Origin of the sequence: Brachybacterium vulturis (assembly GCF_043641765.1) — a bacterium.
GTDB classification, from domain to species: Bacteria; Actinomycetota; Actinomycetes; order Actinomycetales; family Dermabacteraceae; genus Brachybacterium; species Brachybacterium vulturis_A.
Genome location: NZ_JBHZRO010000014.1, coordinates 55,969 through 107,385 on the forward strand (window position 1 = coordinate 55,969; position 51,417 = coordinate 107,385).

Below are 51,417 nucleotides of genomic sequence, written 5' to 3' on the forward strand. Positions count from 1 at the left end.
CGGTGGGCATCCCGATCCGGGCCTGGGCGACCGCGCCCGCCTCGGAGTCGTCCGCGGCCAGCAGAGAGGTGAGGGTGGAGATCGTCGGCTCATGGCCGACCACCATCACCACCGGGTGAGAGGCGTCCACGCCGTGCACCAGGGCCAGCACATCAGCTGCCCCGCCGGAGTAGATCTCCTCGTGGAAGGAGACCTCGCCGTCGAACCCCGGCATCGCCGCAGCGGTGGCCTCCCAGGTCTGGGTGGTCCGCACGGCATCGGAGACCAGCACCCGGGAGACCTGCACGTTCTGCGCGTCGAGGTACTCCCCCACCAGCTGTGCCTGGGTCAGTCCCCGATCGGCCAGAGCGCGTTCGTGGTCAGGCCGGCCGGAACCGCTCTCCGCCTTGCCGTGACGCATCAGGAGCAGCAGGCGACTGTCAGGGTCGGAGGATGACATCGGGTTGGGTTCACGCCTTACGTAGGAAGTGGTGCGAGGACTGGGTCAGTGTCCCATGCCGAGACCGCCGTCGACGGGGATCACCGCACCGGAGATGTAGGCGGCATCGTCGCTCGCGAGGAAGGTGACCGCCTTGGCGACCTCGACCGGGTCGGCGAAGCGACCGGCCGGGATGGCCTTGCGATAGGTGTCCTGGAGGTCCTCCGGCAGGGCCTGGGTCATCTCGGTGTCGATGTAGCCGGGGGCGACCACGTTCGCCGTGATGCCGCGGGAGCCGAGCTCGCGGGTGAGCGCGCGGGCGATGCCGATCAGACCGGACTTGGACGCGGCGTAGTTGACCTGTCCGGGAGAACCGTACAACCCCACCACGGAGCTGATCAGCACGATGCGGCCCTTCTTCGCGCGCATCATCGACTTGATGACCCGCCTCACGGTGCGGAAGGCACCGGTGAGATTGGTGTCGAGCACCTTCTCGAAGGACTCGTCGCTCATCCTCAGCAGCAGCTGGTCATCGGTGATCCCGGCATTGGCGATCAGCACCTCGATCGGTCCGTGCGCCTGCTCGACGGTCGTGATCGCCGCGTCGAGGCTGCCGCCGTCGGTGACGTCCGCGGCCACGGTGAGCGCACCCTCCGGGCCGCCCTCGCCGGACCTGCTGGTGACGGCCACCTTGTGCCCGCGGCGGAGGAACTCCTCGGCGATCGAGCGGCCGATGCCCCGATTCCCTCCGGTGATCAGGACACTGCGCGGCTCGGTGATGGCGTCGGTCATGCGAACTCCTGGGTGAGTGATCGGGGTGAGTGTTCCGTGAGGCCGGGATCGGCCTCGAGGGACGATGTCAGAGCACAGGGCTGACGCCTCGACGCAGCCCTGTGCTCTACGATACGTGGCGAGAGAGTGTCGGGATCCGAGGGGGAGCCCGTCCACCCCGTATCGCCCCGGAAGGTGCTACCCGATGGCATACCGCTTCAACCCTCCGCCGAACTGGCCGATCGAGGATGCAGGCTGGAGCCCGCCTCCCGGATGGCAGCCCGATCCGTCCTGGGGACCGGCACCGGAGGGATGGAACTTCTGGGTGGCCGAGGAGCAGCCGCCCGCCGCTCCGGCCCAGTCCGATGCACAGGCTGCGGCCGACGCCGAGGAGGACGCCACCCGTGTGGTCTCCACCGGCCCGCGTGAGGAGACCGCCGAGCCCGCGGAACCCGCGGAACCGGCAACCTCGCAGGTGCCGGCCGGTCAGTACGGGGCGATGGATCCCTATGGATCGGGGGCGCAGCCGACGGACGCACCGGCAGCTCAGGATTCCCCCGGCCACCGGGCGGCCACGGCGGAGGGCAACGAGGATCATGACGGCGCCGCAGCGGACGACGCCACCCATGTCGCCGGCTCGGGCCCGCACGCTGCCGGGACCGATCCGCAGGAGGGTCAGGCCGGCGACGGCGCCCCGCAGACCGCCGAGTACCAGGGCCCCGATCTGGAGGCCGACCTCGCACAGCAGGCCCCCTACGAGTCCGCAGCACCTGCTGCCGGTGCAGCGCACGACGCTCCGGCAGCGCAGGACGGACAGCACGGCGAGGACTCCGGTGCCGCCGCAGCCGCTGGAGCGGGCGCGGCCGGCGGAATGGCCGCTGGTGCCGCCGCAGCTCATGGCGCCGGGGACCCCGCTCAGCAGCCCACCGGCCAGGCAGCTGCCGCGCCGGACTACGGCCAGGCCTCCCCCGCCGCTCCCGGTTACGGCCAGGCGTCCCCGGCTCCCGGCTACGGCCAGGCCTCTCCGGCTCCCGGCTACGGCCAGGCGTCGCCCTCCGGCTACCCGGGGCAGGGCTCTGCCGCGGACTACCCCGCCGCGGGGTACGGGCAGGCCTCCCCCGGCGTCGACGCCGGCTCCCACTGGACGGCCTCGACCGGCGCCGGCGAACCGCCCCAGAAGGGCTTCCTCCGGCGATTCTGGTGGCTCGGCTGCCTGCTCATCCTGCTGCTCGTGCTGATCCTGCTGGTCGCTGGCGGCATCTGGCTGTTCAGCCGCGCCGGCGACACGGACGCCGGCGGCGGTGGCCAGACCACCACCAGCCAGGAACAGACCACCGGCGAGGAGACCACCGAGGCCGCCACCTCCGCGGAGGAGGAGACCACCGAGGAGGAGCCGATCCCCACGGATCAGCCCACCATCGATCCCTCGGCCGAGGCCACCGAGGTCGTGGGCTCGGACGGCAGCGGCACCCTGGCCGTGCACATGACCTATGCGCCTGCGACGGAGCTCGCCACGACGTACGGCACCGTCGACGAGCCCTCGAACGGCGAGGAATACCTCGTGCTCACCGCCAAGATGACCGTCGCCGAGGGCACGATGAGCTTCAATCCCGCCCAGTTCGACGTCATCACGCCCTACGGCGGCGCGGTCTCGCGCTCCTCCGAGAGCTACTCCCTGGAGGGCGCCGGCACCGGTGGTCCTCTGGAGTTCAGCGAGGGTGAGGAGTACACGTTCCGGATCATCTTCGACGTCAAGCGTGCCGAGGGACTCACCCTCCAGTTCGACGCCTACGTCGACCAGTACCGGTGGGACGTTCCTGCGTGACCCAGGGCCAGAGCTTCAACCCGCCGCCGAACTGGCCGGAGCCGCCGCACGACGGCTGGACCCCACCGGCCGGCTTCAGTCCCGGGCACTCCTGGGGACCGGTCCCGGCCGGGTGGAGACTCTGGGCATCGGCCGCACCCGAGGGGCACGGGCCGGCACCGCTGCAGGCCTCTGAGGATGTCCCCGCCAGTGGCGCCCGGCCGCGCCGTCGGGTCGAGCGGTACCCCGTGGCCGTCCTCAACCCCGGCATGTGGGCGGACAACCACCTCGAGAGCGAGGACTACGGCTTCCCGCCCGCAGCGCCGCGCACGGACCGGCCCCGGCTGCGCCTCGGCGTGACCATCGCGGTCACGGTGCTGGGCTTCCTCCTCGCGACGGCCATCGCGATCCTGTTCGTCATGGTCGTGGACTTCGGCATCGAGGACCTCGCGGGGGTCCTCGACGGTGCCGCAGGACACCTGGAAGCCGCCGCCGCTCCCGGGGCCGGGGCCGACCCACCGGTCCACGGATGAGGACGGCCTCCTCCCGTCGCGAGATCCTGCTGAGCCGCGAGACCCTGCTGGGTCTGGTCGCCGTGCTGGTGCTCGCAGCGGCCTGCGTGCTGCTGGGCATGTGGCAGTTCGGTCGCTACGAGAACCGTGCGGAGCAGGCCGCGGTGATCGAGTCGAACTACGACGCCGCCCCCGTGGCCCTCGACGAGGTGCTGCCGGACATCGAGGCGCCGCTGCCCGTGACCGCCGAATGGACCCCGGTCGAACTGCACGGCAGCTACTGCACGGGCGATGACTGCGTGCTCTTCGTGCGCAATCGGCAGCTCTCGGGCCGGGTGGGCTTCTGGCAGCTGGTGCCCTTCCGTGCCGAGGACGGCACCACCGTGCTGGTGGTGCGCGGATGGGTGCCCTCGGTCAGCGGTGCCTCCCAGCCGGCCGATCCGGCCCCGGTGCCCGAGGGCGAGATGACCGTCACCGTCCGGCTGCGCCCTGCCGAGGTGGTGCTGGACCGCGAACCGCCGCCGGGGCAGACCCATTCGGTCAACCCCCGCCAATCCGCCCAGCTGCTGGGCCTGTCGACCCAGGAGCTGGTCACCGGCGCCTACGGGGAGCTGGCCGCAGAGGAACCGCCCGGCGAACGGCCCGCCGCACTGCCCTCTCCCGACACCTCGCTCGGCCCGCACCTGTCCTATGCGTTCCAATGGTGGATCTTCGCGCTCTTCTTCCCCGCCGCACTGGTCTACCGCACCCGCCGCCAGTTCCAGGACCTCGCGGCCGAGGAGCAGCAGGCGCATGCCGAGGCCGCCCCGGCCGCGCAGCCGGGTCGTCGCACCGCAGATCATCGTCCCCGACGCGCCGTCCGCACCCGGCGCCGGGGCCAGGACGAGGAGGAAGAAGATGCACTCATCGACCAGCAGCGGCCCTGAGCGAGGACGGGCGATCCCTTCACGGTTCCTCCCCGGTCCCCGCCCCCGTCGCATCGCCCATCGCGGGCTCGCGACCGACGGGGCCGAGAACACCCTGCGCGCCTTCGAGGACGCGCTGCGAGCCGGCGCCGACATGCTCGAGACCGACACCCGCGCCACGCGCGACGGGCTCGCCCTCGCGGTCCACGACGAGGACCTCCGGCGCATCGCCGGGGACCCGCGCCGGATCGGTGAGCTCAGCGCTCACGAGGCCGGCTCCGTGCGGCTGGCCGGCGATGAGCCGCTGGCCATGCTCGAGGACGTCCTGGGCACTTTCGCCGACGTGCCGGTCAACATCGACATCAAGGACCCGTCGGCCATCGGCCCGGCGGTCGCGGCGATCAGCCGCACCCGCAGCGCAGACCGGGTGTGCGTGGCCGGCTTCGACGGGGAGGTGGTCCGCAAGACCCTCGCGACCCTCCACGCCGCCACCGGCGTCACCGCGGTGCGCAGTCCCGCGCGCGGAGTGATCGGCCGCTTCCTCGCGGCCCGTGCGCTCGAGGCCCCGCAGGCCGTGATCTCCCGGCTCCTCGCCCCGTACGGAGCGCTGCAGGTCCCCGAGGCCCACCGCGGTGTGCAGATCGTCACCACGGCCAACATCGCCGCCGCTCACCGGGCGGGCTGCGAGGTTCATGTGTGGACCGTGGACGATCCGCGGAGCATGCAGGATCTGCTGGTCAAGGGCGTGGATGGTATCATCACCAATCGTGTCGATCTGCTCTCGGAGCTACTCGACGGCACCTGAGAGCAAGGGCCCCGGGACCGGTCCCGGGAACAGATCCGGCCCCGCCGGCGTTGACAGCACCGGGCGTTGCCGTCCACTGACCTCACCCACCACAGATCTCACCGGACGGCCCGCCGTCCGACACCACCCCGGCAGGAAGCGAGAACCGCATGAACAGCCGCAGCCTGCGAGGCACCCGACTGGGCTCCCTCTCCATGGAGACCGACGAGGGCGTCCTCGCCGCACCGCGCCAGGAGGCCGTCTACGACTGCCCCAACGGCCACACCATCGTCCTCCCCTTCTCGGTCGAGGCCGACGTCCCCGCCACCTGGGTGTGCCGCTGCAACGCCTCCGCGCTGCTGCGTGACCACGAACGCCCCGAGGTGAAGGCCGGCAAGCCTGTGCGCACCCACTGGGACATGCTGCTCGAGCGTCGCAGCGAGGAGGACCTCCAGGTGCTCCTGGACCAGCGCCTCGAGCTGCTGCGCGCCGGCAAGCTCCATCAGCGCCGCAACCTCTGACCGGCTCCTCATGACAGCGCCCCCGCTGCCGCCTCGCGGCGGAGCGGGGGCGCTTCTGTGGTGGCGCAGGACCGGTGATCAGTCCTGGATCAGGGTGGGCGGGGAGTCCTCGCCCCGATCTCGCGGCTGGTCCTCGAGGATGATCTCGCCGTCGATCACGCCGGTGCCGGAGCGGCGGTAGAGCACGGTCCGCGCCCCCGCGGCGCCGCTGCCCAGGCCCATCGCCTTCACGGAGCGCCGCTGGACGGGGGTCAGCAGCAGCACGAGCCCGATGAGATCGGTGAGGATCCCGGGGAAGAAGAAGAACAGCGCGGCCACCAGGGTGAAGGCGGGTCGGGAGAGGTGGTCCTGGACGTCGCCGCGTCCGCTCACCGCTCGCAGCAGGGAGCGCAGGCGCACGAACGACTGCTGACCGGCGGCGACCAGCAGAGCGATCCCGATCACCCACCCGATGGCGATGGCCAGCACCGCCCACCAGAGGCTGGTGTTGATCCCGATGAGCACCAGGATCGTGAGCTCGACCAGGCCCAGCACGACGACCAGGACGGGCACCAGCGATCCCCATCGCGAGCCGTTGCGTGACGAGGGAGCTCCCGCCGGGGTGGTGCGGCGCGGCGAAGCGCCCTGGCCGGAGGGCTGCTGTGCGGTCACGAATGCTCCCTTCCTGGGGCTTCCTGGGGCGTCGGGTCGGTTCAGACTAGCGCAGGGCCTTGCGAAGGCCCTGGGTGCGACGTGACAGTCCCCAGGACGTCACCTTCACCAGCGCCTCCCGCACGATGCGTCCGGACATCTTGCTCGCGCCCGCGGTGCGCTCGTCGAAATCGATCGGGACCTCGGCGATCGCGGCGCCCAGATCCCGGGCCCGGCGGGTCATGTCGATCTGGAAGCAGTAGCCCTGGGAGGCGATGTCCGTGGTGATCAGCTGCTCGAGCAGCTCGGCACGGAAGACCCGGTACCCGGCGGTCGCATCACGGACGCCGAGGCCGAGCAGCGCGCGGACGTACAGGTTCGCGCCGCGGGAGAGCAGCAGGCGCTGCAGCGGCCAGTCGTGCACCGCTCCGCGCGCCACCCAGCGCGAGCCGATCGCCAGGTCGGCGCCGCGCCGCACCGCCTCGAGCAGACGCGGCAGCTGCTCCGGGCGGTGGGAGGCATCGGCGTCCATCTCCGCCAGCTGCCGGTAGCCGCGCTCGAGGCCCCAGGCGAAGCCCGCCAGGTAGGCCGGTCCCAGACCCTGCTTCCCGGCCCGGTGGAGCACGTGCACGGCCGGGTCCTTCGCCGCGACGGACTCCGCCCAGTCACCGGTGCCGTCCGGCGAGGAGTCGTCGACCACCAGGACATCGGCCGTCGGCACCGCGGCGCGCAGGCGCGCGAGCGTCCCGGGCAGCGCCTCCCGCTCGTCAAAGGTGGGGATCACCACGAGAGTGGGCGGCAGGGGGGCGTTGGAGGGATGCACGTCAGTCTCCTCGGCGGCGGCGGGTGGCGGTGCGGGCGAGGGCCCGGCGATCGCCGCCCAGGGCGGCGAACAGGCCCACGGCGCCGACGGCACTGAGCCCGACGGCGATCCAGGGCCCGGCCGCGACCGCAGGGGTGATGCCGGTGCGCAGCGGGACGTCGGCCAGCAGCGCCCCCTGCTCCCAGTGATCGATGAAATCGATCCGTCGGCCGGTGGGGCTGAAGATCGCCGACTGCCCGACGGTGGAGATGTGCACCACGCTGCGACCGGACATCACGGCCATCACCTCGGCCTGGGCGAGCTGCTGGATGGCTTCGTGGGAGTCGCCGAACAGCGCATTGTTGGACTGGACCACGATCACTTCGGCGCCGCCGTCGACCACGTCATGGACCAGGGAGTCGTAGGCGATCTCGAAGCAGATGAGGATCCCCACCCGGTCCTGCCCCTGTCCCAGGGCGTCGAGATCCATCACCCCGACCTCCTCGCCCGGGATCATGTCGAGGGAGACCAGATCGACCTTGTCGGAGAGCCGGCTGAACAGTCCCCGCATCGGGATGTACTCGCCGAAGGGCACCGGATGGCGCTTGGAGTACGCGTACGGGGAGGTCTGCCCGGGGGTGAACAGCACCGATTGGTTCAGCCGCTCCTCCTCCCCCACCCGCACCTGGGTGCCGACGAGCAGCGGGGCGTCGGCCTCCGCCGCGGCCCCCGTCAGCTGCCGGGCCAGCTGCGGGTCCTGCCGCGGGTCCCAGCCCGTGGAGTCCTCGGGCCAGACGATCAGGTCCAGCTGGGTGCCGTTCTGCGCGGTCCCCTCGAGCACCTCCCGGGTGACCGCGAGATGGTTGGCGAAGACGTCCTCGGGCATGGTGTACGAGACCGGGTCGATGGCGCTCATCGAGCCCTGGATCGCGGCCACGGTCATCGTGGGCCGGTTCACCGGAGCCCGGTTCACCGGATGCGGGACCACGACGGTGGCCAGCACCGCCGCGACCGCGATCGCGAACGGCCACACGCCCGAGAAGCCGGTGAAGCCGCGGCGGCGGCGGCCCAGCAGGGCGAGGGCACCGAACAGGAGCAGCTGGCCCAGCAGGGCGACGACGAACCCCAGCCCGGCGACGCCGATCCAGGGGGCGAGGTGCAGCAGCGGGGCGTCCGCGAGGGCGAAGGCGCTCGCGCCCCACGGCAGGCCTCCCCAGGGAGCGTTACTGCGCAGGGCCTCGACCGCCACCCACAGTGCGGAGACGACGATCGCGCTGCTCGGGCACAGTCCACGGCGCACCATCACGGTGCGGGCCAGCAGACCGAAGACCACGATGTACAGCGCCTCGAACACACCGAGCGCGATCCAGGGCGTGGTCCCGGCATAGGTGCTGGCCCACGCGGTGAGGGGGACGAACAGCGCCAACCCCCACAGCAGCGAGACGAGCCCGGCGAGCCAGCGCGAGCGCACCAGGAGACCGGCGCCGAGCAGCGCGATCGCGACGGGCAGCAGCATCCAGAGGTCGTAGGGCGGGAAGGCCAGCAGGGCGCAGGCCCCGCCCCCCGCCCCGCACAGCAGCGCGACCGGCCACGGGGTGGGGTCGAACTCGTCGCGGGACCTCGCCGAACGCCTCCGGGTCCGCGTCGCCGCAGCGGTCGCCGTCACGCCTCGGCCCGCCCGCGGGGAGCGTCCGCGAGGCGGTCATGGAGGATCCGGCCCTCCACCACGGTGCGCAGCACGCGCGGGGTGCCCTGGTCGAGATCCGGCAGCAGCGGCGTGCGCGAGCGCGGATCGGTGGACCAGCTGTCCACGCGCTCGGCCCGGGACTGCACGGTGAGGTCCCAGGGCTCCCAGAGCACGAAGGTGGCGGGCAGGCCCGTCTGCAGGCTGCCGGGGTGACGGTTGCCGGCGACCCGCTGACCGCCGCGGGTGGCGGCGAGGAAGGCGGCGCGGTCGCTGATCCGCTGCTCCGCCGGGCTGGTGCGAGCGGCACCGCGCACCCAGTCCCAGGGATCGGCGGACCCGGGCGCCGCCGCGGAGCCGAAGGCGAGCGGAGTCCCCTCGGTGACCAGGTCCAAGTAATCGGCGCTCTCGGTGACCGGTGCGATGATCCGCACGCCCTCCCGCTCCCCGGTGGGGCCGGGCAGGCGCAGCACGACGCCCCGGGCGGCGGCGTCGGCAGCGGTGGCCGGGTCCGGGTCCTCACCGTCCGCGGTGGCGGCGGCGTCGACGAAGCCGGGCGTGACCAGGCAGCCAGTGGCATCGACGCGCTGGACGTCGGCGTGGAGCATGCGGCCGGTGTCCTCCGGGCCGGTCCAGGCGATCAGCCCGTCAGCGACCAGCATGGCGGAGGCCTCGGGGTCCTTGGCGCTGTACAGCACGATGCCCGTGTACAGCGTCGGGGGCGCGATCCGGCCCGCGGCGCGGTGCGGAGCGGCGGTGGCTGCGGCGGCGTTCGAGAAGGTGTCGTTCTGGCTCACGGTCCCCAGCCTCTCGCGTTCTCCTGGGAGAACGCTCAGCGGTCGATCTCCTGGGCCACCAGGCCCCGGCGCACGGCACGGATGGACTGCCGGGCCACCGGGCCGAGCTCCTCGTCGGCGGTGAGCTGATCGAGCAGGTCGATGACCTGCCGGCAGTGGCGCACGAAGTCCCCGGGCGGCAGGTCGTTGCCCTCGAGCGCCGCGGCCAGGTGCGCGCCCCGCGCCCAGCGGTGGACGATCGCGGCGATCGCCGGGTCCGGAGCAGTGGTCGGGGTCAGGCCGTGGCGGGCCTCGGCGGACTGCAGTGCGGCGGCCAGACGCATCGAGGCCGCGAGCGCGGCGTCGACGGCGGGATCGGGGATCAGCTCGGGAGCACGGTCATCGCGGCGGGTCTCATGGACCGCGGCGGAGACCACGGCCGCCAGCCCGGCGGGGTCCAGACCTCTCCAGGCGCCGTGCTCGAGGCACTGCGCGATGAGCAGGTCGCGGTCGCTGAACAGCCGCCGCAGCCGCAACCCGCTGGCGGTGGGGCGAAGCTCCTCGCCCGCGGGGCCCGCGGGGACCTCGGGCGCGAGGTAGCCGAGCTCGCTCAGCAGATCGGTGAGACGGTCGAACTGCCGGGCCAGGGAGCTGGTGCGGCCGCGGATGCGCCGCTGGACGCCCTCGAGCTCCGCGCGGGACTTCCGCCACCGGCCCATCCAGCGCAGATGGGACTCGAGATCGGGGCAGGCGGTGCAGGGATGGGCGGCGAGCTGCTCGCGCAGAGCGAGCAGCTGCTCGTCGGTGGCGGCGGTCGACGGGCTGCGACCGGCACGGCGACGCACCTCGGCACGTGCGTCATCGTCCTGCCCCGCCAGGCGCTGACGCAGGGCGGCGGCGGTGTCCTTGCGCACCCTGCCGCTGCCGAGCGAGTCCTGGCGCGGCAGCCGCAGCGTGTCGATGACGGCAGGTGGGGAGGGCACGTCCCCGGGGCGGAGGCTGCGCCGGCGCCCCTCGGTGTCCAGCAGGTCCACCTGCGGGCCGCCGAGCACCGCACGGTCGACCTCCAGCACCACCGCATAGCCGCGGCGCTTCCCGCCGGGCAGGGCGATCACCTCGCCGCGGCGGAGGTCGCCGAGCACGTTGCGGGTGCGGTCCCGGTCCCGTGCGGCCCGCTCCCGGGAGAGCGACTTCTCCCGGTCGGTGATCGCCTCCTGGATCCGTGCGTACTCCAGCAGGTCCCCGCGCTCGCAGGTGACCGCCGCGCGGTAGTCCTCGGCGGTGTCCTCCAGCTCCCGGGCGCGACGGGCCAGGCCCACCACCGAACGGTCCGCCTGGAACTGGGCGAAGCTGGTCTCGAGGGTCTCCCGGGCGCGGGAGAGGTCGAAGCGGTCCAGCAGGTTCACCGCCATGTTCGGGGTGGGCCGGAAGGCGGAGCGCAGCGGATAGGTGCGCTTGGAGGCGAGGGAGGCCACGGCCGGGGCATCGAAGCGCGGGCCGGCGAGCACCACGGCATGCCCCTCGGTGTCGATGCCGCGGCGGCCCGCACGGCCGGTGAGCTGCGTGAACTCCCCCGGCGTGAGGTCCGCGTGATCGACGCCGTTGAACTTCACCAGCTTCTCGAGCACCACGGAACGGGCGGGCATGTTGATCCCCAGCGCCAGCGTCTCGGTGGCGAAGACCACCTTGATCAGGCCGCGGGCGAACAGCGCCTCGACGACGCTCTTCAGCAGCGGGAGCATCCCGGCGTGATGGGCGGCGAAGCCGTCCAGCGCGGCCCGGCGGAAGGTGTCCAGCGAGAGCACCTCCTCGTCCTCGACGCCGATGCCCCCGAGCTGCTCGTCCAGCACCGCGCGGATCTCCCGCCGCTCGCGGTCGTCGGTCAGGCGCAGCCGGGCCCGCGTGCACTGCTGCACCGCGCCGTCGCAGCCGGCGCGGGAGAAGATGAACATGATGGCGGGCAGCAGCGCGGCATCGTCCAGCAGCTCCACGACGTCCGGCCGCCGTGCCGGCCGCAGGGCACCGCCGGCTCGGTCCTCGTGGCGGTGCGGTCCGGATCCCGGGCGGCCTCCCCCGCCCCAGCCGCTGTCGCCGCCGTGGCCGCTGCTCCGGTACGGACCGCGGCCCTTGCGCTGGTGCGGCGGACGGTGCTGGCCGGAGCCCCGGGGGCGGTGCCTGCCGCCGGTGCCCTTGCGCCCGCGGTATCCGCTGTCCCGCGCACCGCCGCTGCGCTCATCGACCGGGAGGGAGAAGGAGGTGACGCGCTCGATCTCGGGATTGACCCGGCGGTCGGCGCGTGCACCGGGGCCCTGGGAGACCACCGCCTCCCCGTGGGCATCGACGAACAGGTCCAGCAGCTCGTCGCCGACCACGACGTGCTGCCACAGGGGCACCGGTCGGGTCTCGGAGACGATGATCTCGGTGCTGCCGCGGACCTCCTGCAGCCAGGCGCCGAACTCCTCGGCGTTGGAGACGGTCGCGGACAGCGAGACCAGTCGCACCGAGTCGTGCAGGTGGATGATGACCTCCTCCCACACGGGGCCGCGCATCCGATCGGCGAGGTAGTGCACCTCGTCCATCACCACGAAGCCCAGCCCGACGAGCAGGTCCGAATCGGCGTACAGCATGTTGCGCAGCACCTCGGTGGTCATCACCACCACCTCGGCGTCGGGACGGATGGAGGTGTCCCCGGTGAGCAGACCCACCCGGTCCGCCCCCAGCCAGTCGACCAGCTCGCCGAACTTCTGGTTCGACAGGGCCTTGATCGGGGCGGTGTAGAAAACCTTGTGCCCGCGGGCCAGGGCCAGGTGCACGGCGAACTCGCCCACCACGGTCTTGCCGGCTCCAGTGGGTGCGGCGACCAGCACGGAGCTGCCCCCTTCGAGGGCGCGGCCGGCCGCGAGCTGGAAATCGTCCAGGGTGAAGGGATAGCGGGCGGTGAAGGCCGTGAGCTCGACGGAGGTGCGCTCCTGCTGCACCTCGGCCTGCCATCGCGCGTAGCGGTCCGCGGGTGAGGTCACTGCGAGTCCTGAGGATCGGCGGTCATCGTGCCGGACGGCTCCGCGAGCAGACGGACGGCGCCGGGCAGCACCCGGGCGGTCAGCGGCAGCAGCTCGCGGGGCTCCCCGTCAGCGTAGGCGCGCAGCATGCGCCCGTGGCGGAGGCCGATGGTGAGCTGCTCGACGGGGCGGATATCGACGGCGGCCAGCGAGGTGTGGGTGCCGGCGAAGACCCGGGGGAACAGGCGCAGCAGCTGCCGACGGCCGATGCCGGCGACGGTGGCGAGCTCGAGCACCCCGTCGTCGATGCGGGCGTCCGGCACCATCCGCATCCCACGGCCGAACATTCCCGAGTTGCACAGGGTCAGCACCGTCGCGTCCAGCTCGATCCGTGCGCCGCCGTCGATCTCCATCCAGAACGGCAGGGGCGTGAACGCGCGCAGCTCGCGCAGCACAGCGGTGGTGTAGCGGACGGCATGCCCCGAGCGGGCCCTGTTCGCGCGGGCGTTGACCAGGGCGTCGAAGCCGAGGTTCAGGTTGCCGAGGGCGAGGGAGCGCTGTCCCGACCCGTGCTGCCAGGTGCCGGTGATCTCGATCGCGTCGACGGCCACCACCGGCCGGGACAGCGCATGCAGCAGGGTCCGCGTGGAGGTCTCGGGGTCGTTGACCGCCAGCCCGAGCGAGCGGGCGAAGTCGTTGCCGCTGCCGACCGGGACCACGCCGAGGCGCACCGGGCTGCCGGCGACGATCTCGGCACCGAGCGAGACGGTGCCGTCCCCGCCCACGACCACCAGGGCCGTCAACGAGTCGCGGACCTCCTCCGCGCGCGCCCGGGCCACCGCGGCCGAGGGACCCGAGAGATCGACCACCGAGATCCCGGCCAGGCGCAGGAGGTGATCCACCTGGCGGCCGACGCGGTGGGCGGTCCCCTGCGCGGCCGTCGGGTTCGCGAGCAGGCCCACCCGGAGCCTGCTCACCGCCGGTCCTCGTCGGTGTCGTCCAGACGCGACGGCCCCTCGACCTTCTCGACCTCGTCATCGATGCTGCTCGCTTCATCGTCCGCGAGGTCGGCGTCGCCGGAACGGCGACCCGCTCGGCGGTCGTGGAGCAGGGCGATGACGATCGCGCCGAAGAAGAGGCTCGCGATCGCCGCGGACATCGCGATCAGGGTCACGGGTTCGGGGGTCGGGACCATGACCGCGGTGAAGGCGAAGCTGAGGAAGATGATCCAGCGCCACGCCTTCAGCATCGCCCTGCCGCTGACCAGGCCCATGAAGTTCAGCAGCACCATCACCACCGGGATCACGAAGGCGACCCCGAAGGCGAGCATCGTCTTGATCAGCAGTGCCAGGTACTGGTCGTAGGGGATGATCTGGGAGGTCGAGCCCTCGGTGGGGGTGAAGCTCATCAGCACCGGCACCAGCTGGTTCACGGCCCAGTAGCCCGCGAGGCAGCCGAGGAAGAACAGCGGGATCGCGGAGCCGAAGAAGCCGATCGCGTACTTCCGCTCGTTCCTGTGCAGACCCGGCATCACGAACAGCCAGATCTGCGCGATGAGCATCGGCGAGGACAGGATCAGACCGATGTAGGCGGCCATCTGCAGCTTGACGTTCAGCCCCTGGCCGACGCCCTGGAAGTTGATCAGCGCCTGGAGATCGGAATCCTCGCCGGCCGCTTCGATCGGTGCCTTCACGGCCTCGAAGACCCAGGGGAACAGGAACCAGCCGCCGATCGAGAGCAGCAGGACGGTGATCGCACTGATCAGCAGCCTGTTGCGCAGCTCTACCAGGTGCTCGCCGAGGGACATGCGTCCCTCGGGGTCCCGGCCGGGTCTCGTCACGGGCTCCGCCTCGGCCGGCCCGCGTCCCTGCGTATCACTCGCCACGGATCTGTGTCCTCCCAGCGCTCCGGGCCCGATCGATCACTCGACCGGGTCCGCCGTCGATGGCGCGGTGCGCGCCCAGATGCTCGGTCGCGACGGGGGTCTCAGTCGCGTCGGTAGGAGTCGTCGTCATCGCGGGCCCGGATCGGCTCGCGGTCCGGATCGCGGTCGTCGCGGGGGTCGTACTCACGGTCGTCGCGCGCGCGACGACCATCGCGGGCATCGGACTCGCGGCGGTCATCACGCGAGCGCGAGGAGCGCGACGGGCGGTCGAGCTCCTCGTCCTCATCGCCCTCGGCGGGCTTGTCATCACCGCGGAGCTCCTCGACCTCGCTCTTGAAGATGCGCATCGACTTGCCCATGTTCCGGGCGAGGCCCGGGAGCTTATTGGCTCCGAACAGGAGGATCACCAGCACGATCAGCAGGACGATCGCCCAGGGGTTGCGGAAGAAGTTCATGGAAGTACCTTTCAAAAGCGCCATGACACAGCGCGGGCGCCCCTATTATCCCACAGCGGACCGGGCGCCGAACGAACCGCCCCGGTGACGGCCCGGCCCACCAGTCGGCGGGCCGTCCCAGAGTAACGGCAGTTACCGGGTGTGACGCACAGCGCCGCCGCGCGCCACGGTCACGATCGTGTCTCTCAGCGGCTCCGGCGCGAGCACCTCGGCGGCGCCGGCGGATTCCAGCACCGCATCCACCAGGGGAGCCAGCACCGGCTCGACCAGGCGCGCGAAGGTCGCGCCGCTGCCGCCTTCAGCCCCCTCCGCGGCATCCCGCAGCTCGACGGCGTCGAAGGACTCGGCGATCCAGTGCGCGGCGGGGGCCAGCCGCAGCCACACCTCTCCCTCGACGCGGCCGGCCAGCACCGGGCCCTCCCCCGGGGCCGGCCGAGCCATCGCGGTCCCGGCGGGCAGCAGCTCCACGATGCGGTCCAGGCGGAAACGGCGCTCGCCCTGCGCCAGCTCGCAGTGCGCGAGCAGGTAGGAGCGTGCTCCCACGGTCTCGATGCGCAGCGGCTTGATCCGGCGCACGCTGGTGCCGGCGCGGTCCGTGGAGGAGTAGCGGATCGTCAGCCGGCCGCCTGCGGCGCCGGGCTCGGCGCGCAGGGCCGTGTGCACCGCCGTGAGCACCTGCTCGGCACGGTCCGCGGTGCGGGCGGCCCTCTCGTCGGCCGAGGTCGCCGCGGCGATCTCGCGGCGGCTGGGGACCTGCGGCGCCTCCGACGGCTCTGCCGTGCCCTCCACCACGGCCAGCAGCTTGGCGCGGGCGGACTCCACCACCTGCACGGTCTGCCCGGCGACGGGTTCGAGGGCCGCGAGCCCGGCGAGCAGCGCCGTGCTCTCCACCGCACTGAGGCTCAGGGCGCGGCGCAGCGGCTCGGCGTTGCGCACCCGCACCGTGCCGTGCTCCCATTCCGCCTCGATCAGATCCTCCCAGCCGGTGCCCATGTCGCCGCAGACGAAGAGCACCTGCAGATCGGTGATCAGCTGCTTCTCGGTGATGCCCAGTGCCTCGGAGAGCTCCGCCAGCTGGACCTCGTCGCGGGACATGACGTACGAGGCGACGGAGATCAGCCGGGAGAGATGGTCCCCGCTCTGCGGCGAGACCCGGATCCGGGCCGGGAGCCGGGCGGCCGCACGGTCGAGGGCCGTGAGGTCCGCCGCTCCCTCGTGCGCCTCGGCGATCACCGTGAGCACCGCGGCGAGCTCCTCGCGCCAGCCGATCGGCTCGAGCAGCTCGAGCCAGCGGACATCGGCCAGCAGCAGGCGGCGCGCCGCCGGCCGCGGCAGGTCCGGCAGGCGGAAGGTCTCCGCCTCCAGGGTCGCGCCGGCGCGGTCGCGCAGGGACAGCGCCTTGAAGGGCGCGGCACGGAGCAGCGCCGAGGCCCGGTCATCGCTGTCGAGCATCCGCTCGAGCACCTCGGCGAGCTCGATGTGCTCGGGACGCTGCCTCACGGCGACGCCCGCCTCGGTGGGGAACGATTCGATCCGGGAGGCCCGGAACACGCGGGGCGCCTCCCGGTCCCGGTCCCAGCCGTGGAGGTACCAGTGGCCGTCGTGGACGCCGACGACCCAGGGCTCGACCCGCCGCTCGGAGGGCGCGCCGTGGGTGCCGCGGTACAGGAAGCGGACCCCGTGCCCGGAGACCACGGCCTGGAGCAGCGGAGTGAGCACGGGCAACGACTCGACGGCTCCGCGGGGCGTGCGGCGCAGCAGATCGGGGTCCGCATCGTGGCCGAGGCTGAGGAGCTTCGCGCGCACGCGGCGCGCCGCTCCCCCGGCGGCGGCGGTGTCCCAGGCGCGGCTCGCCGCGAGCAGCACCGTGTACTCCTCGGTGGTGAGATCGAGCACCGCACCCGAACGGGCGGCGTCGATGCGGTAGTGGACCGTGTTCTCGTCCAGCAGGTCGCGCTCGGTCACCAGCGGCAGGCCGAGCTCGATGATCGCGGCCTTGTCGCGCTCGAACATCCGCTCCGCGGCCTGGTCGGAGACCGCCTGGGCGTAGTCGGGGATCACCCGGAACAGCTTCGCGCGGTCGATCCGACGGCGCGAACCGATCGTCATGATGACGTTGAGCAGTCTCTCCACACTCTTCGAAGCCACGGCGTCAGCGTATCCCCCGGGAGCGGGAGGCGTGACCAGATGCCGTCGCGGCCTAGGCTGGGGGCATGCTGCGATGGGAACGGGGAACCGTGAAGGCCGCTCTGAGCTCCTGGCCGGGAGTGGATCGGCTCGAGATCGAGCTCGAGGGCGGCGCGGAGATCCTCACCGCCATCGCCTACCGGGAGCTGACGGGGTGCCCGGAGCCGGGTGAGACGGTGCTGCTGAACACCAATGCCGTGCGACGCGAGCTGGGCACCGGCGGTGACGCCATGGTGGTGGCGCGCCCCGAGGTGCTGCCGGAGGCGGAGGCGATCGACGGGCACATGGTCAAGGCCCGCTACACCCCGATGCAGACCATGGTCGAGGCGATCGACGATCCCGCGAGCGAGCACTACGAGACCCTCCGTTCCGCCAAGCGCATCGATGGCATGCCGGTGATCGTCGCGGACCTGCACTCCTCGCTCCCCGCGCTGATCGCCGGGATCCGCGCCGAGCGCCGCTCGCTGCGCATCGCCTCTGTGCACACCGACGCCGCGGCGCTCCCCGCGGTCTACTCCCGCAGCGCCGCCCGGCTGCGCGAGGCCGACCTGCTCTCGGCGGTGATCAGTGCGGGCCAGTCCTTCGGCGGCGACCTCGAGGCGGTCACCGTGCACTCCGCCCTGCTGGGGGCCAAGCACGTGGTGGGCGCCGATGTCGCGATCGTCATCCAGGGACCCGGGAACCTGGGCACCGGGACCGGCTGGGGCTTCTCCGGGGTGCAGGCCGCGGAAGCGCTCCACGCCGCCGCGGTGCTCGGCGGCCAGGGGGTGGCCACGCTGCGGGTCTCCGAGGCTGATCAGCGGGAGCGACATCGCGGGCTCTCCCACCACTCCTCGACCGTCTACGGACGGGCTCTGCTCACGCCGGTGCAGCTGCCGGTGGTCCCGCGCCACGACTCCCGTTACAACAGTTTTCATGAGTCAGTGCGAAAACAGGTGAAATCCACAATTCTCAAGCCGGCGAGGAAGCGCGGCGTCCTCCATCAGCTCACCGAGGTGGATGCGAAGGGTCTGCGTGATGCGCTCGAGGAGATGCCGGTGCGGATGACCACGATGGGCAGGACCCTCGCCGAGGACCCCTCCCCCTTCCTGTACGCGGCGCTGGCCGGGCGCTGCGCCGCGACGCTCGCCCCCGGTGAGTGAGGGCGGGACGGTTCAGGAGGGCGGGGCCTCCCCGCGCTCCCGGATCAGCGCCTGCAGCTGGTGGGCGGCCGCGATGGCGCGCTCGCCGTCATAGCGCTGGATCGCCTGCAGCGGATGGGTGTGGCCGTCCGCCAGATCGAGATGGGCCCACGGATCCCCCATCGGGAAGCTGATCCCCAGCACCTCCGGCCATTCCAGCGTGCGCGTGCGCATCAGGTTGCGCACCTCGAGCTCATCGGGACGAGCGGTGATCTTCACCGAGGCCTCGAGGTGGCAGAAGAGGAACACCAGCACACCGACCGCGAGCAGACCGAGCCGGCCGCCCCACTGGAAGCTGGTGATCATCACCGCTCCACCGATCATGCCCGCCATCACCACGACCGCGCTGAAGTAAGCGGCCACCCGCACCGCGCGGGGGCGCAGCACGATCGTGGCCCGCCGCTCCCCTCCGACAGCGTCCGCTCCGGGGGTGCTCATCGACATCTCAGATGCGGCAGGCCTGGATGGCGGTGACCAGGATGGCGCGAGCGCCGGCATCGTAGAGCTCGTCCATCATGCGGTGGGCGGAGCCGCTGTCCACCATCGCCCGCACCGCGGACCACTCTCCGCCGTGCAGCGGCGAGACCGTGGGCGATTGCAGGCCGGGCGTGATCTCCACCGCCCGCTCGAGGAGGGCGGAGGGGATGTCGTAGTCGAGCATCACGTACTCGCGGGCCACCAGCACGCCGCGGATGCGCCGGGTGAGGACCTCCAGGGAGTGGGCGGCCTCCTGCTCGAGCTCCAGCTCGGGCCGGGAGAACAGCACGGCCTGACTGGTCATGATCGATTCGCCGAAGGGTTCGAGGCCTGCTGCGCGCAGGGTGGTGCCGGTCTCGACCACATCTGCGATGACGTCCGCGACGCCCAGGCGGATCGAGGACTCGACGGCGCCGTCGAGGTGGACCACCTCGGCGGCGATTCCGCGCTGGCTGAGGTAGTCCTCGACGAGGTTCTCGTAGCTGGTGGCGATGCGGGCGCCCTGCAGCTCGGAGACGTCGCTGCGGGTGCCGGCGGGGGCCGCGAAGCGGAAGGTCGAGCCGGCGAAGCCCAGCGGCAGGATCTCGTCGGCCGGGGTGCGGGAGTCCAGCAGCATGTCCTGGCCGGTGATGCCGACGTCGACGGTGCCGGAGCCGACGTACACCGCGATGTCGCGCGGGCGCAGATGGAACAGCTCGACGCCGTTGTCCTCGTCGACCACGACGAGCTCCTTCGCCGTGCCGCGGCGCCGGTATCCGGCTTCCTGCAGCAGGTCGGCGGCGGGCTCGGAGAGAGCACCCTTGTTGGGGACGGCGATGCGGAGCACGGATCCTCCTCGGCCGCCGCGGCGGCCACGAGACGGGATGGGACGGGGAGAGCGGGAGGGACAGCGGCGTCGGGGCCGCCAGGCGCGGCCGACGGCTCAGAGCTGCCGGTAGACGTCCTCGAGGGAGATGTCCTTGGCGATCATCATCACCTGCAGGTGGTAGAGCAGCTGGCTGATCTCCATCGCGGCGTCGTCCTTGGACTCGTACTCGCAGGCCATCCACACCTCGGCGGCCTCCTCGACGATCTTCTTGCCGATCTGATGGACACCGCCGTCGAGTTCGCGGACGGTGCCCGAGCCCTCGGGTCGGGTGCGGGCCTTGTCGGTGAGCTCGGCGAACAGCGCCTCGAAATCCTTCACTCCCCCAGGGTACGCGTCCCGGGCGGGCGCGCGCGCCGCCGCCCGCCCGCCGGACAGCAGCAGCTCAGTCCCGGCGCACCGTGGGATCCAGGTGGGCGGTCTCGACCGTGACCCGGGCCTGTTCCCGATCACGGCGGTGGCGCACTCCCCACCAGACGAAGAAGCCCAGCAGGGTGAAGGCGCCGTAGAAGAGATACATGAACGCACTGGCGTAGTAGCCGGCGCTCAGCAGCAGCGGGACTCCGACGATGTCCACGGCCACCCAGATCAGCCAGAACTCGACCCAGCCCTTGGCCATGCCGAAGGTCGCCAGCAGGCTGCCCATGAAGATCCAGGCATCGGCCCAGACCGGCTCGTAGGAGCCCAGGATGCGGAACAGCGGGGTGAGCGCGGCGGTGCCCCCGACCAGCACGACGAGGAGCAGGGCGCGCGTGCCCCAGGAGGCCCAGCGCGGTTCGACCGCGGTGCCGCCCGCCTCCCGGACCTGCCGCCAGCGGACCCAGCCGTAGACCGCGGTGGCGATGAACATCACCTGGCGTCCGGCCTGGCCGTAGAGGTCCACCGGGTTCGGGCTGCCGAACACGGAGCCCAGGAACACGGTCAGCAGCAGGGCGTTGCCGATGATGCCGAGGGGCCAGGCCCAGACCTTCCGGCGCATCCCGCCCAGCGCGCTGAGCAGTCCGAAGACATTGCCCAGCACCTCCCGCAGGAGCAGGAACTGGCCCCCGTCGAACTCGATGCGGGCAGCGAAGAGCCACTGCAGAAGATCCATGTCGTCGTCGCCGTGGTGGTCAGTGGGTCGGGTGGCGCTGTGCGAGCTCGCGCAGGGCGGAGATCTCGTCCGCGGCGTCCTGAGCGCGGTAGATCGCCGAGCCGGCGACGAAGATGTTCGCCCCGGCCTCCGCGCAGCGCTCGATGGTCTCGCGACTGACCCCGCCGTCGACCTGGATGGACACCTCCAGGTTCGATCCGCTGATCGCGGCGCGGGCCCGGCGGATCTTCGGGAGCATGGTCTCCAGGAAGCTCTGCCCGCCGAAGCCCGGCTCGACGGTCATCAGCAGCAGCATGTCGAACTCGCCGATGATGTCCAGCAGGGGCTCGACGGGGGTGGCCGGTCGCAGGGCGATGCCGGCCTGGACGTTCTTGCGGCGCAGGTCGCGGGCGAGCTTGACGGGAGCGCGGGCGGCCTCCAGGTGGAAGGTGACCGAGGAGGCCCCGACCTCGGCAAAGGCCGGGGCCTCGGTGTCGGCATCGTCGATCATCAGGTGCGCATCGATGGGCAGGGTGCTGCGCAGGACGATCTGCTCGACCATCGAGGGGCCGAAGGTCAGGTTCGGGACGAAGTGGTTGTCCATGACGTCGACGTGGACGCTGTCGGCGCTGGAGATCTTGTCCAGCTCGGTGCCGATGGACATGAAGTCGGCGTTGAGGATGCTGGGATGGATGAAGTGGCCGTCGGTCGAGTACGGGGTGTTCATGCCGCGGGATTTCCTTCCTCGGTGGGGGCGGGCCGCTTGCGCAGCAGGTGGATGTACATGGCGTCGGTGCCGTGGATATGGGGCCACAGCTGCACGGCGGGGCCCTCGCCCAGATCGAGGTCCTCGCGCGCGGCGGGCAGCACCCCGGCGCGCACGGGATCGCGCGCGTCGAGCTCCTCGACGTCCTGGCGGGTCTTCAGCACATCGGCGACGATCAGGCGGGTCTCGGCTAGGTGCGGGGAACAGGTCACGTAGGCGACCACTCCCCCGGGCGCGGCGGCGTCCAGGGCGGAGGTGAGCAGCATGCGCTGGAGGGTGGTGAGCGTGCCGATGTCACCGGGGGTGCGGCGCCAGCGGGCCTCGGGGCGGCGACGCAGGGCGCCCAGGCCCGAGCAGGGGACGTCGGCGAGGACTCGGGAGAAGCGGCCGGGCTGCTCGGCGCCGATCGCGGTGCCGTCGGCGGTGCGGGTGGTGATCTCGCAGCCGGCCTCCTGCAAGGTGGCGACGGCCCGGTCCACCAGCTCCGTGCGATGCTCCTGCAGCTCGACGGCGAGCAGGTCCGCGTCGTGGGCGACGGTGAGCCCGCCCATCAGCGCGGCCTTCCCGCCGGGTCCCGCGCAGAGGTCGAGCCAGTGGTGGTCCTCGGCGAGGACCAGGCCGTCGGCGCCGAGAGCGAGGGCGAGGGCGGCCAGCTGGCTGCCCTCGTCCTGCACCGCGACGCGGCCCTGCGCGACCGGGTCCATCCCGCCGGGATCGCCGGCGGGCCAGGAGGCGGCGAAGACCGACAGCCGGGCCTGGCTCGCACCGTGGTCGATGAGCTCCTCGAGGTCGGTGAGCCCCGGGCGCATCACCAGCGAGACCGCGGGGGCCTGGTTCTGGGCGGCCAGCAGCTCGTCGATCTCCTCGCGGGAGCGGCCGTGACCGGCGAGGGCGTCGCTGAGGGCGCGCACCACCCAGCGGGGGTGGGAATGGACGACGGCGAGGTGGCCGGTGGGGTCCTGCGCGCGGTCCGGGGCGACCTCGGCGATCCACTGCTCGCGGTCCTTCTCCCCCACCCGGCGCAGCACGGCGTTGGCGAAGCCGGCGGCTCCGGCGCCCACCACCCAGCGCGCCAGTGCCACGGTCTCGGAGGTCGCGGCGTGCCGGGCGACGCTCATGTCCAGCAGCTGGTAGGCGCCCAGGCGCAGCACGTCCAGGAGCGGAGGGTCGATCTTCTCCAGCGGGCGGTCGACGCAGGCGGCGAGGATCGCGTCCAGCCGGCCCTGGGCGCGCAGCGCGCCGTAGAACAGCTCGGTGGTGAAGGCGGCGTCGCGGCCGGCGACCTGATGGGTGCGCAGCAGCCGGGGCAGCACCAGGTTCGCGTAGGAGTCCTCCTCTCGCACCAGGCGCAGACCCTCGAAGGCGACCTGGCGGGAGGGGGTGGAGCGGCGCGTGCGCTCGGAGGGCCGGGAGTCCGAGTAGCCGCGGCGGGGGCCGCCCTGGCCGCGGGCGCCGGAGCGGGAGCGGCCCTGCTGGTCGCGGGAGCGGTGATCGCGTCGGTCTCGTCGTTCCGCGCTCATGCGGTCTCTCCGTCCTGCTGGTCCGTGGTGAAGCGGGCGCCCTCGGCCAGGGCCGCGCCACGGGCCCAGTCCGCCGCCCGCATCGGCCGCTTGCCGGCCGGGGCGAGGGTGGACAGGGCGATGACGTCGGTGCCGGTGCCCACCAGCACCTGGCGCTTGGTGGCCTCGATCCGGCCGGGCGGAAGCGGCGCGTGCTCGGGGGCCTGCTCGATGCCGAGGAGCTTGGTGCGGGCGCCGTCCAGCAGGGTCCAGGCGCCGGGCTGCGGGCTCATCCCGCGGATGTGGGCGGCGACCTGCTCTGCCGGCCGGGTCCAGTCGATCTCGGCCTCGGCGGTGGACAGCTTCGCGGCGCGGGTGGCCAGGGCGTGGTCCTGCGGCGTCGCGGTGGCGGTGCCGCCCTCGAGGGCGTCCAGCGCCTGCAGCAGCACCGGGGCGCCGTCCTCGGCCATCCGCTCCAGCAGCTCGCCGGCGGTCTCGAACTCGCCGATGGTGGTGGGGGCGGTGGTGAGGACGTCACCGGTGTCCAGGCCCTGCTCGATCCGGAACACGCTCATCCCGGTCTCGCGCTGCCCGACGAGCACGGCCCGCTGGGCGGGGGCGGCACCCCGCCACTCGGGCAGCAGGGAGAAGTGCAGGTTGATCCAGCCGTGCACCGGGATGTCGAGCGCAGCCTGCGGGATCAGGGTGCCGTAGGCGACCACCGGGGCGGCGTCGGGCGCGAGCTCCCGCAGCTGCTGCTGGACCGCCTGGTCGCGGAGCGTGGCAGGGGTCAGCACCGGCACCCCGGCCTCGCGGGCGAGCTCCTTGACGGGGCTGGGGCGCAGCTTGCGGCCGCGCCCGGTGGGGGCGTCGGGCTGGGTGAGCACGCCGACCACCTCGTGGTGCGAGTCGAGCAGGGTGCGCAGGGAGGGGAGGGCGGCCTCGGGGGTGCCGGCGAAGAGGAGACGCATGATGGGGCCAGTCTACGGTCGTCCAGGGTACGACGAGGGCACGCCCGGACCGCTCCTGCGGGGTCATCGCCCGTACTGGTCGAACAGTTCCGTGTACCCCTGGATGTAGGGCCCGAGATCGGTGATCCGTTCCAGCCCGACCTCGGCGAGCCCGATCCCCGATCCTTGGCACACGATGGTCACCGGGCCCACCCGGCAGGCGGCGGCGAAACGGTGGTCGTCCTCGAGGACGGCGAAACGGAGGGCCTGACCGTCGACCTGGACATTCGTGGCGGTGAGAACCGCACCGCGATGCAGGTCTTCACCTGAGCGCGGCATGTCCCGCTCGGGGTCGACGATCGGCAGGACCAGCTGGGCTCGCGGCCCGTCATCAACGTTGTCCGTGGTCATCACTCGCAGGAACGGGCTCTCCGGCGGCCATTCCGTCCGGTGCCCCAGCTCGTACTCCCGATAGGACTCCAGCACCGTGCCGTCCGAGTGCGAGGTCGTCTCCACGGTGCCCGCCCCGGCGAGGGTGCGAAAGCCCTGCCAGGTCGAGCGGACCCCGTACAGCGGGAGCGTGCAGTCCTCGAACTTCCGGAGCATCATCGCGCGATACCCGTGAGGCGATCCCGGACTGTGGCCGGCAATGTCCATGGCGGGACTCCTCGGGTCACCTTTCCGCGTCGTGCAAGGGGCTGAACTCCGCGTTCAACAACGATGTCGACCACGGAGCGTGACCCCATCGTGCCCATACCTGACCGTCGGGTCAACTGCCTGCCAGGTGGGTCAACCGGCTGGGCCGAGGGTCGATATCGATCGCTCAGAAGACGTCGGGCGGATCCAGCCGCACCCGCAGGGAGCCCTTGGCCTTGCGGGCACTGCGGGCGGCGATGCCGGCGCGCAGCGCATCGGCCAGCTCCCGGGAGCGGGCCGGCTCCAGGCGCAGCACGGCGCGGGAGCGGCCTGCGGCGTCCGGGCCCTCGAGATCGACCGGGCCGAAGACGTCGGTGCCGCCGGGCAGCTCGACGGTCTCCAGGAAGGCTCGGCAGGCCTCCCGGTCTCCCACGATCTCCGCGACCCGGGAGAAGGGCGGCAGGTCCAGTTCGTGGCGGTCCGCCAGCACCCGGTCGAGGAAGAAGGTGGAGCGGTGGGCGACCAGGTCCCGGATCGCGGGCAGGGTGGAGGTGCCCACCACCAGCACCTCGCCCCCGTCCTCGGCGCTGCGGACCAGGGAGATCGCACCGCGCCAGCGCCGCACGGCCTCGACGTCCGCATCGAAGGCGGCGCGGCCCAGCAGCGCATCCGCGTCCAGCAGCAGGCCCGCGGCGTAGCGGCCCGGCGGAGCCGGCTCGGCGCCGGGGGTGGCGACGATGATCGCCCGCTCCGGGACCGCCTCGTCCTCGAGGGCGCCGTGGGCGCCGCCGGCGACCTTCAAGGGCGTGTCGGGGAAGGCGCGGTGCAGCTCCTCGGCGGTGCGGGTGGAGCCGACGACCATGGCCCGCACCTGGGTGCGGTCGCATTCGGGGCAGCGGTAGCCGTCCTCCCGACGCCCGCAGACCCGGCAGTGCAGCGGGCCGTTGCGTCCGCTGAGGGACAGCGGGGCCGAGCAGTGCGGGCACCGGGCGCGGGTGCGGCAGAAGGTGCAGGCGATCGCGGGCACGTAGCCGGAGCGGGGCACCTGCACCAGCACCGGGCCCCGCTCGAGGCCGCGTCGGATCACCTTCATCGCCTCCTGCGGGAGGCGGGAGCGGCCCGAGGGCCCTTCGCGCTCGCGCAGGTACTCGTCCATCGCCACGATCCGGGGGCGCACGGCGGTGTGCGGGCCGGGCACGGGCTCCAGCCGGGCCAGATAGCCGTGGTCGGCCAGGGCGCGCAGCGTCACCGAGTCGGCAGCGGCGAGGAACAGCAGTGCGCAGCGTTCCTCGGCGGAGCGGCACTGCAGCACGGTGCGGGTGTGGGGGTAGGGGGCGCGGGGCTCCTCGAGCAGGTCGTCCGCCTCGTCCCAGCAGATGGCCAGGGCCAGGTTCCGCACCGGGGCGAAGGCGGCGGAGCGGTTGCCGAGCACCACCCGGGTCGCCCCGCGCAGGATGCGGCGGAAGATGCGATAGCGCTTCTCCGGGCCCTCGGCTCCGGAGAGCACCTCATGCTCGATGCCGCGCTCGGCGAGCACACGGGACAGCCGTGCGACGTCCCGCTGGTCGGGCGCGACGACGAGGGCACCGAGATCCGCGTCGAGGTCGGCGATCGCATCGGCGGCGACGGTGGTCCAGGTGTCGGCGGCATCGAGCGTGAGGCTCGCGCGGGGCACCGGGCCCTCCGGGCTGCCGGCGCGGGCGAGCAGCGCGGAGAGGCCCACATAGCGGTCGCCGGGGCGGAGTGCGTCGGCAGGGTCGGGCCCCGGAGCGGCCGCGGGGTGCTCGGTGTCTGCGGACTCCTCGGCCTCCGCGTCCTTCTCCTCCGCTGCGCGGTCGGCCTTCTCGGCGCGGGCGTGGCGCGGGGGCAGGGCGAGGCGCAGCACGTCGCCGACGGTGCCGGCGCTGCGGGCGGCCACCTCCTCGCACACGCGCATCATCGCGGGTGGGACGACGACATCCTCGGAGACCAGGCGGTGCAGCGGGGCCAGGGCCCGGTCGGTCGAGGGCTCGGGGAGACGCTCGAGGATGATGCCCTCGGTGTCCTTGCCGGAGAACCGCACCCGCACCCGCATGCCGGGCCGGGCAGCGGCGGTCGCGGGGGTCACGGCGTACTCGAAGGGCCGGTCCAGGTGCGGCAGCACGCCCACCAGGCGCACGCTCGCCACCGGCAGCTCCTCGACCACCTCGAAGCCGGCGGTGGTGCGCAGCCCGGAGGCCCGGGCCGCGGAGTCGCGGCCCGGGTCGCTCGGCGCATCCACCGATGGGGAGGGGGCGGGAACAGGAACGGCGGGGGCCGCGAAGAGGGGCTCCTGCCCTCCTGCGTGCTCCCCCGCCGTCCCCTCGGCGGACCTGCTCAGCGCCTGTGCACCGCCACCAGGTCGCAGACGAAGATCAGGGCCTCGTCGGGGGCGATCACGGGCGGAGCCCCCTGGGCGCCGTAGCCGAGGGAGGCGGGGATCTCGAGCCGGCGACGGCCGCCGACCTTCATGCCCTGCACGCCCTGGTCCCAGCCGGAGATGACCTGACCCACGCCGAGCTGGAAGCGCAGCGGCTCGCCGCGGTCCCAGGAGGCGTCGAACTGCTCGCCGGTGGAGTGGGAGACGCCCACGTAGTGCACGTCGACGACGTCGCCGCGGCCGGCCTCCTCACCATCTCCGACGATCTCGTCGGAGCTGAGCAGCTCGGTGGGCGCCTCGCCCTCGGGGAAGTCGACCTCGGGCTTGCTGCGATCGGTCATGCGGTCCTCCTGTGGGGTGGGGGGAATGGTTCAGTCATTGGTGTGGGCGGCATCGAGCACGTCGATCACGAAGAGCAGGGTCTCCCCGGCGAGCTCGCCCTGGTCACCGTAGGCCTCTGCGGCCGGGATCACCAGCATCACCTGGGAGCCGACGGGCAGGTCCAGCAGATTCTCGTCCCAGCCCTGGATCACGCGGCCCTCGCCCTGCACGAAGGAGAACGGGGCCCCGCGCTCCCAGGAGGAGTCGAACTGGGAACCGTCGGACCACTTCCAGCCGGTGTAGTGCATGGTGAGGTAGTCACCGGCGCGGGTGGTGTCCCCGGTGCCGACGATCAGGTCCGCCCGCACCGTCGAGCTGGGCTCCTCGCCCTCCGGCGGTGCGTCCAGGGAGGGGGCGCCGTTCTCGGCGAGGGTGACGGTGGGGAACGTGCCGGAGGGCGCTGCGGGCTCGCCCTCCGCGCGCAGCGGGGAGACGATGCGGTCCACGTCGGCGACCTGCAGCAGCGAGTAGGCCTGGCCGTCCGCGGACTGCTGCCACCCGGCCATCACGAAGCGGGAGCCCACGGGCATGGTGGTGAACACGTCGAAGGCGGCCTGGCCGATGCCCTCCGCGGTGACCTGGACACCGCCGGCAGGGCCTCCCTGCCACCAGGACTGCAGCGTCTCGCCCGTCGCGGCGTCGGCGTAGAGGTGGCGCCAGATGATGGTGTCGCCCTCGGCGATGGTCGCCCCGTCCCCGGGGACGACGACCTCCGCGGAGGCTGCGGTGACCTCGAGCGGGGCGGTGAACTCGACCGTCGGCTCGGCGCCGAGGTCCTCGCTGACGGTGACGCCGGCCAGCGGGTCGCCGCCGCCTCCGCCGTCGGAGGCCCCTCCGGCATCGGAGGCTCCGCTGCCCTCGCTGCCGTCATCGGTGCAGGCGGTGAGGCCGATGGCAGCGGTCGCGGCGAGGGCGGTGGTCAGCAGCGTGCGGCGGCGGATCAAGTGAGGGCCTTTCGGATCGGTGGGCCCGTGGCGGGCACGGCACCAGGGTACGGGGCGGAGGATGAGCGTTCGCGGAGTGTGGCAGAGGGCTCAATCGGCACCTGCTCAGGCGAAGGGCATCGGGTCCGCCGGCGCCGCGGTGCCCTGGGCGCGGATCTCCGCGAGCAGGGCATCGACCGCCGGCAGCGCGGTGGTGAAGGGGTCCAGCACCTGGATCGGCATCGCCCCGGGCCGGGTCAGGCGCAGCGTGGTCCAGTCCACGACGTGGTCCACCCCGTGCTCCTGGGCGGCGGTGACCACCTGGCCGCGCAGATGAGCGCGGGTGGTGGTGGGGGCCGTGGTCCGGGCCCTCTCGATCCGTCCCTCGTCCAGCACCTGCGGCGCGAGGCCGCGGCGCTGCAGAGCAGGGAAGACGCCCTGGGAGGGATCGATGTCGTGGTAGGCGAGATCGAGGCGCTCGATCGCCGGGTCCTCGAGGCCCACGCCGCGGCGGTCTGCCACCTGACCGAACAGCCGCTCCTTGATCGCCCAGTCCAGGTTCTCCGCGGCCCAGGAGCGATCGCCGGTGAGGACCGCATCGAGCGCCCGCTGCCAGGTCTCCAGCACCGCATGCTCGGACTCATCGGCGAACTCGGTGACGTGGTCCAGCCAGCGCTGCTGGATCTCGAGCGCGGTGGTGGTGCCGCCGCCGGCGAGCGGCAGCGGGGCGGTGCCGGTGAGGTCGCGGGCGACGGTCCGGATGGCGGTGATGTCGTCGTGCAGCGCGAGCTCGGGCAGGGTGCGGCCGGACTCGATCGCGCGCAGCACCAGATCGGTGGTGGCGAAGCGGAGGTGGGTGGAGACCTCGCTCATGGTGGAGTCGCCGACGATCACATGCAGGCGACGGAACCGGCTGGGATCCCCGTGCGGCTCGTCCCGGGTGTTGATGATCGGGCGGGTGCGGGTGGTGGCCGAGGAGACCGCCTCCCACATGTGGTCGCTGCGGCGGGAGAAGACGAACTGGGCGGGGTCGGCCTCGGGGCCGTCCGCGGAGCGCACCACTCCCCCGGCACCGGTGACGATCTGGCGGGTGACCAGGAAGGGCAGGAGGTAGCGGGGCAGGCGGGTGAACTCGCCGCGGCGGTCCACCAGGAAGTTCTCGTGGGAGCCGAAGGCATTGCCGGCGGAGTCCTCGTTGTTCTTCAGCAGGTGGATGCGGGCGTCCTGGCCGTCGGCGGCGAAGCGCTGGTTGGCCTGGGCGGCGAGATCCGCGAAGATCCGGTCCCCGGCGCGATCCTGGGCGACCAGGTCCCACCAGTCGTCGCATTCGGCGGTCGCGTACTCGGGATGCGAGCCGACATCGAGGTAGAGGCGCGCGGCGTTGCGCAGGAACACGTTCGAGCTGCGGCCCATCGCCACCACCGGCCGGAACAGCTCCCGGGCCGCTGCTTCCGGTTCGAGCGCCTGCGAGCCGTCGGCACGCACGCACACCAGCCCGTACTCGGTCTCCAGACCTCCCACGCGACGCTTCATCGGGTCACTGGCCGCCCTTCTGCACGAAGGAGCGCACGAAGGTCTCGGCATTGGACTCGAGCACCGAGTCGATCTCGTCGAGCAGATCATCCGCCGCCTGGGCGGAGGCGAAGGTCTGCCCGCCGGTGACGGCTTCCGAGTTCTGCTCGTCGTCGCCGCCTCCGCCGGGGGCGTTCAGGGACTGCTGGGACATGGTGTCCTCCTCGTTTCTGTCATCGTTCGATGACCGGTGGGTCAGCTGTGCTCGACGGCTCGGCGCAGGGCATCGAGGATCTTCTCGGGATCCTCGGCAGGGTCGATGCCGTGCTGGGCGCACCAGTCGGCGGAGCCCAGCCGCGGATCGGCCAGGCGCAGCCGGTGCCCGCCGGCGGGACCGGCCAGGGTGATCGCATCCCAGCCGGCGGAGGGGACCTGGGCGCGGTGCGCGGCGATGAGGCCGCCCCGCAGATGGGCACGGGTGCTGGTGGGAGCGGTGCGCACGGCGTCGTCGACCTCGTCCTGGCCGACCAGGGTGGGCACGGCGCCGGCGGTCCGCAGCTTGTCGTAGAGGCCGCGGCCGGGCCGCAGGTCGGAGTACTGCAGGTCCACCATCGCCAGACGGGGATCGTCCCAGTCCAGGCCGTGGCGTGCCCGGTAGCGCTCGAGCAGCTGGAGCTTGGCGACCCACTCCACCCGCTCGGCGGCACGCATCGGGTCCTCCCCGAGCAGGTCGAGGATCTCGCCCCAGCGGCGCAGCACCTCGACCGTCTCCGCGTCGGCGGGGTCGGCGACCGCGGCGAGCGCGTCGCGCAGGAGGTGCTGGATCTGCAGCGCGGTGAGCTCGCGCCCGTCGACCAGCTCGACCGTGGCGTGCAGGCTCGGGTCGTGGCTGATGGTCCGGACCGCGGCGACCGGATCGGCGAGCCTCAAGTCGGGGAGGATCGCCGTGCCGGTGCGGTGCTCCGCCTCGAGTGCGGCCAGCAGCAGCGAGGTGGTGCCGAGCTTGAGGAAGGTCGACTCCTCGAGCAGGTTCGCGTCGCCGATGATCAGGTGCAGGCGGCGGAAGCGGGTGGGGTCGGAGTGCGGTTCGTCGCGGGTGTTGACGATCGGCCGGTTCAGGGTCGTCTCCAGCCCCACCTCGGCCTCCATGAAGTCGGCACGGGAGGAGAGCTGGAAGCCGGCGCGCTCGCCCCGGGTGCCGAGTCCCACCCGCCCCGCGCCCACCAGCACCTGACGGGTCGTCAGGAAGGGCAGCAGGGCCGTGACCACGCGCTCGAAGGGCACCGCGCGGTCCACCAGGTAGTTCTCGTGGGTGCCGTAGGAGGCGCCCTTGCCGTCGGTGTTGTTCTTGAACAGGGCCACCTCGGGGATGCCCTCGGCCGCGGCGAGGATCGCCATCGCCCGCCGGGCGATCTCCTCCCCGGCGCGGTCGGTGACCACCGCCTCGCGGGCGCGCAGCACCTCGGGCGCGGAGTACTCCGGATGCGCATGGTCGACGTACCAGCGGGCCCCGTTGCGCAGCACCGCGTTGCCGATCGAGCGCTGAGCGGCCCAGGCGAGCACCTCGGCATCGTCCCCGTCGGGGGCGAGCTCCGGCCCGGCCAGCGGCAGGTCCCTCTCGACGCTGGGGACGTGGGCGTCTCGCACCTCGTCGGTGAGCTGGCTGGGGTGGGCGGCGGCGCGCTGGAGCTCGAAGCCGCGGGCGTCCCGCAGCGGGGTCTCGTCGCCGTAGTCCCAGCGCACGCGGCGGCCGCGCTCTCCCTCGAGGGGGTCGAGCAGGGCGTAGGCGCCCACCACCAGGTGGGAGAGCAGGATCGAGGAGCCGGCGCCGGAGCGGGCACGGTCCTCCATATCGGCGTGGACCACTCCGAACTCGGTCTCGATCCCCATCACTCGCTCGGTGGTCAGCGCGGGAGCGGTGTCCTGGGGCTGCTGGGTCATGCCGTGACCTCCTCGGCATCGCCGGCCCGGGTGCGTCCCTGCAGCGGGACGATCGCCTCGACCCGGCGGCGCCCGCCGCCGGGCAGACCGGTCACCCGGGCCCAGTCCTCGGGGTGCGCGGCCGAGGGCATGTCCTCGTTCTCGACGAACTCCGCGGTGATCGCGTCGTGCAGGTGCTGGGAGCCGACACCCACGTCGCCGGTGGCCAGCTGGTCCTTCACCGCCAGCTTCTTCGCCCGGTCCACGATGTTGCGCAGGGTGGCGCCGGAGACGAAGTCGCGGAAGTGGAGGGTGTCCTGCCCGCCGTCGGAGTACTCGACCCGCACGAACGCGGAGGCCGGACCCTCGTCGTAGATCTCGCGGGCGGCGAGGTCCAGCAGCTGCTCACGGTCCTCGCGCACCGGGACGGTCTCGTCCAGGTAGAGGGAGAGGATCTCGCGGCCGGCGCGCTGGTTGGGGCGGCGCACCCGGATCTTCACGTCGAGCCGCCCCGGTCGCAGGATCGCCGGGTCGATCATGTCCTCGCGGTTGGAGGCGCCGATGACGATGACGTTGTCGAGGCCCTCGACGCCGTCGATCTCGGCCAGCAGCTGGGGCACGATCGTGGTCTCGACGTCGCTGGACATCCCGGTGCCGCGGGTGCGGAACAGGGCCTCCATCTCGTCGAAGAAGATCACTACCGGGTGGTCCGCCGCCGCCTTCTCCCGTGCGCGCTCGAACACCAGGCGGATCGACCGCTCGGTCTCGCCCACGTACTTGTTCAGCAGCTCGGGGCCCTTGACGTTGAGGAAGGCGGAGTTCTCCAGCGCCTCGGCGACGCTCACCCCGCGCACCTCGGCGCTGCGCAGCACGAGCTCATGGGCCACCGCCTTGGCGATCATCGTCTTGCCGCAGCCGGGCGGGCCGTACAGCAGCACGCCCTGCGGCGGGCGCAGGCCGTAGGTGCGGTAGAGGTCCTGCTGCAGGAAGGGCAGTTCGACGGCGTCGCGGATCGCCTCGATCTGCTCGCCCAGCCCGCCGATGTGGTCGAAGGAGACCTCCGGGACCTGTTCGAGGACGAGGTCGGTGATCTCGGCGCGGTCGATCCGCTCCAGCACCAGCTGGGACCTGAGATCCACCAGCACGTGGTCGCCGGGGTGGAGCTGCTCGTCGGTGAGGGTGCCGGCACGGCGCAGCACCCGGGTGTCGTCGGGGGCCACGGCCACCAGCAGCCGGGAGTCGGCCAGCTCCTCGACCACGGGCACCACGTTGCCGGCGTCGCTCGGGGCGACCGCCTCCACCGCTGCCAGGGCCTCGTTCAGGCGCAGCTCGGCTCCCGGGGTCAGCGTCTCCAGGTCCAGGGAGGCGGAGGTCGCCACCCGCAGTCGGCGGCCGTGGTGGAGCACGTCGATGGTGGTGCCCTCGCAGCGGCGCAGGAAGGTGGCGTAGGAGTTCGGTGGGTCGCCGACCCGTTCGAGGTCGTTCTTGAGCTGGACGATCTGCGCCCGGGCGGCGCGCAGCCCCGTCGTGAGGCGGTCGTTGTGGTGCGCGAGCTGCTCGAGCTCGGTGGTCATCTCGGCATAGGTCTTCATCCTGCTGCGTTCTCCTTCCCGGGTGCGATCAGCGGTCGCGACCCTGTCGGATGTCGCGCAGTGCGCGCTTGAGCTTGCGCGGGGCGACGCCCCGCTCGCCCACGTCCGGCGCGCTCCACTCACCCTCGGAGCCGCCGAAGCCCTCGTTGTCGGGATGGCTGAGCTCCTCCTCGAGGCGGGAGCCGGGCGCCGGGCGGGTGGTGCGGCGCAGCGCCTGCGTGCCGTGGGCGGTGCGGCGGGCGGTGAGCAGGAATCCGGTGTGCGCGTTCATGCGGTGCTCGGGCCGCACGGCGAGCCCCTCCAAGTGCCAGGGGCGCACGAAGGACTCCCAGGCGAAGGGCTCGGTGAACTCGCCGTGAGCGCGCAGCGCCTCGGCGGTCCGCGAGAGCTGGGTGACGGTCGCGACGTATGCCAGGAACACTCCGCCGGAGACCAGGACCTCCGCGGCGGCGTCCACGCACTCCCAGGGGGCGAGCATGTCCAGCACCACCCGGTCCACTGCGGGCTCCTCGGGCGAGAGGGTGGGGGCGAGGTCCTGGAAATCACCGACGGACAGCTCCCAGGCGGGGTGCTCGTCGCCGAAGAAGGTCTCGACGTTCTCGCGGGCCACGTCGGCGAAGTCCTCGCGCCGCTCGATGGAGTGCACCGAGCCCTCAGGGCCGACGGCGCGCAGCAGCGCGGTGGTCAGGCCGCCGGAGCCGACGCCGGCCTCGAGCACCCGGGCCCCGGGGAAAATGTCCCCCCACATCAGGATCTGCGCGGCGTCCTTGGGGTAGATGATCGCGGCGCCGCGGGGCATCGCCAGCATGTAGTCGGCGTAGAGGGGCCGCAGCGCCTGGTAGACGATGCCGTGGGAGTTCTCGACCACGACCCCGTCCTCGGCGCCGATGAGCTGGTCGTGGCGCAGCACTCCGCGGTGCGAGTGGAACTCGCCGCCGGGCTTGAGGGTGATGGTGTGCAGACGGTTCTTGGCGTCGGCGAGCTGGACCTTGTCGCCGAGGGCGAAGGGCCCGGTGCGATCCAGACCGCGTCGGGGCGCGCGGGGCGCGGGACCCGGTGCCCCGTCGTGGGCGGCGGGCTGCGGCTGATCAGTCATGCCTTCCAGCATATGGCCCGGGCCGTGGCGCCGACCATGATGTTCACCGTCCGCGCAGGAGCGCGTTGACGTCCGCGCTCAGGATCACACCGCGGGCGGTGCCGTCCTCCGCCAGGACCAGGTAGGCGGGGGCGGGATGCGAGAGCATCGCGCCGATCAGGTCATCGCCCTGCAGGGTGGCGGGCAGCGCCCCCACCTCGCCGATCGTCCCGGCGACCGCGAGGACCGGGGTCGCCGCGCGCTGTGCGACCGGGACGGCGGCGGCCGCGGCCGGGTCGATCCGGGAGGCCCGGCCGACGGTGCCCGATGCCGCGGTGGTGCGGTCCAGGATCAGCACGGAGGAGAGATCGGCGGAGGGGTCGAGGTCCGACAGCGACGCCTGGTGCGAAACGATTCGCACGGGCGTGGCGAGGGAGGCGGCGTCCAGGGTGCGGATGCGGCCCTGCAGCGCGGCTCCGGCCAGCGCCTGGGTGGCGCCCTGCCAGAGCATGCCGGCGATCAGCAGCGCCCAGACCAGGGTCAGCAGGGAGAAACCGCCGGCACCGCCGGCGCGCATGATCTGCCACAGCGGATAGGCGACCACCGCGACGGCGATCGCGCGTCCCAGCCAGGCCGTGATCCGGGTGCCGAGCTCAGGGCTGCTCAGAACCGCTCCGAGCAGCGTCTCCAGGGCACGGCCGCCGTCCATCGGCAGCCCGGGCAGCAGGTTGAACACCGCGAGCACCAGGTTCAGCCAGGAGCTCACCGAGAAGAACACGGCCAGCGAAGTGCCGGGGTCGGCCTGCTGCCCGACAGCGAAGCACAGCCCGGCCAGCAGCAGGTTCGCGGCCGGACCGGACAGCGAGACCAGCAGGGAGCCGAGCGCAGACATCTGCCGGGAGCGGTACTGCGTATGGCCACCCCACAGGGTCAGCGCGATGTGATCGACGCTGGCACCGAAGGCGCGGGCGACCAGGGCGTGGGCGGCTTCGTGCACGAGGACCGAGACGATCATGAACAGCCCGATGCCGATCGCCAGCAGCACCGCCGTGGTCGGGGCGATGCCACCGCGGGAGAGCGAGGGATACATGATGACCGCGAGGAGCAGCACGGTGAGCAGGGTGCCGGGACTGACGCGCACCGGGGGCAGCGGCCCGAGGCGCACCGTGGGACTGGTCATGATCCGTCTCCTCCGCCGCCGGGGCGGGGATCCCCAGGCAGGGCGAGGATATCCCGTGATCCTGAGCCGCGGATGAGGTGCCTATGATGGGGTGATGAGTCGAATCGCCATCACGGCTTTCAGCGGATGGAACGATGCCGGCGAGGCAGCCACCGGGGTGATCGAGCATCTGCACGAGGTCTGGCCCACCCGACCGGCAGGCGCGATCGACGCCGAGGAGTTCATCGATTTCCAGGTCAACCGTCCCGAGATCCACACCACCGAGGACGGCCTGCGGGTCGTCGACTGGCCGGACACCCGCGTGCACCTGGTGACCCCACCGCGCGGGCCCGAGATCGTCACCGTCATGGGGCCGGAGCCCTCGTTGCACTGGAAGCGCTTCTGCGATGAGGTGCTCGAGCAGCTGCAGGCGCTGGATGTCAGCTCCGTGATCGCGCTCGGGGCCCTGCTCGCCGACTCGCCCCACTCCCGGCCGCTGCCCGTCTCCGCCCTGGTGGAGCCGGTGCCCGCCGAGCCCGTGACCGGTTCCGAGCTGTACAGCGGTCCGATCGGTGTGCCCACGATCCTGGCCCGGCGCACGGCCAGTGCCGGGCTGCGCACCACCAGCGTCTGGGTGCAGGTCCCCCATTACGTCTCGCAGAACTTCTCGCCGAAGGCGGTGCTGTCACTGATGCGGGAGGTGCAGGATCTCGTCAGCGCGCCCATCCCGCTCGACGAGCTGGTCGAGGATGCGGAGGCCTGGGAGCGGGGGGTCGACGAGCTGGCGCGCACCGACGAGGACGTGGCCGAGTACGTCGCCCGGCTGGAGCGTGCCCAGGACGCCGCCGGGCTGCCGGAGGCCAGCGGCGACGCGATCGCCAAGGAGTTCGAGCAGTTCCTGCGGCGGCGCCGCGAGTCCGAGTGAGCTCGTGCCCGACGGTCAGCTCTCGAGCATGATCCCGAACAGGGCGTCCGCTGCGGCGGCGACGTCGCCGGGCCCGGGGGCCGCATCGTCCGCTCCGGGCCCGGGCGTGCCCGCGGCCCAGGCGTCCAGCGCCTCGAGCGCCCGAGCGGTGTCGAGATCGTCGCGGAGGGCGGCCCGCATCTCCTGGACCGTCGCCGGGCAGTGCCCGCCGCGGCGGGCGGCGTGGCGGTAGCGCCCGAGCCGGACCCTCGCCTGCTCGAGCTCCTGCTCGGACCACGCCCAGTCGCTGCGGTAGTGGTGCGCCATCAGCGCCAGGCGGATCGCCATCGGATCCACGCCGTCGCGCACCAGGCGGTGCACGAACACCAGGTTGCCCAGCGACTTGCTCATCTTCTCGCCCTGGTGGGCGACCATGCCGCTGTGCGCGTAGGCAGCGGCGAAGGGGCGTCCCAGCGCCACGGAGTGGGCGGCGCTGAGGTCGTGGTGGGGGAAGATCAGATCGTTGCCGCCGGCCTGGATGTCGAAGGGCAGGCCGATCGCCTCCTCCGCGATGCACACGCACTCCACGTGCCAGCCGGGCCGGCCGCGGCCGAGCTCCGCGGCGTCCCAGGCGGGCTCGCCCTCGCGCTCGGCCCGCCACAGCAGCGGATCGAAGCGGCCGCGCTTGCCCGCACGGTCCGGGTCGCCGCCGCGCTCGGCGAAGACCTCGAGCATCTGCTCCTCGGACCAGCCGGAGACGTCCCCGAGGGCGCCGTCGACGGCGAGGTCGAGGTACCAGTCGGGGCCGGCGGCGTCGCTCGCCTCCACCGGATAGGCGCGGCCCCGCTCGTGCAGGGTGCGGACCACGGCGATGATCTGCTCCATCGCCTCGCTCACGGACCGGTAGGTCTCCGGGGCGATGATCCGCAGCGACTCCATGTCCTGGGTGAACAGCTCCACCTGGGAGGCGGCGAGCTCGCGCCAGTCCACCCCGTCGCGGTCGGCGCGCTCGAGCAGCGGGTCGTCGACGTCGGTGATGTTCTGCGCCATCTCGACCTCGTACCCGGTGTCGTGCAGCGCCCGTCGCATCAGGTCGGCGGCGTGGTAGGTCGCCGCGTGGCCCAGGTGGGTGGAGTCGTACGGCGTGATGCCGCAGACGTACAGCCGGGCGGTCCCCGGGGTGAGCGGGAGGATCGGCGTGACCCTCCCGGCTCGGGTATCGAACAGCCTCAGCGGCACACCGGAGGCGGGGAGGGGGGCAAGAGCGGGGGAGGTCCAGGAATGCACCCGTCGATCATACGATCAGCCCGCTGGGAACTGCTCAGGCTCCGCCCAGCGGGTCGACCACACCGAACCAGAGCAGACCCAGCAGCAGCAGTCCCGCGATGACGCGGTAGATCACGAACATCAGGTAGGAGTGGTTGGTGATGATCCGCATGAACCAGACGATCACGGCGAAGCCCACGCCGAAGGCCACCACGGTCGCCACCACGATCGCCATCAGGGAGGGCTCACCCGCAGCGGCGGCCGCAGCCCGGCCGTCGGCGGTCAGCAGCGCCGGCACCTCCTTGGCCGCCTTGTACAGGCCGGAGGCGAACACCGCCGGGACGGCGAGCAGGAAGGCGTAGCGGGCGGCGGCCTCGCGCTTGTAGCCCATCAGGAGCCCCGCGGTGATGGTGCCGCCGGAGCGGGAGACCCCGGGGATCAGCGCCAGCGCCTGCGCGAGCCCGAAGAGGATGCCGTCACGCACGCTGAGCTGGGTGAGCTCCTTGCGGTGTGGGGCGATCCGGTCGGCGAGCCCCAGCAGCAGACCGAAGAGGATCAGCATCGCGGAGGTGATGTAGAGATTCCGCAGGCTGTAGTCGATCTGATCCTCGAACAGCAGCCCGAGCACGCCGATCGGGATTGAGCCGAGGATCACCAGCCAGCCCATGCGTACATCCGGATCGGAGTGCGGGACCTTCCCCGCCAGGGCCCGGAACCACTTGCCGATGATGCGGCTGATGTCGTTCCAGAAGTAGATCAGCACCGCCGTCTCGGTGCCGAGCTGGATGATCGCGGTGAACGCCGCGCCGGGGTCCTGCCCGGGATCCATGAGCTCGCCGACCACGCGCACGTGCGCGCTCGAGGAGATCGGCAGGAACTCGGACAATCCCTGGACCAGCCCCAGGATGACCGCCTCGATGAACGACATGAACTCTCCTCGATCGACTCAGGGACCCGACGCTGCCGCGGTGCGGCGACCGCGGGCCCCGCACACAGTACGCGGCGCCGGGCGGTGGGCCCGGCGCCGCGCAGCGGAGCAGTGGTGAAGAGTACGTGGAGGTGGTGGGGAGGAGCCCTGTGCGGGGCCGACGGTCAGCGGCCGGAGTCGTCCTCGTCGTCGTACTCGTCATCGTCGTCCTCGTCGTCCTCGTCGTCCTCGTCGTCATCGAAGTCGTCGAGGTCCTCGAAGTCGTCCTCGTCATCATCGTCGTCGTCGAAGACGATCAGCGGCGTGGCGATCTCGTAAGCGTCGAAGAGGGCGTCGTCATAGGCGTCGAAGGCCGTGGCGAGTTGCTCCGTCGCCGCATCGAGAGCGGGGTCGTCGTCGCCGCGCGAGGCGGCGGCCGCCTCGTAGTGACGTTCGAAGGCAGCGATCAGCGCAGCAAGAGCGGAGCGAGGATCCGAGTTCATGCTTGGACGGTACATCGTCCGACGGCACAATGGACAGTGGGACGAGCTTCTCGTGACCGGGAGACCAGTCACCCATCGGGACCCGCCCCCGCGGACAGCCCGCCGACCCGGCGCGAGGACGGCTGTCGCAGGTCATGACACAGCTCATCGAGCACAGGAGAACAGGTTGATCCGACCCCGCACAGCCCTCGTCGCCGGCGTCCAGCACGTCGATGATTCCCGCCAGTGGCGCGATCTCCCCGTCGAGCGGGGACGGCGCGCCGAGGACTACGAGTTCCGGATCCTGACCGTGCCGCGCGGCACCTCCATCGGGCAGGTGCGGGCGGAGCTGGCCGAGCAGGCGGAGTACGGACGCTGGGAGCATGCCCGCACGCGCCTGTACGTGGGCGGGGGCCGGAAGGTCCGGATGCGGCGGCGCATCATCCGCGTCAGCTCCACGCTGTAGGGCACGTCACCAGGTCATGCGTAGCACCCGCACAGCCTCCTCGAGCGAGAGGTCCTCGCGGCGCGCCGCACTCGCCAGCCGGCGGGCCGCCTGAGCGACGGTCGAGGAGACCGGTGCCGCCTGGTCGCTGACCCGGGTCCCGGAGCCGACTCGGGAGACGAGCAGACCGTCGGCCTCCAGCGAGCGGTAGGCCTTCGCCACCGTGCCCGGCGCGACCCCGAGGTCCGAGGCGAGCTGGCGGACGGACGGCAGACGCTCGCCCTGGCCCAGCCGACCGGTGGTGATCAGGCCGCTGATCTGGTCGTGGATCTGCCGGGCGGGGCTCCCTTCCGCGGGAGACAGCGCAATGATCATGACGGCACGGAGACGCGGGAGGCCGACGGAGCGGGCACCGCGGTCAGCAGCGTGAACACCCACAGCGCGAGTCCGAGGATGCCGGCCACCTGCGCCAGGACGTCCAGGGCTCCGGTGAGGGCGGAGGACGGCGTGCCGGCGGAAAAGGGCAGCCTCTCGCCGGAGGCAAAGGAGCCGGTCACCCGCGAGGTGCTCGCGAGGGAGTGCAGTATCGCCTCCAGATGCAGCACCAGCGCCCCGAGCGCGACCCGCACGGCATTCGTGCTGCGCAGGCGCCGCTCGGTGACGTCGGCGTCCTGTGCCGTAGTCAGCGGCGCTCGCGCGATCCGCGACACGGTCCACCAGGTGGCCGCGCACAGCAGCACCCACAGCACCGACGGCACGAGGGAGCGGTGCCATCCATAGATGGTCGCGCCGATCGCGTCGGGCCCGACATCGACGATGTACATCGTGTACTCACCGGCATCGTTCGGCTGCGAGGCCATGCCGGAAGCGAGCGTGAGGCCGACGATCAGTGCGAGGACGCCCAGGAGTGCGCCGAGCCACCAGGTGCTGAGGAAAGAGCGCCAGGTGCGAGGCATCAGACGTGGCCCGGTGGGGGTGCTGGAGTGCGGGCGGACCACGGCGCACGGGATCAGCACCAGCACCCCGAGGAGCAGCGGCAGCGCGAAACGCGAGTCGATCAGCGACTGCCACAGCGCCGAGGACGCGTCGATCCACAGCGGGGCCGCGCCGAGCAGCGGGTGCACCGCCATGACCAGAACCGCGATTCCCGCCATTGCTGCAGTGGGGACGCGGCCGACGAGGACGGGACGGGCACCGCGCCGGATGACCGACCAGGCGGCGACGCCGAGCAGGATGCTCGCCAGCGACGGCCAGAGCAGGGTCCACAGCAGCATCCAGGGCATCACACACCTCCAAGGCGTATCAATGTCGTAGTACATAGCGTAGCATTCCGCTGATACACATGGGACGCTCGGGCCGTCCACAGTCGCGCCCCGGACTCCCCGGTGTGCGCCTGCTTCTGGTGCAATGGCGTGGTGCCCGAGATCTCCCCGTCCCTGATCGGCGTGCTGCTGGTGGTGTACCTGCCGCCCGCGGCAGTGCTGTCCTGGGTCGACGGCGGGGAGCATCGGCTGCCGAATCGCTGGGTGGCACTGCTGAGCGTCGCCGTGGGGGCGGCGCTGCTGGTGATCGGGCTGCTGCAACCTGCGCTGCGCGAGGACCTGCGCACCGCAGTGGTGCTCGCCCTGGTGCTGGGTCTCGGGGCGGTCCTGCTGGCGCTGATCGCCCCGACGCTGCTGGGCATGGGCGATGCGAAGACGCTTCCGGTGGTGGTGCTGATGGCGGCTTCGCTCGGCGGCGAGGTGCTGATCGCGGCCCTGCTGGGCATCGCGCTGCTCGCCGGGCTCCTCGGGATGGTGGTGATCGCCGTGACCCGGCGGGTCGGGGTGCACTTCGCCCTCGGGCCGGTGCTCCTGGCCGGACCGTTCCTGGGCCTGCTCGGCGCGCCGCTGGTCCGTGCCGCGCTCGGCGGGGCCTGAGGCGCTGAGCGCTCAGCCGTGCCGGGTGCTGCGGCGCTGACGCTGGATCTCGTAGAGTGCGATGGAGCCGGCCACGGCAGCGTTCAGCGAGGACGCGGAGCCGCCGATCGGGATCTCGGCGACGACGTCGCAGGCCTCTCGCCAGCCGGCGCTCATGCCGACGGTCTCGTTCCCGATCACCACCAGGGTGGGCCCGGAGAGATCCTCCGCGGACAGCTCGTGCCCGCCCGCCTCGTCCAGCCCGAGCACCGACCACGGCTCCCCCAGCGCTCTGCGCGCGCCGAGCCAGTCCAGCACCTCCCGGTGGGAGGGCATCCGCAGCACGGGAAGGGCGAAGATCGACCCGGTGCTGGCACGGATGGCCGCGGGATCCCAGGCATCGGCGCTGTGGCCCGTGATCAGCAGCGCCTCGGCGCCGAGAGCATCGGCCGAACGGGCCAGCGAGCCGATGTTCCCCGGACCGGAGGGACGGTCGAAGACCACCACCACCGCGGTTTCCGTGGGGGCGAGTCGGTCGAGATCGTCGGAGGGCACCGCGGCCAGAGCCAGCAGCTCCGGCGCGCCGTCCTCCCGCTCCCCCAGCTCGGCCATCAGCTCGGGGGCCAGCTCCACCACCGGGCCGGGAGGGTCCTCGAGCAGGTCCCGCGCCCAACGGGAGGGCTGGGCACGGCCATCGGACAGCAGCGCCCGGATCTGGATCCCGTGGGCGATCGCCTGGGTGATCGGTCGCACGCCCTGGACGATCATCTCCCCGCTGCGGGCGCGCTTGGTGCGATTGCTCAGCAGCGACTGCCACTGCTGGAACAGGGCGTTGCGGCGCTCCAGCCGTGCCGGCAGGGACGAGCGGCGCTCGCGCGCTCCGACGTGTCGGCGGCTCATGCTCCGGCCCCGTCGTAGCCGAGCTGTCGCCAGGCCTCGTAGACGGCGATCGAGACTGCATTGGCGAGGTTGAGCGAGCGGCGCGCGGGCAGCATCGGTATCCGCACCCGGGAGGTGATCCGCGGATGGGCCAGCACCTCCTCGGGCAGTCCGGTGGGTTCGGTCCCGAACAGCAGGATGTCCTCGCGGGAGTACTCGATGCTGTCGAAGGTGACGTCGGTGTGCGCGGAGAAGGCGAAGACCCGGGCCTGGGGCAGCGCTGCCAGCGCCTGCTCGGCGTCGGCGTGGATGCTCACGTCGGCGAGATCGTGGTAGTCCAGCCCGGCCCGGCGGAGCTTCGCGTCCTCGAGGTCGAAGCCGAGCGGCTCGATGAGGTGAAGGCGGGCGCCGGTGACGGCGGCGAGCCGGATCGCGTTGCCGGTGTTCCCGGCGATGACCGGTTCATGGAGGAAGACGTGGACCATGGCGCAGATTCTCCCATGCAGGTTCTCCCCTGCAGGCGAGAACGGTCGTGCGTGCGGGAGCACGAAGAACCCCGATCCACAGCAGTGGATCGGGGTTCGTATCGAGTGTCCGAGGGGGGAATTGAACCCCCACGCCCTAAAACGGGCACTAGCACCTCAAGCTAGCGCGTCTACCAATTCCGCCACCCGGACGGGTGTTCGCCGCAGCGACGAGAGCAGATTAGCACGGCATCAGGGGTGCGCCGACACCGAAAGCGGCACTGCCAGCGGGAACGTGAAGACAATCACGCCAGGACGCCGACCCGGCCTCGCACCATGATCCTCTGCAGCACGGCCAGCACCGCATCGGTCCTGGTGCTGAGCGCAGAGGGATTCGGCTCCTGCCGCTGCTGGGCGAGGTGCAGACGTTCTGCGAGGTCCTGGAGCGCGGCCGCCGCGAGCACAGTCATCGTCGGGTCGGGAGTCCCGAGGGTCGCAGGGTCCCACGATTCCATCTCGGCGAGCAGCTCGAGGAGCTCATCGACGGCCCCGCACCGGCTCGGCGTGAGCAGATCGACCCGGGCACGCGCGGCCAGGGCGGTGCAGCGACGCAAGATCATCGTGGCGGTCTCGGAGTCGGGTGGGATCAGAGGCCCCGCCCCGACCGGATCGTCCTCCCCAGCACCTGTTCCGGAGGCCTCGAGGGTCGTGGTGACGCCCTCCTCCCGTGCCTCACGCGCGAGCTCCATGGATGACCTCCCGTGTTCTCTGCGGGCTCCCCCGGAGCCGCCGCGTCGTCGATCACTTTACTCAAACGTGACCCTTTCGGGCAAGGCCCTGGACGCTTCTCAGTCCCGCGGCTCCCGCGGTCCCCGGCCCAGCTCCTCGCGCGCTGCGGCGAGCATCTGCGCCACCGGTGCAGAGGGCACCCCGAGCATGGAGCGCAGCTGCATATCGGCCTGGTGGGCGAGCATCTCGAGCCCGTCGGCGACCTCTCCCCCAGCCTCCGCGACCACGGCCGCGAGCGGCGCCGGCCAGGGGTCGTAGAGCACGTCCAGCAGCACGCCGGGTCGCGGGAGGAACGGCAGCGTCCGCCACTGCGCCGCGACGGCGCGCGCACCGTCGATCGCGAGTGCGCTGACCACCGTGTCGGCCGTGAGCACCTCGTGGTGCCGCTCCCAGGGGACATGCCGGACCTCCGCACCGAGTCCCGTCGCGAAGTCCTCGAGCGGGATCAGCTTCTGCGCCGACCGGGCGGAGAGCAGCACTGTGTCCACGCCGAGCCCGATGAGAGCGGCGACGGCACTGAGCGCGGTCGCTCCGGAGCCGAGCACGGCCCCGCTGCCGCCGGTCCGCGCACCGTGGTCCCGCAGTGCGGCCATGATGCCGTGCGCGTCATGGTTCTCGGCACGCCAGCTCCCGTCGTCCCGACGCAGGAGGGTGTTGGCCACCCCGAGGGAGCGGGAGGTGGCGTCGGACTCGGCGGCCAGGGCGAAGGCCTCGGGTTTGCCGGGCATCGTCACACTGAGCCCGGACAGCTCCCGGCCGGGACCGTGCACCAGGAACTCCTCGAGCCTCCCGGCGGGCACCTCGCACCGGGTGTAGTGCGCATCGTGGACCCCGAGAGCGGCGTATGCGGCGCGGTGCAGGGCAGGAGAGAGCGAGTGGCCGACCGGGGAGCCGACCACGGCGAAGCGGCGCGGTCCCATCAGTTCGCGGCTTCCCAGGCCTGCCACTCCTCGACGTTCTCGGTGTGCTCCGCCCAGGTGGCCGCGAACTTCGTCTCCCCGGTCTCGCCGTTGACGCTCACGAAGTAGAGCCAGTCGCCGGCCGGCGGATCGACAGCGGCATCCAGAGCGCCCGCTCCGGGGGACGCGATCGGGCCGGGCGGGAGCCCGGTGTGGCGGTAGGTGTTGTACGGGTTGTCGGAGGCACGCTCCTCGTCGGTGGTGGCGACGCTCCCGGACTTCCCGGTCGCGTAGTGGACCGTGGAGTCGAACTGGAGCTTCATCGGGGAACCGTTCGCCTCCCCTACGCCCTCGAGCCGGTTCTCGATGGTGCGCACGACCTTCCCGTAGTCCTCGGGCCTGCGCACCTCCATCTCCGCGAGCGACGCGATGGTGAGAGTGCGATGCCACTGATCCTCGGGGACCTCCCGGGCGGTGAGCTGCTCCTCCATCCGGTTCCACATCGTCGCGATGACGTCCTCCGCGGAATCGTCCTCGTAGATGTCGTAGCGGCCGGGCCACAGGTAGCCCTCGAGGCTGCCCGCTTCGTTCTCGGGGATGCCGTAGGCGGTGTACTCCCTCGCCGCGGCCTCGAAGTCCTCGACGGGGATCTCGGTCTCGGCGGCGAGCTGCTCCCAGATCTCGGTGAGCCGCTTCCCCTCGGGGATGATCACTCGGTGCCCGGCCAGGTTGGCCGGGTCCATCAAGGCGTTCAGCGCGTCCGCCGAGGTCATCTCGAGTCTGAGCGAGTAGATGCCGGGCTCGATCGTGGAGGCATCCGGGGTGTTGCTGAAGAGGTTCACGAACGGCGCGGTGGCCTTGATGACCCCCTGCTCCACCAGCGTGTTCGCGATCTCGGCGCCGGTATCGCCCGAGGCGACCTCGACCTCGACCTCACCGTGGCCGGGTCCTTCGAAGTCCTGGGCCTCGTTCTCGACGCTGACGTTCGAGGTGATCCAGCGGTAGCCCTCGAACCCCCCGTACGCGAGACCTCCCACCACCAGCAGCACCAGCAGCACCGGCAGCGCGCGCCGCAGGAACCCCCCACGTCGCGGAGCCCGCCGACGACCGTGCTGCGCGGACTGCGTCGACTCGCCCTGGGTCTCCGCGAGCTCGCGGAAGGAGAGGTCCTCCTCGTCCATCAGGCATCCTCCTGGGTCGGTTCCTGGGCGATCGCGGCCTCGGCGGGCTCGGCCTCGACCCTCTCCCCGGCGCGCGCACCGGTGGACCGCTCGGTGTCCAGCGCCTGCTGGAGGATCATCACGGCGGCGACCTGATCCACGACCTGGCGGTGCTTCCGGCCCTTGCGGCCCGAACTGTGCAGGGCCTTGTGGGCCGAGACGGTGGTCAGTCGTTCGTCGATGAGCCTGACCTCGATGTCCCAGGCGTCTCCCGCCAGCGAGGCGACCAGCTCCGTGGCGAAGTCCCGTGCCTTCTCGGCGGCAGCGCCCTCGGAGCCGTTCAAGGACCGTGGAAGCCCCACCATGATGGCATGCGCCTCGGATTCTCGCGCCTCCTGGGCGACACGCCCGACGGCCGTAGCCCGCTCGAGGGTCTCGACGGGGGTCGCGATCATCCCGTCCAGGTCGCTGCGCGCCAGCCCCACGCGCACGTCTCCCACGTCGACCCCTAGCCGGGTGCCCCGAGGCAGGCTCGGGCGCTCGTCGGCGGACTGGCTGCCGTGCGCGCTCATGCGGTGCGCGCCGCCTCGATCGCCTCGCGCACCGCGGTGAGCGCCGAGGGGATGCGCACGGGATCGCCGCCGCCACCCTGCGCCAGGTCGGGCTTGCCGCCGCCGCGGCCGCCCATGGCCTCCGCGGCGCCGCGCAGGATCGCGCCGGCCGCCAGCCCCCGCTCACGGGCCGCGGCATTGGTGGCGATCACCAGGGCCGCTCTACCGCCCTCATGGCCGGCGACCGCCACGGTGGCCGGCTGATCCTCACCGAGCCGGTGGCGCAGATCCAGGGCGAGGGTGCGCAGGTCGCCGGCGGCGACACCCTCGCCGGCGTCGTGGGCGAGCAGGCGCACGCCGTCGACGTCGGCCGCGGTCTCGATCAGCTTGCCGGCCTCGGCCTGCAGCTGCTGACCGCGCAGCGCCGCCAGCTGCTTCTCCATGTCCTTCATCCTCTGGGTGAGGGCGCGGACGCGCTCGGGCAGCTCCTCGGCCGCACCGACCTTCAGCAGCTCGGACAGCTGGGAGACCAGGGCGTGCTCCTTGGCCTGGTGGCGGTAGGCGGACAGACCCACCAGCGCGTCCACGCGCCGCACCCCGCTGCCGATCGAGGCCTCACCCATCAGCTGCACGGTGCCGATCGCACCGGTGCTGTCGACGTGGGTCCCGCCGCACAGCTCACGCGACCAGTCTCCGCCGATGGACACCACCCGGACGATGTCACCGTACTTCTCACCGAACAGCGCCTGCGCGCCGAGGGCCTTGGCCTCGTCCAGCGACATCTGCTGGTCGGTGACGGTCAGCTCGTCCTGCAGGAGCGTGTTCACGCGGCCCTCGATCTGCTCGAGCACGGACTTCGGCACCGCCTGGCCGTACCGGAAGTCGAAGCGCATACGTCCCGGCGAGTTCTCGGAGCCGGCCTGGGTGGCGCTCCCGCCGAGCTCCTCGCGCAGCGACTCGTGGACCATGTGGGTCGCGGTGTGTGCCCGGGCGATCGCCCCGCGCCGCTCCGCATCGATGGTGGCGATCGCCGCGGCGCCCTGGCTGAGCTCCCCCTCGACCAGGCGCCCGCGGTGCACGATCAGCCCGCGCACGGGCCGCTGGACGTCGTCGACCTCGATCAGGCCGCCGCCGACGAGGGAGATCTGGCCCTGATCGGCGAGCTGCCCACCGGCTTCGGCGTAGAACGGGGTGGAGGCGAGCACCACCTCCACCTGGGCGGGCGCCGGGATGGAGTCGACCAGCGCCCCGTCCACCAGGACGGACTCGACGGTGGTGGCGACCGTGTCCTCGGTGTAGCCGAGGAAAGGCACCTCGCCTCCGCGCTCGGTGAGCAGGCGGTTGTAGATCGCGGTGTCGGTGTGACCGGCCTTCTTCGCCGCGGCATCGGCCCGTGCGCGCTCGCGCTGCTCCTGCATCGCGCTGCGGAAGGCGTCGGCGTCGACCTGGAGCCCCACCTCGCCGGCCATCTCCATCGTGAGATCGATCGGGAAGCCGTAGGTGTCGTGGAGCCGGAAGGCGTCCTCGCCGGACAGCACCCGACCGCCCTCCTTCTTCACCGCGCCGGCGACGCCGTCGAAGATCGCGGTGCCGGTCTCCAGAGTGCGGCGGAAGGCCTCCTCCTCGGCGTAGACGATCTCGCTGATGCGCACGAAATCCGCCTCGAGCGTCGGGTAGGACTCGACCATCAGCGACTTCGAGATCGGCAGCAGCGCGGGCATGGTCCGCTCGGTATAGCCCAACAGCCGCATCGAGCGCACCGCCCGGCGGATCAGGCGGCGCAGTACGTAGCCGCGGCCCTCGTTGCCGGGGCGCACGCCGTCGGCCACCAGCATCAGGGCGCTGCGCACATGATCGCCGATGATGCGCAGGTGCACGTCGTCCTCGCCGTCGCCGCCGTAGACGCGACCGGAGAGCTCCTGGGCCTTCTCGATGACCGGGAAGATCTGGTCGATCTCGTACATGTTGTCCACCCCCTGGAGCAGGTAGGCGACGCGCTCCACCCCGAGGCCGGTGTCGATCGACTTCTGGTCGAGCTCGCCGAGCAGGGGGTAGTCCTTGCCCTTGCCCTCACCGCGCAGGTACTGATCGAAGACCAGGTTCCAGATCTCGATGTAGCGGTCCTCGGCCTTCTCGTCGCCCGGCCATTCGGGGACGGTCCCGGTCACGGCATCGGGCCCGTACTCCGCACCGCGGTCGTAGTGCCACTCGCCGCAGGGTCCCGCCGGGCCCGGCTGCCCGGTGTCCCAGAAGATCTCCTCGCGGGGCAGCCGCACCACCCGCTGCGGGTCCAGTCCGACGACCTCGGTGACGTGGCGGTAGGACTCCTCATCCTGCTCCCAGACGGTGAACCACAGCCGCTCCGGGTCGAAGCCGAGCCCGCCGTGGTCCTGATCGGTGGTGAGGAACTCCCAGGAGTAGTCGATCGCACCGGCCTTGAAGTAGTCACCGAAGGAGAAGTTCCCCGCCATCTGGAAGAAGGTCCCGTGGCGCGTGGTGCGGCCGACGTTCTCGATGTCGTTGGTGCGGATGCACTTCTGGACGCTCACCGCGCGCGGGTAGGGAGCGGTCTCGGTGCCGATGATGTACGGGATGAAGGGCACCATCCCGGCGATCGTGAACAGGATCGAGGGATCGGAGGACACCAGCGAGGCGCTGGGCACGATCTCGTGATCCTTCTTGGCGAAGAAGTCGAGCCAGCGGCGGTGGATCTCGGAGGTGCGCATGAGGGTGAGGTGTCCTTCCTGGGGCTGCGCGCGGCGCGGCAGCGGCGGAGTGCGAGAGGGACGGAGGTCAGGGAGCCGTCATCGGTGACACGAAGGCCCCGGTCAGGGTACCGGAGTACACCCGCCGGGGCCTGTCGCGCCGCGGTTCTACGAGGTCAGCGCGCGTAGTACTCGACGACCATCTGGACGTCGACGGTCACGGGGACCTCGGCACGCTTGGGGCGCGCGACGAGCTGGGCCTTCAGGTCGGCCAGCTCGACCGAGAGGTACGACGGGACGGCGGCCAGCACGTCCGAGTTGCCTCCCTCTGCGGCGATCTGGAAGGGCTCCATCGCCTGCGACTTCGGCTTGATCTGGATGGTCTGGCCCGGCTTCACGCGGAAGGAGGGACGGTCCACCAGCTTGCCGTCGACCAGGACGTGACGGTGCACGACGGCCTGACGGGCCTGCAGGGTGGTGCGGGCGAAGCCGGCGCGGAGGACGAGCGCGTCCAGGCGCATCTCCAGCAGCTCGACCATGCTCTCACCGGTCAGACCCGGCTCCTTCTTGGCGTCCAGGTAGGCGCCGTGCATCTGCTTCTCGCGGATGCCGTACTGGGCGCGCAGACGCTGCTTCTCCTTGAGCCGCACGGCGTAGTCGGACTCGGTGCGGCGGCGGGCGCGGCCGTGCTCGCCCGGGGGGTACGGGCGCTTCTCGAAGTACTTGACGGACTTCGGGGTCAGCGGGAGCCCGAGGGCTCGGGAGAGACGCGCCTGGCGGCGCGCACGGTTGACGTTGGTCACGAGGTGTACCTCTTGTTCGCGTGTGGTGAATCCAGTCTTGCAGCCGCGGATTCAGCGACTCACACTACCGCAGCCGCCACTCCCGGTCCACGACCGACGGTCCTGGTCACACGGAACGTCATGTGTGGTCGCTCACGCTGCGCAGAACTCAGCCCGTCGTCGTGCCCGGAGGCCGCGGCCGCAGGATCCCCCGCAGCACCTCGACCCGGCGGGCGGTGCGCTCCTCGTGACCGCGGGTGGTGGGCCGGTAGTAGTCCACCCCCACCAGGTCGTCGGGAGCGTACTGCTGAGCGGCGACGGCATGCGGCGCGTCGTGAGCGTACTGGTACTCGACCCCGTGGCCGAGCTTCGTCGCCCCGGAGTAATGGGTATCGCGCAGGTGGGCGGGCACTCCCTGGCCCCTGCCGGCGCGCACATCGGCGATCGCGGCATCCAGGGCCTTGTAGGAGGCGTTGGACTTGGGCGCGGTGGCGATGTGGACGACGGCCTGGGCCAGGGGGATCCTGCCCTCGGGCATGCCCAGCAGCTGCACGGCCTGCATCGCGGCGACCGCGATCTGCAGGGCGGAGGGGTCTGCCATGCCCACCTCCTCGCCGGCGGCGATCACCACCCGGCGGGCGATGAAGCGAGGATCCTCCCCCGCCTCGATCATGCGGGCGAGATAGTGCAGGGAAGCATCCACGTCGCTGCCCCGCATCGATTTGATGAACGCGCTGGTGACGTCGTAGTGCTGGTCGCCGGCCCGGTCATAGCGCACGGCGGCACGGTTGACGGCCTGCGCGAGGGTGGCGGCATCGATCTCCGCGGAATCCTTCATCAGCGCCGCGGCGGCCGCGGCCTCGAGGGAGGTGAGGATCTTGCGGGCGTCCCCGCCGCCCAGCCGCAGCAGCGCCTCGCGGGCGTCGTCGGTGAGTGCCACGGAGTCCTGCAGGCCTCGCTCATCGCTCAGTGCGCGATCCACGAGCGCATCGAGGTCCTCCCGTTCCAGGGGGTCGAGGGTGACCATGATCGAGCGCGACAGCAGCGGGGAGATCACGGAGAACGAGGGGTTCTCGGTGGTCGCGGCGATGAGCGTGACCCAGCGGTTCTCGACGCTGGGCAGCAGGGCGTCCTGCTGGGACTTCGAGAAGCGGTGCACCTCGTCGACGAACAGGACGGTCTCGCGCCCGATGGTCCGCAGGCGGGAGCGGGCCTGGTCCACCACCTCGCGGATGTCCTTGACCCCGGCGAGCACCGCGGAGACCTCCACGAACTCGCGATCCCCGGACTGGGCCACCACGTAGGCCAGGGTGGTCTTCCCGGTGCCGGGCGGGCCCCAGAGGATGACGGAGGCGGGCGCGGTGCGGGAGTCGTCGGTGGAGACGAGCCGCCGCAGGGGGCTGCCCGGTTCGAGGGCGGAGTGCTGACCGACGACCTCCTCGAGGGTGCGCGGGCGCATCCGCACCGCCAGCGGGGCCCGGTGGTCCCGGTTGCGGTCCGACAGGGTGCGCGGCGCCGGCGCGTCACCGCTGAGGGAGAAGAGATCCTCGTCCATCCCCTCAGGGTAGGCGGGATCCCTGACGGCCCGCGTCACAGGACGGCGGGACGCAGGACAGGCCGGGGGCGGCAACGACCCCGAGGCGAGCGTGCTTCCCCAGAGCCCGTCACCCGTCAGAAGGGTGGTGGGCCCAGGTCTTCCCAGGGTTCCGGGGGACTCTCGGGCTCCTGTGGTGGCGGGTGGTGTCCC

General features: G+C 72.1%; 51 protein-coding genes and 1 tRNA gene (1 of these 52 only partly in view). 9 read left to right on the forward strand and 43 right to left on the reverse strand.

Going from position 1 to position 51,417, the window contains the following annotated elements; genetic code table 11:
• Together ACHUEU_RS11815 and ACHUEU_RS11820 are read right to left on the reverse strand one after the other, a co-directional pair.
• Positions 1–439 carry the 5' portion of a SixA phosphatase family protein gene (locus ACHUEU_RS11815; protein WP_394216320.1) on the reverse strand. It extends 89 nt beyond the left edge of the window, so only the first 439 of its 528 coding nucleotides appear in the window; the start codon lies at positions 437–439; the stop codon falls past the left edge of the window.
• 45 nt (positions 440–484) lie between these two features.
• Positions 485–1,210, reverse strand: coding sequence for a beta-ketoacyl-ACP reductase (locus ACHUEU_RS11820; protein WP_394216321.1), 726 nt, complete (start codon positions 1,208–1,210; stop codon positions 485–487).
• Between the two features lie 184 nt (positions 1,211–1,394).
• Between ACHUEU_RS11820 and ACHUEU_RS11825 the strand changes: the two genes are divergently transcribed.
• The 5 genes from ACHUEU_RS11825 to ACHUEU_RS11845 all read left to right on the forward strand — a co-directional run bounded on the left by ACHUEU_RS11825 (position 1,395) and on the right by ACHUEU_RS11845 (position 5,715).
• Positions 1,395–3,014: a hypothetical protein gene (locus tag ACHUEU_RS11825; protein WP_394216322.1), complete on the forward strand. Its 1,620-nt coding sequence runs from the start codon at positions 1,395–1,397 to the stop codon at positions 3,012–3,014.
• Complete coding sequence (locus ACHUEU_RS11830) at positions 3,011–3,526, forward strand: hypothetical protein (RefSeq protein WP_394216323.1); 516 nt, start codon at positions 3,011–3,013, stop codon at positions 3,524–3,526. The genes ACHUEU_RS11825 and ACHUEU_RS11830 overlap by 4 nt, the downstream gene beginning before the upstream one ends.
• Positions 3,523–4,431, forward strand: coding sequence for an SURF1 family cytochrome oxidase biogenesis protein (locus ACHUEU_RS11835; RefSeq protein ID WP_394216324.1), 909 nt, complete (start codon positions 3,523–3,525; stop codon positions 4,429–4,431). The genes ACHUEU_RS11830 and ACHUEU_RS11835 overlap by 4 nt, the downstream gene beginning before the upstream one ends.
• Entirely contained in the window at positions 4,403–5,215 is an 813-nt protein-coding gene (locus ACHUEU_RS11840; protein ID WP_394216325.1) for a glycerophosphodiester phosphodiesterase family protein, read from the forward strand. The genes ACHUEU_RS11835 and ACHUEU_RS11840 overlap by 29 nt, the downstream gene beginning before the upstream one ends.
• Positions 5,216–5,364: 149 nt before the next feature.
• Positions 5,365–5,715, forward strand: coding sequence for an RNA polymerase-binding protein RbpA (locus ACHUEU_RS11845; protein ID WP_394216326.1), 351 nt, complete (start codon positions 5,365–5,367; stop codon positions 5,713–5,715).
• Positions 5,716–5,793: 78 nt separating this feature from the next.
• Here the strand turns inward: ACHUEU_RS11845 and ACHUEU_RS11850 are convergent, their stop codons facing one another.
• The 9 genes from ACHUEU_RS11850 to ACHUEU_RS11890 all read right to left on the reverse strand — a co-directional run bounded on the left by ACHUEU_RS11850 (position 5,794) and on the right by ACHUEU_RS11890 (position 17,094).
• Positions 5,794–6,366, reverse strand: coding sequence for an FxsA family protein (locus ACHUEU_RS11850; protein WP_394216327.1), 573 nt, complete (start codon positions 6,364–6,366; stop codon positions 5,794–5,796).
• Positions 6,367–6,412: 46 nt separating this feature from the next.
• Positions 6,413–7,168 carry a polyprenol monophosphomannose synthase gene (locus tag ACHUEU_RS11855; RefSeq protein WP_394216328.1) on the reverse strand — a complete coding sequence of 252 codons (756 nt, stop codon included), beginning with the start codon at positions 7,166–7,168 and terminating at the stop codon, positions 6,413–6,415.
• Position 7,169: 1 nt separating this feature from the next.
• Positions 7,170–8,813, reverse strand: a complete 1,644-nt coding sequence (gene lnt, locus ACHUEU_RS11860) for an apolipoprotein N-acyltransferase (protein WP_394216329.1) — start codon at positions 8,811–8,813, stop codon at positions 7,170–7,172.
• On the reverse strand, positions 8,810–9,628 hold the full coding sequence (locus ACHUEU_RS11865) for a hypothetical protein (RefSeq protein ID WP_394216330.1): 819 nt from the start codon (positions 9,626–9,628) through the stop codon (positions 8,810–8,812). The genes lnt and ACHUEU_RS11865 overlap by 4 nt, the downstream gene beginning before the upstream one ends.
• Before the next feature lie 35 nt (positions 9,629–9,663).
• Entirely contained in the window at positions 9,664–12,627 is a 2,964-nt protein-coding gene (locus ACHUEU_RS11870; protein WP_394216331.1) for a DEAD/DEAH box helicase, read from the reverse strand.
• Complete coding sequence (locus ACHUEU_RS11875) at positions 12,624–13,583, reverse strand: diacylglycerol/lipid kinase family protein (protein ID WP_394216332.1); 960 nt, start codon at positions 13,581–13,583, stop codon at positions 12,624–12,626. The genes ACHUEU_RS11870 and ACHUEU_RS11875 overlap by 4 nt, the downstream gene beginning before the upstream one ends.
• A complete protein-coding gene (gene tatC, locus ACHUEU_RS11880; protein WP_394216333.1) occupies positions 13,580–14,446 on the reverse strand; it encodes a twin-arginine translocase subunit TatC in 867 nt (288 codons plus the stop codon). The genes ACHUEU_RS11875 and tatC overlap by 4 nt, the downstream gene beginning before the upstream one ends.
• A gap of 146 nt (positions 14,447–14,592) precedes the next feature.
• Complete coding sequence (gene tatA / locus ACHUEU_RS11885; RefSeq protein ID WP_394216334.1) at positions 14,593–14,946, reverse strand: Sec-independent protein translocase subunit TatA; 354 nt, start codon at positions 14,944–14,946, stop codon at positions 14,593–14,595.
• Between the two features lie 132 nt (positions 14,947–15,078).
• Positions 15,079–17,094 carry a WYL domain-containing transcriptional regulator gene (locus ACHUEU_RS11890; protein WP_394216335.1) on the reverse strand — a complete coding sequence of 672 codons (2,016 nt, stop codon included), beginning with the start codon at positions 17,092–17,094 and terminating at the stop codon, positions 15,079–15,081.
• A 65-nt stretch (positions 17,095–17,159) separates the two neighbouring features.
• On the opposite strand from ACHUEU_RS11890, the gene ACHUEU_RS11895 reads away from it, so the two are divergent.
• Positions 17,160–18,275 (forward strand): DUF3866 family protein, encoded by a 1,116-nt coding sequence (locus ACHUEU_RS11895; protein WP_394216336.1) that lies wholly within the window; start codon positions 17,160–17,162, stop codon positions 18,273–18,275.
• Positions 18,276–18,287: 12 nt separating this feature from the next.
• Here the strand turns inward: ACHUEU_RS11895 and ACHUEU_RS11900 are convergent, their stop codons facing one another.
• The 17 genes from ACHUEU_RS11900 to ACHUEU_RS11980 all read right to left on the reverse strand — a co-directional run bounded on the left by ACHUEU_RS11900 (position 18,288) and on the right by ACHUEU_RS11980 (position 35,560).
• Positions 18,288–18,752: a PH domain-containing protein gene (locus tag ACHUEU_RS11900; RefSeq protein ID WP_394216337.1), complete on the reverse strand. Its 465-nt coding sequence runs from the start codon at positions 18,750–18,752 to the stop codon at positions 18,288–18,290.
• Between the two features lie 7 nt (positions 18,753–18,759).
• Positions 18,760–19,617, reverse strand: a complete 858-nt coding sequence (gene hisG / locus ACHUEU_RS11905; RefSeq protein WP_394216338.1) for an ATP phosphoribosyltransferase — start codon at positions 19,615–19,617, stop codon at positions 18,760–18,762.
• Positions 19,618–19,713: 96 nt separating this feature from the next.
• On the reverse strand, positions 19,714–19,977 hold the full coding sequence (locus tag ACHUEU_RS11910) for a phosphoribosyl-ATP diphosphatase (RefSeq protein WP_157697014.1): 264 nt from the start codon (positions 19,975–19,977) through the stop codon (positions 19,714–19,716).
• A gap of 64 nt (positions 19,978–20,041) precedes the next feature.
• Positions 20,042–20,749, reverse strand: a complete 708-nt coding sequence (gene pnuC / locus ACHUEU_RS11915) for a nicotinamide riboside transporter PnuC (protein ID WP_394216339.1) — start codon at positions 20,747–20,749, stop codon at positions 20,042–20,044.
• A 19-nt stretch (positions 20,750–20,768) separates the two neighbouring features.
• Positions 20,769–21,455, reverse strand: a complete 687-nt coding sequence (rpe, locus tag ACHUEU_RS11920; RefSeq protein WP_394216340.1) for a ribulose-phosphate 3-epimerase — start codon at positions 21,453–21,455, stop codon at positions 20,769–20,771.
• A complete protein-coding gene (locus ACHUEU_RS11925; RefSeq protein ID WP_394216341.1) occupies positions 21,452–23,014 on the reverse strand; it encodes an RsmB/NOP family class I SAM-dependent RNA methyltransferase in 1,563 nt (520 codons plus the stop codon). Before ACHUEU_RS11925 ends, rpe begins: the two co-directional genes overlap by 4 nt.
• Entirely contained in the window at positions 23,011–23,964 is a 954-nt protein-coding gene (gene fmt, locus ACHUEU_RS11930; RefSeq protein ID WP_394216342.1) for a methionyl-tRNA formyltransferase, read from the reverse strand. The genes ACHUEU_RS11925 and fmt overlap by 4 nt, the downstream gene beginning before the upstream one ends.
• A 63-nt stretch (positions 23,965–24,027) precedes the next feature.
• A complete protein-coding gene (locus ACHUEU_RS11935) occupies positions 24,028–24,600 on the reverse strand; it encodes a hypothetical protein (protein WP_394216343.1) in 573 nt (190 codons plus the stop codon).
• Between the two features lie 166 nt (positions 24,601–24,766).
• Positions 24,767–26,839, reverse strand: coding sequence for a primosomal protein N' family DNA-binding protein (locus ACHUEU_RS11940; RefSeq protein ID WP_394216344.1), 2,073 nt, complete (start codon positions 26,837–26,839; stop codon positions 24,767–24,769).
• Between the two features lie 95 nt (positions 26,840–26,934).
• The gene (locus ACHUEU_RS11945) at positions 26,935–27,318 is read right to left on the reverse strand and encodes an FKBP-type peptidyl-prolyl cis-trans isomerase (protein ID WP_394216345.1); all 384 of its coding nucleotides are present in this window, start codon (positions 27,316–27,318) and stop codon (positions 26,935–26,937) included.
• A 30-nt stretch (positions 27,319–27,348) separates the two neighbouring features.
• The gene (locus ACHUEU_RS11950) at positions 27,349–28,302 is read right to left on the reverse strand and encodes an FKBP-type peptidyl-prolyl cis-trans isomerase (protein ID WP_394216346.1); all 954 of its coding nucleotides are present in this window, start codon (positions 28,300–28,302) and stop codon (positions 27,349–27,351) included.
• A gap of 105 nt (positions 28,303–28,407) precedes the next feature.
• On the reverse strand, positions 28,408–29,814 hold the full coding sequence (pafA, locus tag ACHUEU_RS11955; RefSeq protein ID WP_394216347.1) for a Pup--protein ligase: 1,407 nt from the start codon (positions 29,812–29,814) through the stop codon (positions 28,408–28,410).
• 4 nt (positions 29,815–29,818) lie between these two features.
• Complete coding sequence (locus ACHUEU_RS11960; protein ID WP_394216348.1) at positions 29,819–30,007, reverse strand: ubiquitin-like protein Pup; 189 nt, start codon at positions 30,005–30,007, stop codon at positions 29,819–29,821.
• A 41-nt stretch (positions 30,008–30,048) separates the two neighbouring features.
• Positions 30,049–31,734, reverse strand: coding sequence for a depupylase/deamidase Dop (dop, locus tag ACHUEU_RS11965; RefSeq protein ID WP_394216349.1), 1,686 nt, complete (start codon positions 31,732–31,734; stop codon positions 30,049–30,051).
• Positions 31,731–33,305 (reverse strand): proteasome ATPase, encoded by a 1,575-nt coding sequence (gene arc / locus ACHUEU_RS11970; RefSeq protein WP_394216350.1) that lies wholly within the window; start codon positions 33,303–33,305, stop codon positions 31,731–31,733. The genes dop and arc overlap by 4 nt, the downstream gene beginning before the upstream one ends.
• Positions 33,306–33,333: 28 nt before the next feature.
• Positions 33,334–34,401: a tRNA (adenine-N1)-methyltransferase gene (locus ACHUEU_RS11975; protein WP_394216351.1), complete on the reverse strand. Its 1,068-nt coding sequence runs from the start codon at positions 34,399–34,401 to the stop codon at positions 33,334–33,336.
• A 43-nt stretch (positions 34,402–34,444) separates the two neighbouring features.
• Entirely contained in the window at positions 34,445–35,560 is a 1,116-nt protein-coding gene (locus ACHUEU_RS11980) for a M50 family metallopeptidase (RefSeq protein WP_394216352.1), read from the reverse strand.
• Between the two features lie 94 nt (positions 35,561–35,654).
• On the opposite strand from ACHUEU_RS11980, the gene ACHUEU_RS11985 reads away from it, so the two are divergent.
• On the forward strand, positions 35,655–36,464 hold the full coding sequence (locus tag ACHUEU_RS11985; protein WP_394216353.1) for a PAC2 family protein: 810 nt from the start codon (positions 35,655–35,657) through the stop codon (positions 36,462–36,464).
• A 15-nt stretch (positions 36,465–36,479) separates the two neighbouring features.
• Here the strand turns inward: ACHUEU_RS11985 and mshC are convergent, their stop codons facing one another.
• From mshC to ACHUEU_RS12000, 3 genes are all read right to left on the reverse strand, one after another.
• Complete coding sequence (gene mshC / locus ACHUEU_RS11990; RefSeq protein ID WP_394216354.1) at positions 36,480–37,730, reverse strand: cysteine--1-D-myo-inosityl 2-amino-2-deoxy-alpha-D-glucopyranoside ligase; 1,251 nt, start codon at positions 37,728–37,730, stop codon at positions 36,480–36,482.
• 34 nt (positions 37,731–37,764) lie between these two features.
• Entirely contained in the window at positions 37,765–38,637 is an 873-nt protein-coding gene (locus ACHUEU_RS11995) for an undecaprenyl-diphosphate phosphatase (RefSeq protein ID WP_394216355.1), read from the reverse strand.
• A gap of 164 nt (positions 38,638–38,801) precedes the next feature.
• A complete protein-coding gene (locus ACHUEU_RS12000) occupies positions 38,802–39,119 on the reverse strand; it encodes a DNA primase (RefSeq protein ID WP_394216356.1) in 318 nt (105 codons plus the stop codon).
• Positions 39,120–39,285: 166 nt separating this feature from the next.
• Here ACHUEU_RS12000 and ACHUEU_RS12005 point away from each other — a divergent pair, with 166 nt between their 5' ends.
• Positions 39,286–39,564, forward strand: a complete 279-nt coding sequence (locus ACHUEU_RS12005) for a DUF5703 family protein (protein ID WP_394216357.1) — start codon at positions 39,286–39,288, stop codon at positions 39,562–39,564.
• A 6-nt stretch (positions 39,565–39,570) separates the two neighbouring features.
• On the opposite strand, the gene ACHUEU_RS12010 is transcribed toward ACHUEU_RS12005, so the two are convergent.
• Together ACHUEU_RS12010 and ACHUEU_RS12015 are read right to left on the reverse strand one after the other, a co-directional pair.
• On the reverse strand, positions 39,571–39,918 hold the full coding sequence (locus tag ACHUEU_RS12010) for a GntR family transcriptional regulator (protein ID WP_394216358.1): 348 nt from the start codon (positions 39,916–39,918) through the stop codon (positions 39,571–39,573).
• Positions 39,915–40,826 (reverse strand): hypothetical protein, encoded by a 912-nt coding sequence (locus ACHUEU_RS12015; RefSeq protein ID WP_394216359.1) that lies wholly within the window; start codon positions 40,824–40,826, stop codon positions 39,915–39,917. Before ACHUEU_RS12015 ends, ACHUEU_RS12010 begins: the two co-directional genes overlap by 4 nt.
• A 132-nt stretch (positions 40,827–40,958) precedes the next feature.
• Here ACHUEU_RS12015 and ACHUEU_RS12020 point away from each other — a divergent pair, with 132 nt between their 5' ends.
• Positions 40,959–41,462 (forward strand): hypothetical protein, encoded by a 504-nt coding sequence (locus ACHUEU_RS12020; protein WP_394216360.1) that lies wholly within the window; start codon positions 40,959–40,961, stop codon positions 41,460–41,462.
• A 12-nt stretch (positions 41,463–41,474) separates the two neighbouring features.
• Here the strand turns inward: ACHUEU_RS12020 and ACHUEU_RS12025 are convergent, their stop codons facing one another.
• From ACHUEU_RS12025 to ACHUEU_RS12070, 10 genes are all read right to left on the reverse strand, one after another.
• Positions 41,475–42,341 (reverse strand): RNA methyltransferase, encoded by an 867-nt coding sequence (locus ACHUEU_RS12025; protein ID WP_394216361.1) that lies wholly within the window; start codon positions 42,339–42,341, stop codon positions 41,475–41,477.
• Complete coding sequence (locus tag ACHUEU_RS12030; RefSeq protein WP_394216362.1) at positions 42,338–42,805, reverse strand: tRNA (cytidine(34)-2'-O)-methyltransferase; 468 nt, start codon at positions 42,803–42,805, stop codon at positions 42,338–42,340. The genes ACHUEU_RS12025 and ACHUEU_RS12030 overlap by 4 nt, the downstream gene beginning before the upstream one ends.
• A 106-nt stretch (positions 42,806–42,911) precedes the next feature.
• Positions 42,912–42,997: transfer RNA gene (locus tag ACHUEU_RS12035), tRNA-Leu, on the reverse strand.
• Between the two features lie 92 nt (positions 42,998–43,089).
• Positions 43,090–43,533 (reverse strand): hypothetical protein, encoded by a 444-nt coding sequence (locus ACHUEU_RS12040; RefSeq protein ID WP_394216363.1) that lies wholly within the window; start codon positions 43,531–43,533, stop codon positions 43,090–43,092.
• 99 nt (positions 43,534–43,632) lie between these two features.
• Positions 43,633–44,493, reverse strand: a complete 861-nt coding sequence (locus tag ACHUEU_RS12045) for a shikimate dehydrogenase (protein WP_394216364.1) — start codon at positions 44,491–44,493, stop codon at positions 43,633–43,635.
• Complete coding sequence (mltG, locus tag ACHUEU_RS12050) at positions 44,493–45,653, reverse strand: endolytic transglycosylase MltG (protein ID WP_394216365.1); 1,161 nt, start codon at positions 45,651–45,653, stop codon at positions 44,493–44,495. Before mltG ends, ACHUEU_RS12045 begins: the two co-directional genes overlap by 1 nt.
• Positions 45,653–46,204, reverse strand: coding sequence for a Holliday junction resolvase RuvX (gene ruvX / locus ACHUEU_RS12055; protein ID WP_394216366.1), 552 nt, complete (start codon positions 46,202–46,204; stop codon positions 45,653–45,655). The genes mltG and ruvX overlap by 1 nt, the downstream gene beginning before the upstream one ends.
• Positions 46,201–48,909, reverse strand: coding sequence for an alanine--tRNA ligase (alaS, locus tag ACHUEU_RS12060; protein WP_394216367.1), 2,709 nt, complete (start codon positions 48,907–48,909; stop codon positions 46,201–46,203). Before alaS ends, ruvX begins: the two co-directional genes overlap by 4 nt.
• A 155-nt stretch (positions 48,910–49,064) precedes the next feature.
• Positions 49,065–49,691 carry a 30S ribosomal protein S4 gene (gene rpsD, locus ACHUEU_RS12065; RefSeq protein WP_394216368.1) on the reverse strand — a complete coding sequence of 209 codons (627 nt, stop codon included), beginning with the start codon at positions 49,689–49,691 and terminating at the stop codon, positions 49,065–49,067.
• A 148-nt stretch (positions 49,692–49,839) separates the two neighbouring features.
• Entirely contained in the window at positions 49,840–51,225 is a 1,386-nt protein-coding gene (locus ACHUEU_RS12070; protein WP_394216369.1) for a replication-associated recombination protein A, read from the reverse strand.
• Between the last annotated feature and the right edge of the window lie 192 nt (positions 51,226–51,417).

Coding starts and splice junctions, on each gene's coding strand:
- ACHUEU_RS11900 (WP_394216337.1), bottom strand. CDS start 18,752: ATGAGCACCCCCGGAGCGGACGCTGTCGGAGGGGAGCGGCGGGCCACG.
- ACHUEU_RS11895 (WP_394216336.1), top strand. CDS start 17,160: ATGCTGCGATGGGAACGGGGAACCGTGAAGGCCGCTCTGAGCTCCTGG.
- mltG (WP_394216365.1), bottom strand. CDS start 45,653: ATGGACGAGGAGGACCTCTCCTTCCGCGAGCTCGCGGAGACCCAGGGC.
- ACHUEU_RS11980 (WP_394216352.1), bottom strand. CDS start 35,560: ATGACCAGTCCCACGGTGCGCCTCGGGCCGCTGCCCCCGGTGCGCGTC.
- ACHUEU_RS11840 (WP_394216325.1), top strand. CDS start 4,403: ATGCACTCATCGACCAGCAGCGGCCCTGAGCGAGGACGGGCGATCCCT.
- ACHUEU_RS11945 (WP_394216345.1), bottom strand. CDS start 27,318: ATGACCGATCGCAGCAAGCCCGAGGTCGACTTCCCCGAGGGCGAGGCG.
- fmt (WP_394216342.1), bottom strand. CDS start 23,964: ATGCGTCTCCTCTTCGCCGGCACCCCCGAGGCCGCCCTCCCCTCCCTG.
- ACHUEU_RS12010 (WP_394216358.1), bottom strand. CDS start 39,918: ATGATCATTGCGCTGTCTCCCGCGGAAGGGAGCCCCGCCCGGCAGATC.
- ACHUEU_RS12045 (WP_394216364.1), bottom strand. CDS start 44,493: ATGGGACCGCGCCGCTTCGCCGTGGTCGGCTCCCCGGTCGGCCACTCG.
- ruvX (WP_394216366.1), bottom strand. CDS start 46,204: ATGAGCGCGCACGGCAGCCAGTCCGCCGACGAGCGCCCGAGCCTGCCT.
- ACHUEU_RS11985 (WP_394216353.1), top strand. CDS start 35,655: ATGAGTCGAATCGCCATCACGGCTTTCAGCGGATGGAACGATGCCGGC.
- ACHUEU_RS11995 (WP_394216355.1), bottom strand. CDS start 38,637: ATGTCGTTCATCGAGGCGGTCATCCTGGGGCTGGTCCAGGGATTGTCC.
- rpe (WP_394216340.1), bottom strand. CDS start 21,455: ATGAACACCCCGTACTCGACCGACGGCCACTTCATCCATCCCAGCATC.
- ACHUEU_RS12040 (WP_394216363.1), bottom strand. CDS start 43,533: ATGGAGCTCGCGCGTGAGGCACGGGAGGAGGGCGTCACCACGACCCTC.
- dop (WP_394216349.1), bottom strand. CDS start 31,734: ATGACCCAGCAGCCCCAGGACACCGCTCCCGCGCTGACCACCGAGCGA.
- ACHUEU_RS11835 (WP_394216324.1), top strand. CDS start 3,523: ATGAGGACGGCCTCCTCCCGTCGCGAGATCCTGCTGAGCCGCGAGACC.
- tatA (WP_394216334.1), bottom strand. CDS start 14,946: ATGAACTTCTTCCGCAACCCCTGGGCGATCGTCCTGCTGATCGTGCTG.
- ACHUEU_RS11825 (WP_394216322.1), top strand. CDS start 1,395: ATGGCATACCGCTTCAACCCTCCGCCGAACTGGCCGATCGAGGATGCA.
- alaS (WP_394216367.1), bottom strand. CDS start 48,909: ATGCGCACCTCCGAGATCCACCGCCGCTGGCTCGACTTCTTCGCCAAG.
- ACHUEU_RS12025 (WP_394216361.1), bottom strand. CDS start 42,341: ATGAGCCGCCGACACGTCGGAGCGCGCGAGCGCCGCTCGTCCCTGCCG.
- ACHUEU_RS11975 (WP_394216351.1), bottom strand. CDS start 34,401: ATGACTGATCAGCCGCAGCCCGCCGCCCACGACGGGGCACCGGGTCCC.
- pafA (WP_394216347.1), bottom strand. CDS start 29,814: ATGAAGCGTCGCGTGGGAGGTCTGGAGACCGAGTACGGGCTGGTGTGC.
- ACHUEU_RS11935 (WP_394216343.1), bottom strand. CDS start 24,600: ATGGACATTGCCGGCCACAGTCCGGGATCGCCTCACGGGTATCGCGCG.
- arc (WP_394216350.1), bottom strand. CDS start 33,305: ATGAAGACCTATGCCGAGATGACCACCGAGCTCGAGCAGCTCGCGCAC.
- ACHUEU_RS11845 (WP_394216326.1), top strand. CDS start 5,365: ATGAACAGCCGCAGCCTGCGAGGCACCCGACTGGGCTCCCTCTCCATG.
- ACHUEU_RS12030 (WP_394216362.1), bottom strand. CDS start 42,805: ATGGTCCACGTCTTCCTCCATGAACCGGTCATCGCCGGGAACACCGGC.
- ACHUEU_RS12070 (WP_394216369.1), bottom strand. CDS start 51,225: ATGGACGAGGATCTCTTCTCCCTCAGCGGTGACGCGCCGGCGCCGCGC.
- ACHUEU_RS11820 (WP_394216321.1), bottom strand. CDS start 1,210: ATGACCGACGCCATCACCGAGCCGCGCAGTGTCCTGATCACCGGAGGG.
- ACHUEU_RS12000 (WP_394216356.1), bottom strand. CDS start 39,119: ATGAACTCGGATCCTCGCTCCGCTCTTGCTGCGCTGATCGCTGCCTTC.
- ACHUEU_RS12015 (WP_394216359.1), bottom strand. CDS start 40,826: ATGCCCTGGATGCTGCTGTGGACCCTGCTCTGGCCGTCGCTGGCGAGC.
- pnuC (WP_394216339.1), bottom strand. CDS start 20,749: ATGGATCTTCTGCAGTGGCTCTTCGCTGCCCGCATCGAGTTCGACGGG.
- ACHUEU_RS11960 (WP_394216348.1), bottom strand. CDS start 30,007: ATGTCCCAGCAGTCCCTGAACGCCCCCGGCGGAGGCGGCGACGACGAG.
- ACHUEU_RS11925 (WP_394216341.1), bottom strand. CDS start 23,014: ATGAGCGCGGAACGACGAGACCGACGCGATCACCGCTCCCGCGACCAG.